This is a genomic window from Paraburkholderia sp. 31.1 (genome assembly GCF_014397645.1).
GTDB classification, from domain to species: Bacteria; Pseudomonadota; Gammaproteobacteria; order Burkholderiales; family Burkholderiaceae; genus Paraburkholderia; species Paraburkholderia tuberum.
Map to the genome: position 1 here is coordinate 112968 of NZ_VZQN01000009.1, position 57671 is coordinate 170638.

At 64.6% G+C, this 57671-nt stretch carries 48 protein-coding genes and 3 pseudogenes (2 of these 51 cut by a window edge); 30 read left to right on the forward strand and 21 right to left on the reverse strand.

Translation table 11 applies throughout. The annotated features are described in order from the left end of the window. Positions 1-508 carry the 3' portion of a glycosyltransferase family 2 protein gene (locus F6X37_RS08805; protein WP_187611011.1) on the forward strand. Its footprint begins 254 nt before the window's first position, so the window shows 508 of its 762 coding nt (coding positions 255-762); its start codon lies off the left edge, out of view; the stop codon is at positions 506-508. Between the two features lie 48 nt (positions 509-556). On the opposite strand, the gene dnaE is transcribed toward F6X37_RS08805, so the two are convergent. Then, complete coding sequence (gene dnaE / locus F6X37_RS08810; RefSeq protein ID WP_187611012.1) at positions 557-4123, reverse strand: DNA polymerase III subunit alpha; 3567 nt, start codon at positions 4121-4123, stop codon at positions 557-559. Positions 4124-4436: 313 nt separating this feature from the next. Here dnaE and F6X37_RS08815 point away from each other — a divergent pair, with 313 nt between their 5' ends. Continuing rightward, complete coding sequence (locus F6X37_RS08815) at positions 4437-5300, forward strand: sulfurtransferase (protein WP_187611013.1); 864 nt, start codon at positions 4437-4439, stop codon at positions 5298-5300. Positions 5301-5352: 52 nt separating this feature from the next. Further along, positions 5353-6243 (forward strand): tRNA glutamyl-Q(34) synthetase GluQRS, encoded by an 891-nt coding sequence (gene gluQRS / locus F6X37_RS08820; RefSeq protein WP_187611014.1) that lies wholly within the window; start codon positions 5353-5355, stop codon positions 6241-6243. A 107-nt stretch (positions 6244-6350) separates the two neighbouring features. Here the strand turns inward: gluQRS and F6X37_RS08825 are convergent, their stop codons facing one another. The 6 genes from F6X37_RS08825 to purT form a co-directional block, all read right to left on the reverse strand. Then, on the reverse strand, positions 6351-7817 hold the full coding sequence (locus F6X37_RS08825) for a DEAD/DEAH box helicase (RefSeq protein WP_184059426.1): 1467 nt from the start codon (positions 7815-7817) through the stop codon (positions 6351-6353). 374 nt (positions 7818-8191) lie between these two features. Further along, the gene (locus F6X37_RS08830; RefSeq protein ID WP_187611015.1) at positions 8192-9628 is read right to left on the reverse strand and encodes an aldehyde dehydrogenase family protein; all 1437 of its coding nucleotides are present in this window, start codon (positions 9626-9628) and stop codon (positions 8192-8194) included. A gap of 32 nt (positions 9629-9660) precedes the next feature. Then, positions 9661-11313, reverse strand: coding sequence for an acetolactate synthase large subunit (locus F6X37_RS08835; protein WP_187611016.1), 1653 nt, complete (start codon positions 11311-11313; stop codon positions 9661-9663). 257 nt (positions 11314-11570) lie between these two features. Beyond that, positions 11571-11954, reverse strand: a complete 384-nt coding sequence (locus F6X37_RS08840) for an MliC family protein (RefSeq protein ID WP_187611017.1) — start codon at positions 11952-11954, stop codon at positions 11571-11573. 125 nt (positions 11955-12079) lie between these two features. Continuing rightward, the gene (locus F6X37_RS08845; RefSeq protein WP_187611018.1) at positions 12080-12292 is read right to left on the reverse strand and encodes a DUF6726 family protein; all 213 of its coding nucleotides are present in this window, start codon (positions 12290-12292) and stop codon (positions 12080-12082) included. A gap of 103 nt (positions 12293-12395) precedes the next feature. After that, positions 12396-13610 (reverse strand): formate-dependent phosphoribosylglycinamide formyltransferase, encoded by a 1215-nt coding sequence (gene purT / locus F6X37_RS08850; protein ID WP_187611019.1) that lies wholly within the window; start codon positions 13608-13610, stop codon positions 12396-12398. Between the two features lie 532 nt (positions 13611-14142). Here purT and F6X37_RS08855 point away from each other — a divergent pair. Both F6X37_RS08855 and F6X37_RS08860 read left to right on the forward strand, forming a co-directional pair. Next, entirely contained in the window at positions 14143-14679 is a 537-nt protein-coding gene (locus F6X37_RS08855; protein WP_184059436.1) for an META domain-containing protein, read from the forward strand. Positions 14680-14792: 113 nt separating this feature from the next. Next, complete coding sequence (locus F6X37_RS08860) at positions 14793-18857, forward strand: FtsK/SpoIIIE family DNA translocase (protein ID WP_187611020.1); 4065 nt, start codon at positions 14793-14795, stop codon at positions 18855-18857. Between the two features lie 104 nt (positions 18858-18961). Here F6X37_RS08860 and F6X37_RS08865 read toward each other — a convergent pair whose 3' ends face one another. Further along, positions 18962-20128: a lactonase family protein gene (locus F6X37_RS08865; protein WP_187611021.1), complete on the reverse strand. Its 1167-nt coding sequence runs from the start codon at positions 20126-20128 to the stop codon at positions 18962-18964. Between the two features lie 492 nt (positions 20129-20620). Here F6X37_RS08865 and F6X37_RS08870 point away from each other — a divergent pair, with 492 nt between their 5' ends. Further along, positions 20621-20773 carry a DUF3096 domain-containing protein gene (locus tag F6X37_RS08870; protein ID WP_013088853.1) on the forward strand — a complete coding sequence of 51 codons (153 nt, stop codon included), beginning with the start codon at positions 20621-20623 and terminating at the stop codon, positions 20771-20773. 317 nt (positions 20774-21090) lie between these two features. On the opposite strand, the gene F6X37_RS08875 is transcribed toward F6X37_RS08870, so the two are convergent. Beyond that, on the reverse strand, positions 21091-21336 hold the full coding sequence (locus F6X37_RS08875; protein WP_184009621.1) for a hypothetical protein: 246 nt from the start codon (positions 21334-21336) through the stop codon (positions 21091-21093). Between the two features lie 244 nt (positions 21337-21580). On the opposite strand from F6X37_RS08875, the gene F6X37_RS08880 reads away from it, so the two are divergent. After that, the gene (locus F6X37_RS08880; RefSeq protein ID WP_187611022.1) at positions 21581-23458 is read left to right on the forward strand and encodes a glycoside hydrolase family 15 protein; all 1878 of its coding nucleotides are present in this window, start codon (positions 21581-21583) and stop codon (positions 23456-23458) included. A 179-nt stretch (positions 23459-23637) separates the two neighbouring features. Continuing rightward, positions 23638-24915, forward strand: coding sequence for a polyhydroxyalkanoate depolymerase (locus F6X37_RS08885; protein ID WP_090803645.1), 1278 nt, complete (start codon positions 23638-23640; stop codon positions 24913-24915). A gap of 123 nt (positions 24916-25038) precedes the next feature. Here the strand turns inward: F6X37_RS08885 and F6X37_RS08890 are convergent, their stop codons facing one another. Continuing rightward, positions 25039-25671 carry a TetR family transcriptional regulator gene (locus F6X37_RS08890; protein WP_013088849.1) on the reverse strand — a complete coding sequence of 211 codons (633 nt, stop codon included), beginning with the start codon at positions 25669-25671 and terminating at the stop codon, positions 25039-25041. Positions 25672-25911: 240 nt separating this feature from the next. Between F6X37_RS08890 and rsxB the strand changes: the two genes are divergently transcribed. The 3 genes from rsxB (at position 25912) to F6X37_RS08905 (ending at position 28084) form a co-directional block, all read left to right on the forward strand. After that, positions 25912-26817, forward strand: coding sequence for an electron transport complex subunit RsxB (rsxB, locus tag F6X37_RS08895; protein WP_187611023.1), 906 nt, complete (start codon positions 25912-25914; stop codon positions 26815-26817). Between the two features lie 43 nt (positions 26818-26860). Beyond that, positions 26861-27505 carry an endonuclease III gene (gene nth, locus F6X37_RS08900; RefSeq protein ID WP_187611024.1) on the forward strand — a complete coding sequence of 215 codons (645 nt, stop codon included), beginning with the start codon at positions 26861-26863 and terminating at the stop codon, positions 27503-27505. A 144-nt stretch (positions 27506-27649) separates the two neighbouring features. Further along, entirely contained in the window at positions 27650-28084 is a 435-nt protein-coding gene (locus F6X37_RS08905) for a DUF1841 family protein (RefSeq protein WP_018419890.1), read from the forward strand. Between the two features lie 126 nt (positions 28085-28210). On the opposite strand, the gene F6X37_RS08910 is transcribed toward F6X37_RS08905, so the two are convergent. Both F6X37_RS08910 and F6X37_RS08915 read right to left on the reverse strand, forming a co-directional pair. After that, the gene (locus tag F6X37_RS08910; RefSeq protein WP_187611025.1) at positions 28211-28591 is read right to left on the reverse strand and encodes a c-type cytochrome; all 381 of its coding nucleotides are present in this window, start codon (positions 28589-28591) and stop codon (positions 28211-28213) included. A gap of 46 nt (positions 28592-28637) precedes the next feature. Next, complete coding sequence (locus F6X37_RS08915) at positions 28638-29006, reverse strand: c-type cytochrome (RefSeq protein WP_184045800.1); 369 nt, start codon at positions 29004-29006, stop codon at positions 28638-28640. Between the two features lie 315 nt (positions 29007-29321). Between F6X37_RS08915 and F6X37_RS08920 the strand changes: the two genes are divergently transcribed. The 5 genes from F6X37_RS08920 to F6X37_RS08940 all read left to right on the forward strand — a co-directional run bounded on the left by F6X37_RS08920 (position 29322) and on the right by F6X37_RS08940 (position 34492). Beyond that, positions 29322-30164: an AAA family ATPase gene (locus F6X37_RS08920; protein WP_090803635.1), complete on the forward strand. Its 843-nt coding sequence runs from the start codon at positions 29322-29324 to the stop codon at positions 30162-30164. 28 nt (positions 30165-30192) lie between these two features. Next, the gene (locus F6X37_RS08925) at positions 30193-31368 is read left to right on the forward strand and encodes a vWA domain-containing protein (protein ID WP_018419886.1); all 1176 of its coding nucleotides are present in this window, start codon (positions 30193-30195) and stop codon (positions 31366-31368) included. A gap of 61 nt (positions 31369-31429) precedes the next feature. Continuing rightward, on the forward strand, positions 31430-32650 hold the full coding sequence (locus F6X37_RS08930) for a benzoate/H(+) symporter BenE family transporter (RefSeq protein ID WP_187611026.1): 1221 nt from the start codon (positions 31430-31432) through the stop codon (positions 32648-32650). Between the two features lie 214 nt (positions 32651-32864). Beyond that, the gene (tal, locus tag F6X37_RS08935) at positions 32865-33818 is read left to right on the forward strand and encodes a transaldolase (RefSeq protein WP_187611027.1); all 954 of its coding nucleotides are present in this window, start codon (positions 32865-32867) and stop codon (positions 33816-33818) included. A 254-nt stretch (positions 33819-34072) separates the two neighbouring features. Next, positions 34073-34492 (forward strand): VOC family protein, encoded by a 420-nt coding sequence (locus F6X37_RS08940; protein ID WP_187611028.1) that lies wholly within the window; start codon positions 34073-34075, stop codon positions 34490-34492. A gap of 27 nt (positions 34493-34519) precedes the next feature. Here F6X37_RS08940 and F6X37_RS08945 read toward each other — a convergent pair whose 3' ends face one another. The 4 genes from F6X37_RS08945 to F6X37_RS08960 all read right to left on the reverse strand — a co-directional run bounded on the left by F6X37_RS08945 (position 34520) and on the right by F6X37_RS08960 (position 38795). Beyond that, positions 34520-35644, reverse strand: coding sequence for an FUSC family protein (locus F6X37_RS08945; RefSeq protein WP_176078895.1), 1125 nt, complete (start codon positions 35642-35644; stop codon positions 34520-34522). Between the two features lie 128 nt (positions 35645-35772). Beyond that, the gene (gene mctP / locus F6X37_RS08950; RefSeq protein ID WP_187611029.1) at positions 35773-37323 is read right to left on the reverse strand and encodes a monocarboxylate uptake permease MctP; all 1551 of its coding nucleotides are present in this window, start codon (positions 37321-37323) and stop codon (positions 35773-35775) included. Further along, positions 37320-37562, reverse strand: coding sequence for a DUF3311 domain-containing protein (locus tag F6X37_RS08955; protein ID WP_184059463.1), 243 nt, complete (start codon positions 37560-37562; stop codon positions 37320-37322). Before F6X37_RS08955 ends, mctP begins: the two co-directional genes overlap by 4 nt. A 297-nt stretch (positions 37563-37859) precedes the next feature. Further along, a complete protein-coding gene (locus tag F6X37_RS08960) occupies positions 37860-38795 on the reverse strand; it encodes a spermidine synthase (RefSeq protein ID WP_090803626.1) in 936 nt (311 codons plus the stop codon). A 359-nt stretch (positions 38796-39154) separates the two neighbouring features. Between F6X37_RS08960 and F6X37_RS37915 the strand changes: the two are divergent. Then, positions 39155-39361 (forward strand): annotated as a pseudogene (locus tag F6X37_RS37915) (hypothetical protein); the annotation flags it as partial. 3 nt (positions 39362-39364) lie between these two features. Continuing rightward, positions 39365-39655 (forward strand): annotated as a pseudogene (locus tag F6X37_RS08970) (flagellar motor protein MotB); the annotation flags it as partial. 95 nt (positions 39656-39750) lie between these two features. On the opposite strand, the gene F6X37_RS08975 reads toward F6X37_RS08970, so the two are convergent. After that, positions 39751-41991, reverse strand: a complete 2241-nt coding sequence (locus F6X37_RS08975; RefSeq protein ID WP_187611030.1) for an NADP-dependent isocitrate dehydrogenase — start codon at positions 41989-41991, stop codon at positions 39751-39753. A gap of 255 nt (positions 41992-42246) precedes the next feature. On the opposite strand from F6X37_RS08975, the pseudogene F6X37_RS08980 reads away from it, so the two are divergent. From F6X37_RS08980 to F6X37_RS09010, 7 genes and pseudogenes are all read left to right on the forward strand, one after another. Then, positions 42247-42678: pseudogene (locus tag F6X37_RS08980) on the forward strand (SIR2 family NAD-dependent protein deacylase); the annotation flags it as partial. 104 nt (positions 42679-42782) lie between these two features. Continuing rightward, positions 42783-43616, forward strand: coding sequence for an RNase A-like domain-containing protein (locus F6X37_RS08985; RefSeq protein WP_187611032.1), 834 nt, complete (start codon positions 42783-42785; stop codon positions 43614-43616). Positions 43617-43625: 9 nt separating this feature from the next. Continuing rightward, a complete protein-coding gene (locus F6X37_RS08990; protein ID WP_187611033.1) occupies positions 43626-43919 on the forward strand; it encodes a contact-dependent growth inhibition system immunity protein in 294 nt (97 codons plus the stop codon). 85 nt (positions 43920-44004) lie between these two features. After that, a complete protein-coding gene (locus tag F6X37_RS08995) occupies positions 44005-44313 on the forward strand; it encodes a contact-dependent growth inhibition system immunity protein (RefSeq protein ID WP_316251949.1) in 309 nt (102 codons plus the stop codon). 142 nt (positions 44314-44455) lie between these two features. Next, positions 44456-45283 (forward strand): AraC family transcriptional regulator, encoded by an 828-nt coding sequence (locus F6X37_RS09000; RefSeq protein ID WP_187611034.1) that lies wholly within the window; start codon positions 44456-44458, stop codon positions 45281-45283. Between the two features lie 81 nt (positions 45284-45364). Continuing rightward, positions 45365-45766, forward strand: coding sequence for a cupin domain-containing protein (locus F6X37_RS09005; RefSeq protein ID WP_090803614.1), 402 nt, complete (start codon positions 45365-45367; stop codon positions 45764-45766). Next, the gene (locus F6X37_RS09010) at positions 45757-46251 is read left to right on the forward strand and encodes a GNAT family N-acetyltransferase (protein WP_260321103.1); all 495 of its coding nucleotides are present in this window, start codon (positions 45757-45759) and stop codon (positions 46249-46251) included. Before F6X37_RS09005 ends, F6X37_RS09010 begins: the two co-directional genes overlap by 10 nt. Positions 46252-46276: 25 nt before the next feature. On the opposite strand, the gene F6X37_RS09015 is transcribed toward F6X37_RS09010, so the two are convergent. From F6X37_RS09015 to F6X37_RS09030, 4 genes are all read right to left on the reverse strand, one after another. Then, the gene (locus F6X37_RS09015; protein ID WP_187611035.1) at positions 46277-46768 is read right to left on the reverse strand and encodes a DNA-deoxyinosine glycosylase; all 492 of its coding nucleotides are present in this window, start codon (positions 46766-46768) and stop codon (positions 46277-46279) included. After that, entirely contained in the window at positions 46768-47484 is a 717-nt protein-coding gene (locus F6X37_RS09020; protein ID WP_187611036.1) for a chorismate--pyruvate lyase family protein, read from the reverse strand. The genes F6X37_RS09015 and F6X37_RS09020 overlap by 1 nt, the downstream gene beginning before the upstream one ends. A 190-nt stretch (positions 47485-47674) precedes the next feature. Continuing rightward, a complete protein-coding gene (gene htpG, locus F6X37_RS09025; protein ID WP_187611037.1) occupies positions 47675-49573 on the reverse strand; it encodes a molecular chaperone HtpG in 1899 nt (632 codons plus the stop codon). 135 nt (positions 49574-49708) lie between these two features. Next, a complete protein-coding gene (locus tag F6X37_RS09030; protein ID WP_184059480.1) occupies positions 49709-51166 on the reverse strand; it encodes a PLP-dependent aminotransferase family protein in 1458 nt (485 codons plus the stop codon). A gap of 231 nt (positions 51167-51397) precedes the next feature. Between F6X37_RS09030 and F6X37_RS09035 the strand changes: the two genes are divergently transcribed. The 5 genes from F6X37_RS09035 to F6X37_RS09055 all read left to right on the forward strand — a co-directional run. Then, positions 51398-52090 carry a VOC family protein gene (locus F6X37_RS09035; RefSeq protein ID WP_187611061.1) on the forward strand — a complete coding sequence of 231 codons (693 nt, stop codon included), beginning with the start codon at positions 51398-51400 and terminating at the stop codon, positions 52088-52090. 115 nt (positions 52091-52205) lie between these two features. Continuing rightward, complete coding sequence (locus F6X37_RS09040; protein WP_187611038.1) at positions 52206-53402, forward strand: PLP-dependent aminotransferase family protein; 1197 nt, start codon at positions 52206-52208, stop codon at positions 53400-53402. Between the two features lie 103 nt (positions 53403-53505). After that, positions 53506-53970 carry a RidA family protein gene (locus F6X37_RS09045; RefSeq protein WP_090803605.1) on the forward strand — a complete coding sequence of 155 codons (465 nt, stop codon included), beginning with the start codon at positions 53506-53508 and terminating at the stop codon, positions 53968-53970. A gap of 195 nt (positions 53971-54165) precedes the next feature. Beyond that, on the forward strand, positions 54166-55065 hold the full coding sequence (locus F6X37_RS09050; protein WP_184021471.1) for a PhzF family phenazine biosynthesis protein: 900 nt from the start codon (positions 54166-54168) through the stop codon (positions 55063-55065). Positions 55066-55537: 472 nt separating this feature from the next. Continuing rightward, positions 55538-57671, forward strand: partial view of an EAL domain-containing protein gene (locus F6X37_RS09055; protein ID WP_187611039.1) — the 5' portion only. The gene runs 227 nt beyond the window's last position; 2134 of the gene's 2361 nt are visible here — the first part of the coding sequence; it begins with the start codon at positions 55538-55540; its stop codon lies off the right edge, out of view.

Consider the following 57671-nt stretch of genomic DNA (forward strand, 5'->3'; position numbering starts at 1 on the left):
CGAAATCGTCACGCCGGAACTTGCCGCATCGATTCGCGCGACGCTCGCCGCGCCCGCCGCCGACGTCTATGCGGTGGACCGTCTGTCGAGTTTCTGCGGCCACTGGGTCCATCACAGCGGCTGGTATCCGGACTGGATTCCGCGCCTCTTCAAAAGCGGCACCGCGCGCTTCTCCGACGACCTCGTGCACGAGCGCCTCGTGTTCGACACGCCCGCGCAACGCCTGACCGGCAAGCTGATGCACTACTCGTACGAGGACTACGAGGGTGTGCTGCGCAAGCTCGACGCGTATTCGACGGCCGGCGCGCGGCAGCGTTACGAGGCCGGGCAGAAAGGCAGCATTCGACTCGCGCTCGGGCGCGGCCTGTGGGCGTTCGTGCGGACTTATCTGCTGCGGCGCGGTTTTCTGGATGGCCGCACCGGGCTGATGATCGCGCTGTTCAATGCGGAGACGGTGTACTACCGGTTTCTGAAGCTGGCGCGCCTGGAAAAAACGGGCGGGCGGTAAGGCTAGCCGGTACACGCGGCACTGGCCCATCCATACCGCGGACCGCGCTCAATACACGATTTCGATCGAGCTTCCCGCAAACTCGCCGCGCAGCGCGGCGAGCAGTTCATCGGTCGGCTTCACGCGCCACGCGTCGCCCAGACGCATTTCGCCTTGCGCATGCTCGCTGCGATAAACGACCTGCACCGCGAGCCCGTTCGGAATCTGCACCGCTTGACGCTGACGGCCGCCGTCGCCACCGAAGCCGCCACGCCCACCGCCATTGCCGCGCGGCGCGGCCGCCGGTGCGGCTGTGGCGGACGGCTCGGCCTTGCCGGCGGTGTGCGCTTCGAGCACCCGGCGCAATGCCTGCGCGTCCGCGTTGCCGTTCATCTGCACCTTCAGCGAGTCCGCGTAACGGCAGCGCGCGCGGCCGAGATCCATCACCGTTTCGACCGTGAAGCGGATGCCGCCCGTGAACGCGTCGTTGCGCGCCTGGCCCTGCACGACCAGCAGCTCGTCTTCCTTGAACAACTGCTTGTGCTCTTCGAAGACCTCGTTGAACACCGTCACTTCGCACTGGCCGGTGCCGTCGTCGAGCAGCGCGATCAGCATCTTGCCGCGCTGGGTCATCTGCGTGCGCAGCGACACGATCACGCCCGCGACCAGCTTGTCGCGCCCTTCCTTCAGCTCGCCGATCTTCTGGCGCACGAAGCGACGCACTTCGTCCTTGTATGCATCGAACAGATGGCCCGACAGGTAGAAACCGAGCGCGGCCTTCTCTTCCTGCAGCTTGCGCTTTTCCGGCCACTCCGGTTCGTCGACGAGTTCGTGGCCTTGCGACGGCGCGTCGCCCATGTCGAACAGGCCGGCCTGCAGCGCATTGGCCGCCGCCTGCTCGGCCGCTTCCATCGCGAGCGACACCGACGCGATCAGCTGCGCGCGGTTCAGATGCAGCGTGTCGAACGCGCCGGCGCGAATCAGCGCCTCGATCGTGCGACGATTGACGATGCGCCGATCGACGCGGTTGCAGAAATCGAAGATGTCGATGAAGCGGCCTTCCTCGCGTGCGCGCAGGATTTCTTCGATCGCGTTCTGGCCGCTGCCCTTGATCGCGCCGAGACCGTAGCGGATCGTGCGCGAGCGCTTGCCGTCGGCTTCGGCGACCGGCTCGAAGCGATACGCGGACAGGTTCACGTCCGGCGGCAGCACGGCCATCTTGTTCGCGAGGCAGTCTTCGAACAGGATCTTGACCTTGTCCGTGTCGTCCATCGCGAGCGACAGGTTGGCCGCCATGAATTCGGCCGGATGGTGCGCCTTCAGCCACGCGGTGTAGTACGCAAGCAGCGCGTAGGCGGCCGCGTGCGACTTGTTGAAGCCGTAGCCCGCGAACTTCTCCATCAGGTCGAAGATTTCGTCGGACTTCTCGCGCGTGAGGCCGTTGGTGGCCGCGCCTTCCGCGAAAATTTCGCGGTGCTTGGCCATTTCCTCGGGCTTTTTCTTACCCATCGCGCGACGCAGCAGGTCGGCACCGCCCAGCGAGTAGCCGCCGATGATCTGCGCCATCTGCATCACCTGCTCCTGGTAGACCATGATGCCGTAGGTCTCTTTCAGAACAGGTTCGACGCGCGGGTCCGGATATTCCACCACCTCGCGGCCGTGCTTACGCGCACAGAAGCTCGGGATCAGGTCCATCGGACCCGGGCGGTACAACGCGACGAGCGCGATGATGTCTTCGAAGCGGTCGGGCTGCGCGTCCTTCAGCATGCCCTGCATGCCGCGGCTTTCCAGCTGGAACACGGCGACCGTATTCGCTTTCTTCAGGATCGAGAACGACGCCGGGTCGTCGAGCGGCACCTGGGCGAGCGACCAGTCCTGCTTCGACGGATCGAGGCGGCGGATGTAGCGCTCGGCCCAATCCAGAATGGTCAGCGTGGTCAGGCCCAGAAAGTCGAACTTCACGAGGCCGACTGCTTCGACGTCGTCCTTGTCGTACTGGCTGACGACGCCGCTTTCGTCGCCCTGCGTGTACAAGGGGCAGAAATCGGTCAGCTTGCCCGGCGCGATCAGCACGCCGCCCGCGTGCATGCCGACGTTACGCGTCAAGCCTTCGACGCGCTGCGCGAGTTCGAGCAGCTGGTGCACTTCGTCTTCGTTGTCGAAGCGCTCCTGCAACAGCGGCTCTTCCTTCATCGCGTCGGCGATCGTCACGTGCTTGCCCGGCTTGAACGGGATCAACTTCGCGATGCCGTCCGTGAACATGTAGCCGAGATCGAGCACGCGGCCGATGTCGCGCACCGCCGCCTTCGCCGCCATCGTGCCGAACGTCGCGATCTGCGACACCGCGTTCGCACCGTATTTCTCCTTCACGTACTGGATCACGCGATCGCGGCCGTGCTGGCAGAAGTCGATATCGAAGTCGGGCATCGACACCCGCTCCGGATTCAGGAAACGCTCGAACAGCAGGTTGTAGCGCAGCGGATCGAGATCGGTCACGCCGAGCGCATAGGCGACCAGCGAACCCGCGCCCGAACCCCGGCCCGGCCCGACCGGCACGCCGTTGTTCTTGGCCCAGTTGATGAAGTCCGCGACGATCAGGAAGTAGCCCGGAAAGCCCATCTTGATGATCGTGCCGCACTCGAATTCGAGGCGCTGGTAGTACGTCGGGCGCTGCGCGTCGCGCTCGGCCTCGTCCGGATACAACTGTTCGAGCCGCTTTTCGAGGCCCTCTTTCGACAGCTGCACCAGGTAGTCGTCGAGCGACATGCCGTCGGGCGTCGGAAAGAGCGGCAGCTTCGGCTTGCCGAGTTCGAGCGTCAGATTGCAGCGCTTGGCGATCTGCACCGTGTTCGCCAGCGCCGAAGGAATGTCCGCGAACAGCGTGGCCATTTCCTGTTGCGTGCGGAAATACTGCTCGGCCGTGAAGCGCTTCTGGCGACGCGGATTCGCGAGAATGTCGCCTTCGGAAATACACACGCGCGCTTCGTGCGCGGTGAAGTCGTCCGGCGTCATGAACTGCATCGGGTGCGTCGCGACGACCGGCAGTTTCAGCGATGCCGCGAGCGCGACCGCCTGCTGCACGTACTGCTCGCCGCCAGGCTGGCCATAGCGCTGCAGCTCGATATAGAAGCCGCCCGGGAACACCTTCGCCCAATGCTGCGCGTGGCGCTTCGCCGCCTCTTCGTTGCCGGCCGCCAGCGCGAGACCGATGTCGCCCTGCTGCGCGCCCGACAGCGCGAGCAGCCCTTCGCCCAGACCGGATTCGAGCCAGCCGGCTTCGATTTCCGCGCGGCCGCGATACTGGTTCGTCAGCGAGGCCTTGCTGAGCAATTCGCAGAGGTTCAGGTAACCGCGGCGGTCCTTGACCAGCAGCAGCAGGCGGGAAGGCTTGTCGCGGTCGTCAGGATTGGTGATCCAGACGTCGCAGCCGGCAATGGGTTTGATCCCTTTGCCACGCGCTTCCTGGTAGAAACGGACGAGGCCGAACGCGTTGCCGAGGTCGGTAAGCGCGAGCGCGCCCTGACCGTCTTTGGCCGCCGCCGCGACGATGTCGTCGAGACGCACGATGCCGTCGGCAATCGAGAATTCGGAGTGAACGCGGAGATGAACGAAGCGGGGATCTGACATGGGCGACATTGTAACTCCACCCTTCCGCGGATTTCAGTCAAAACGGCGCGTTGGCCATCCGGCCAGGACGAGGTCGGAGCGAGCGCTGTTTGCGCTAGCGCAACTCGTTAGCCATTCGGCCAGGTCGGGGAAAATGCCGGGTTGAGGGATAATAGGGGTTTCGCCTCTCTCGACGTGGCCATTTAACCGGCAAACGCGCGGCAAACGCACGGCAAACGCGCGCGAACCCGCGCGTCAAACCCCGGGTCTCATACGGGGCGCAACAGCGGCGGCACATCCCGCCGCCCCTCGCCACGCCGGCCATCTTTACCGCAGAACACACATGAGTATCGTCAATCTCGCCGCGTATCAATTCGCGACCATCGAAGACACCGCCGCCTGGCGCCCGTTCGTCACCGAACGCTGCAATGCGCTCGGCCTGCGCGGCACCATCCTGCTCGCGCCGGAAGGCATCAACCTGTTCATCGCCGGCACGCGCGAGAACACCGACGCATTCATCGACTACATTCGCCACGACGCGCTGTTCGAAGGCAAGTTCGCGAATCTGCAGTTCAAGGAAAGCCTGTCGGACAAGCAGCCCTTCACGCGCATGCTGGTCAAGCTCAAGCGCGAAATCATCACGATGAAAAAGCCGGCGATCCGCCCCGAGCTCGGCCGCGCACCGTTCGTCGACGCGCCGACGCTGAAGACCTGGCTCGACCGCGGTCACGACGACGAAGGCCGTCCGGTCGTGATGCTCGACACGCGCAACGCGTTCGAAGTCGACGTCGGCACGTTCGAGAACGCGCTCGACTATCGGATCACGAAGTTCAGCGAATTCCCCGAGGTAATCGAGAACAACCGTGCCGATCTCCAAGACAAGACGGTGGTGTCGTTCTGCACGGGCGGCATCCGCTGCGAGAAGGCCGCGATCCATATGAAGGAGGTCGGCATCGAGAACGTGTACCAGCTCGAAGGCGGCATCCTCAAATACTTCGAGGAAGTGGGCGGCGCGCATTATCACGGCGACTGCTTCGTGTTCGACTACCGCACCGCGCTGAATCCGCAACTCGAACCGACCGCGACCGCGCAATGCTTCGGCTGCCGCGCGGTGGTCACGCCCGAGCAACAGCAATCGCCGTTGTACGTCGCGGGCAAGACCTGTCCGGCGTGCCATCCGGACAGCAAGGCCGCGTGCGCCGCGTAATGACAGCCGGGGGGCTCCGTGACGCGGGCGCCTCACCTGTCGTCCCCAAACCATGACCTATCGCGGACGCTTCGCGCCGTCGCCGACCGGCCCGCTGCATTTCGGCTCGCTGGTCAGCGCGCTCGCGAGCTGGCTCGACGCGCGCGCGCAGCGCGGCGCGTGGCTCGTGCGCGTCGAAGATATCGACGGACCGCGCACGGTGCCGGGTGCCGCCGAGGACATCCTCGCGACCCTCGAACGCTTCGGCATGCGCGCGGACGAAACGCCGGTCTGGCAAAGCCAGCGCATGGCGCGCTATCAGCACGCGCTGGAGCAGTTGAAATCGACCGGTCTCGTCTATCCGTGCGGCTGCACGCGCAAGGAAATCGCCGATTCGCTGTTGCACGCGCACGCGCGCAACACTACACTCGCCTACCCCGGCACCTGCCGCACGGGTCTGCATGGCAAGCCGGCGCGCGCGTGGCGCCTGCGCGTGCCCGACGGCGAGCCCGCCGTGATCACGTTCGACGACCGCTGGCAGGGTCCGCAGACGCAAAATCTCGCGACCGAGGTCGGCGATTTCGTGCTGCGCCGAGCGGACGATCAGTGGGCATATCAGCTGGCGGTGGTGGTGGACGATGCGGACGCGGGCATCACGCACATCGTGCGCGGCGCGGATCTGATGGATTCGACGGCGCGGCAGATTTATCTGCAGCGTTGTCTGGGTGTGGCAACGCCCGAGTATCTGCATGTGCCGGTCGTCACGAACGAGCACGGCGAGAAACTGAGCAAGCAGAACGGCGCGACCGCGCTCGATGGCGACAAGCCGCTCGAAGCACTAGGCGCGGCGGCACGGCATCTGGGACTGAAGTTGGGAAGCGAGCCGCCCACGACGCTGGAGCAGTTCTACTGCGCCGCGACCGCGGCCTGGGCAAAACGGATGAACATTCGCGCATCCCGATGATGCGCACGCGTGAAGCCTGCTGCGTTTTCCGAGACATCGAACCGCGCGGCCCCACCGTTTTTACGCTCGAGGCGTTGCACCCCGAGCTCTGAACCCGACAGCCCGTCTTACGACGACGAAGGCGTCTTCCTCGGCATTCCGAAGCCACCGAGCAACGCGGCCAGTGGCCGCTTCGGCGCCGTCTTTTGCGGCGCGGAGTTCGACGCGGCCGTCTCCTCGATCTTGCGCACCGATGCCGGCGACGGCTCGTACGGCTTCAGGAAGAAATCGTCGACCGGTTGCGCGCGATGATGATGCGCACGGTCATACGAACCCGACGCCCCGCCCGTGCGACGGCGGCTGCGCTCGTCGCGCGATTCGCTGCGCTCGCGGCGCGGCGGACGGTCCTCGTGATGATGGCGCACCGGCGCCTCGACGGTCAGGCGCTGCAAGTCGAGCGGACGCTTGATCAGCTTCTCGATGTCGGCCAGTTGCTTGCGCTCGTTCGGGCTGCACAGCGACAGCGCGTCGCCCGATGCACCCGCGCGGCCCGTGCGGCCGATCCGGTGCACGTAGTCTTCGGCGTTGAACGGCAGGTCGAAGTTGATCACGGTCGGCAGTTCGACGATGTCGAGACCGCGCGCGGCGACATCCGTCGCGACGAGCGCCTCGACTTCGCCGCGCTTGAACGCATCGAGCGCCTGCATGCGCTCGCTCTGCGTGCGGTCGCCGTGAATCGCGGTCGCGACCACGCCGTCGCGTTCGAGACTGCGCGCGAGCCGGCTCGCGCCGATCTTGCTGTTGCAGAACACGAGCACCTGCTTCAGGCCACGCTCGCGAATCAGCTGCACGACCGCGCCGGTCTTGTCGCCCTCGGCGACTTCGTAGACGATCTGCGTGACATTGGTCGCGGTCGAGTTGCTGCGCGCGACTTCGATGGTCTGCGGGTTGCGCAGATACGTCGCGGCGAGCTTCTTGATTTCGCCCGAGAACGTCGCGGAAAAGAGCAGCGTCTGGCGCTCTTTCGGCAGCAGGTTCAGGATGCGCTGCAGGTCGGGCAGGAAGCCCATGTCGAGCATGCGGTCGGCTTCGTCGAGCACGAGCATCTGCACCTGGCCCAGGTTCGCGGTTTTCTGCTGCACGTGATCGAGCAGACGACCCGGCGTCGCGATCAGGATTTCGACGCCGCGGCGCAGCTGCTCGGACTGCGGATTCATGTCGACGCCACCGAACACGACCGCGCTGCGCAGCGCCGTGTGCTTCGCGTAGGCCTGCACGTTCGCGGCGACCTGGTCGGCCAGTTCGCGGGTCGGCGTGAGGATCAGCGCGCGGACCGGATGGCGCGCCGGCGACGCGCTCGTACTGGCCTGCGGCAGCAGGCGCTGGATGATCGGCAGCGAGAAGCTCGCGGTCTTGCCGGTGCCGGTCTGCGCGGCGCCCATCACGTCACGGCCCGCCAGCACGACCGGGATCGCCTGCGCCTGGATCGGCGTGGGCGACGTGTAGCCCGATTCCTTGATGGCCTTCAGGATGTCGGGCGCGAGGCCGAATTGATCAAAAGTCTCGGTACTGGGCGTGACGGCTGTGTCGGACATGGTGGCTTTCGCTAAAAAGGCGCGTGGCGCGATGCGCGCGGCAGCGGTCGGGACCGCTGAGGGCATCAGGATGAAGGCGGAGCCACGTCGTTCCGCGCGAGACCCGTCTGAGTTCGGATAATGCGGCCGGCTCCGGCTGGCGGAAGCATCCGCCGAAAGCCGAGTATTGTAGCACTTCAGCAAAAACGCTCGTGACGGCTGGCCGGCCGGCGGCTCGCGGCCGTTGCCTCGGTCGCAGCGTAGTGCGCACAGACGACAGTGGCGTGACAGCCGGGCCCTTCGGCGGGCGGCGCGCGGCGTTCGTCAGCCGTCCCGGCGCCCGCACTGGCCCCATTGCGAACGGTCGCCCGCCCCCGCTCACGTCGGATCGCCCCTCACCACGTCTCGCGCATCACCATCAGCCGCATCTCGGTCATGTCCTCGATCGCGTAGCGCACGCCCTCGCGCCCGAGCCCCGAATCCTTGACGCCGCCATACGGCATGTTGTCGACGCGGAACGACGGCACGTCGTTGATCACGACGCCGCCCACTTCGAGCGCATCCCACGCGCGATGCGCATGCGCGAGCGAATCGGTGAACACGCCGGCCTGCAGGCCGAAGTCGCTGTCGTTGACCTGCGCGAGCGCCGCCTCGAAATCATCGAAGCGCTCGAGTATCGCAACCGGCCCGAACGCCTCCTTGCGATACAGATCGGTGTCGCGCTTCACGCCTTCCAGCAGCGTCGCCTCGAACATCGCGCCGTCGACCTTGCCGCCCGCGACGATCTGCGCGCCCGCCTGCACCGCCCCCTCCATCCAGCCAGCGAGCCGCTTCGCTTCCGATTCGGAGATCATCGGCCCGACGAAGGTCTTTTCGTTCTTCGGATCGCCCATCACGAGCGACTTCGTCTTCGCGATCAGCTTCTCGCGCAGCGCGTCGTAGACGCTCGTGTGCGCGAGAATCCGCTGCACGCCGATGCAGCTCTGCCCCGACTGATAGAACGCGCCGAACGCGAGCCGGTCGACCACGTAGTCGAGCTTGCCGCCCTGGTCAGCGTCGACGATCGCCGCCGCGTTGCCGCCCAGCTCCAGAATCACCTTCTTCTTGCCGGCTTTGCGCTTCAACTCCCAGCCGACCGCGGGCGACCCGGTGAACGACAGCAGCTTGAAGCGCTCGTCGGTCGTGAACAGGTCGGCGCCGTCGCGATGCGCGGGCAAAATCGAGAACGCGCCCTTCGGCAGATCGGTTTCCGCGAGAATTTCGCCCATGATCAGCGCACCGACCGGTGTGCGGCTCGCCGGTTTCAGCACGAACGGCACGCCGGCCGCGATCGCCGGCGCGACCTTGTGGGCGGTCAGGTTCAACGGAAAATTGAACGGCGAGATGAACGAGCACGGCCCGATCGGCACGCGCTTCACATAGCCGTGATACCCGTTCGCGCGCGGCGAAATCTGCAGATTGATGATCTCGCCGTCGATCCGCACGCTCTCCTCCGCGGCGACCTTGAACGTATCGATCAGGCGCGTGACTTCGCCCTTCGAATCGTTGATCGGCTTGCCCGCCTCGATGCACAGCGCGAGCGCGAGTTCATCGTAGCGCTCGCGAAAGCGCTTGACGCAATGTTCGAGCACCGCCTGGCGCTTGAACGGCGGGTAGGCGCGCATGGCGGGCATCGCATCGACTGCGTGGCCGATCGCCTTGTCGATCGCGGCCGCGTCGGCCATTGCGACGCGCGTGGCGACTTCGCCGCTGAATTTGTCGGTGACTTCGAGGTCGGTGTTGGCGGCCACCGGCTCGTTGGCCAGGTAGTACGGATAGGTTTTCTGCAACATGTCGCGTTCTCCTTGATTCGATGCACGGATGCTCAAAGCCGCGCGGACAGCCGCTTGATCTCGCGATTGAGCACGCGCTCGTTGTCCGAATAGTCGATCGGCACGTCGATCACGTGCACGCCCGGCGTCGCGAAGCACTCGCGCAACAGCGGCGCGAACTGCTCGGCCGCCTCGATCCTATGCCCCTGCGCGCCATAACTTTGCGCATAGGCGACGAAATCCGGGTTCGCAAGCGTCATGCCGTAGTCCGGGAAGTTCATGTTCTCCTGCTTCCAGCGGATCATGCCGAACGCGTCGTCGCGCAGAATCAGGATCACCAGATCGAGCTTCAGCCGCACCGCCGTTTCGAGCTCCTGCGAGTTCATCATGAAGCCGCCGTCGCCGCACACGGCGATCACCTTGCGCTCCGGATGCACGATCTTGCTCGCGATCGCCGACGGCAGCCCCGCGCCCATCGACGCCAGCGCGTTGTCGAGCAGCAGCGAATTCGGCTCGTGCGCGCGGTAGTAGCGCGCGAACCAGATCTTGTACATGCCGTTATCCAGACACACGATGCCGTCGACCGGCGTGGTCTCGTACACGTCGTTGACGATCCGCACCGGGTACATCGGGAAGCGATCGTCGTGCTGGCCCTTCACCAGATGCGCCTCGAAGTGCTCCTTGATCTCCTTGAAGCGCGTGAAGTCCCAATGCTCCTGACGCGTCTTCAGGCTCTCCTTGAGCTGCCACACCGCGTTGGCGATATCGCCGACCACTTCGATCTGCGGGAAATACACCGGATCGACTTCGGCGCCGAGGAAGTTCACGTGGATCACGGTCTTCTCGCCCGCCTCGCCGCTGCGCATGAAAAACGGCGGCTTTTCGATCACGTCGTGACCGACGTTGACGATGCAGTCCGCGAGCTCGATCGCGCGGTGCACGAAGTCGCCGTCGGACAGCGTCGCGTTGCCGAGCCACATCGGATGCGATTCGTCGATCACGCCCTTGCCCATCTGCGTGGTGAAAAACGGAATGCCGATCTGGTCGACGAACTCGCGCAGCATCTTCGTGGTGGTTTTGCGGTTGCCGCCCGCGCCGATCATCAGCAGCGGATGCTTCGCGGCGGTGATCGCCTCGACCGCGCGCGCGACCGCTCTCTCCTCGGCGACCGGACGGCGGCTGTAGCTCTTCGGAATCGGCTTGCCGTCGCCCTCTTCGTGCGCGACGTCCTCGGGCAATTCGAGGTGGGTGGCGCCGGGCCGCTCCTCCTCGGCGCGGCGCACCGCCTCGCGCACCGTCGCAGGAATGTTGCCGATCGACACGATCTGCCGTGTGTACTTGGTGAGCGGCTCCATCATCCGCACCACGTCGACGATCTGGAAGTGCCCCTGCTTGCTCGACTTGATCGGCTTCTGGCCCGTGACCATCAGCATCGGCATGCCGCCCAGCTGCGCGTAGGCGGCCGCGGTCACGAAGTTGGTCGCGCCGGGGCCGAGCGTCGCCAGACATACTCCCGTGCGGCCGGTGAGCCGCCCGTAGGTGGCGGCCATGAAGCCGGCCGCCTGCTCGTGGCGCGTGAGGATCAGACGGATTTTCGAGCGGCGCAGCGACTCCAGCAGATCGAGATTTTCTTCACCGGGGATGCCAAACACATACTCGACACCTTCGGCTTCCAGCGATTTGACGAACAGGTCCGATGCTTTCATTGAGGGGCTCGCTTGATGACTCGGGGAACGGACAATCGAAGACGACAACGACGGCTGCGCGCGAAACACCGCTCCGCGCGCGCGGCATGGCAAACGGCATGGCGAACGCCATGCCGGACAGCTTACTACTCGAACGGAAACGATGCGCGCGAGCGCACGAGGCGGCGCGGGGGACAGGAAGCCAGGCGCGAGAAGAAGCAGGCGGCGGTCGGGGATGAAGCCGCCGCATGCGGTGCACGTGTCCGCCGATCAGCAAATCAGCGAATCACGGTCACGCAGTCGGAGAGAATCGGCGGCGCGTTCTCGCCGCTCGTCAGGTCGTACAGGTTGGCGCGCGGACCCTTGGTCCACCACGTATAGCTGCCAGCCTGGTACTTCGCACCGGACGCCGAGATCGTGTTGACGAACAGCATCGACGCGCCTTTCACCGGCAGCATGGCGAAGCTCTGGCCGTTCTGCGCGTTCCAGTAGGTGACTTGCAGGATCTTGCCGGTCGCGCAGGTGTATTTGCGCGTCTGGTGGTTCTTGCCCTCGATGTGCTTGAATTGCAATGGCGCGGCCGATGCGCCGCCGGAAGATGCCGCCAGCCAGGCCACCGTCGATGCTGCTGTCGTGAGGATTGCAACACGCCATGTCTTCATCGAATACCTCGATTGTTGCGGGGGTCAGGCAGGGAGGGCAACACCGGCCGCGACGCCGGTCACAGCCGAGTCACGGCCGAGTCACAGGCAGCTCATGGGCGATTCACGGACAGCTCGACGACGCTTCAAGGATCGATCACGCCGGCACACGCATCGGTCGGCGCAGCGGCGACGTGGCCGACCACCGGCACGATCTTCAGTCCCGCCGAAGCGATCCGGCACGGCGCGGCCGCGAGCCCGCAGCCACTGATGCCGGCGCTCAGCGCGAACGCCACGCCGAGTGCGCCGACCCGGCGAAGCGCGCCGCGCCATGGATTGCTGCGAGATTCAAGCGCCATACGATCCTCTAGATCTCTTTGCTTCGATAAACCAGAAACGAATGCGGTGGGCTCTTTCGTGTGCGTCCCGCACACTTTTACGCCGCGCCTCGCCGCCTGCCCGTTAGTTCGCCGACACCGGCCGCACCGCGGCCGCCGCCTGCCTGGCACGCGAGCGCGCTTCCCCGATGTTCTCGCCGGTCGCGAGCGCGACGCCCATGCGACGTTTGACGAAGCTTTCCGGCTTTCCGAACAGGCGCAGATCCGCATTGGGCACCGCAAGTGCGGCCGCGACGCCTTCGAACGCGATGCCGGCCTCGTCGCGACCGCCGTAGATCACCGCCGACGCGCCCGCCGCACGCAGCGACGTATCGACCGGCAGGCCGAGGATCGCGCGCGCATGCAGCTCGAACTCCGAGAAGCGCTGCGAGCACAGCGTGACGAGCCCCGTGTCGTGCGGACGCGGGCTGACTTCCGAAAACCATACGTCGTCGCCGCGCACGAAAAGTTCCACGCCAAACAGGCCGCGGCCGCCGAGCGCCGCCGTCACCTTGTGCGCGATCTCGCGCGAACGCTCGAGCGCGAGCGGGCTCATCGGCTGCGGCTGCCACGATTCGACATAGTCGCCCGCGACCTGCACGTGGCCGATCGGATCGCAGAAGTACGTGCCGACCGCGCCGCTCGCCGGGTCGATCGCGCGCACGGTGAGCTGCGTGATTTCGTATTCGAAGTCGATGAAACCCTCGACGATCACGCGCCCGAAATTCACGCGGCCGCCCGCCATCGCGTACTGCCAGGCGGGTTCGACGTCGGCGTCGCTGCGCAGCACCGACTGCCCCTTGCCCGACGACGACATCACCGGTTTCACGACGCACGGATAGCCGACCTTCGCGATGCCCGCGCGCAGCTCGTCGAGCGAATCGGCGAATGCGTACGGCGAGGTCGGTAGACCAAGCTCTTCCGCAGCGAGGCGGCGGATGCCTTCGCGGTTCATCGTCAGTTGGGTGGCACGCGCGGTCGGGATCACCTCGGCGAGCGCCTCGGTTTCGATCGCGGCGAGCTCGTCGGTGGCGATCGCCTCGATTTCGGGGACGATCAGATGCGGGCGCTCCTGCTCGACCAGCGCGCGCAGCGCGGCGCGGTCGGTCATGTCGATCACATGCGCGCGATGCGCGACCTGATGGCCCGGCGCGTTCGGGTAACGGTCGACGGCGATCACTTCGACGCCCAGCCGTTGCAGCGCGATGATCACTTCCTTGCCGAGTTCGCCGGCGCCGAGCAGCATCACGCGCGTCGCGGATTCAGAAAGGGGCGTGCCGATCCGTTGGCCGATCTGCATGGGAACTCCAGATAAAAGTCGGGATGAGGGTGGGATTGGACAGACCGCGATGTTAACATGCGGGCCCCTTGCCGCGCGGCGCTCAGGGTGCGCTTTGGGTGCGCTCGCGAGGCCGTGGCGGTCGAGCGGAACCGTGCCGCCGCGTCGACGTTCGCAGCCGCGATCACGTCACCGCGAGCATCGCTCGCGCACGACAAGCTTAGGGTCTGTTTACATATGGAACGCACGTGCGAATGCCCGCTATCGGCCGCATGGCAAGGAGTAAGGAGCGCTGCGTGGCCGCGCCACGTGAGCGACGCACGACGCCGCCATGCGGCCGATAGCGGGCATTCCCCTGGAATGAAATTCAGAACTGGGGTTGCCGCGAGAAGGGCCGCTCGCTGCGTCATGCTCCTTGCGAATACGTCGAGTATTCGCGGCGTCGCAGTCCTTGCGAGCGGCCCTTCTCGCGGCAACGCACGTGCGTTCCATATGTAAACAGACCCTAGTACGTTACCCTTACGCCTTCGCCAGTTTGAACAGGAACGACGCCATGCTCATCCGCTCCCGCCCGCGACCTCTTGCGCGCATCATTCCGTGCCTGCGCACGGCCGTCGCCGCGCTGAGCATCGCCGCGCTGCTCGGTGCCTGCGCGATCCCGAAGCATCCGGACTCGTCGGCGCCGCCGCCTGATCCGTTCAATCCCGCCGCCGCGCAACTGCTCGACGACACCAGCTGGGTGCTGAGCTCGTGGAAGAACGCCGACGGCACGGCGCGCGCGGTGCCGTCGAAGGATCAGAAGCCGCTCACGCTGACGTTGTCGACCGAAGGCGGCCGGCGTCACGCGAGCGGCTTTTCCGGTTGCAACCGCTTCATGGGTTCGTACACGCTGAAGGACGGCAAGCTGAGCTTCGGTTCCCTCGCCGGCACACGCATGGCGTGCGTCTCGCCGGGCGGCGACATCGAGAAGCCGTTCCTCGACGCGCTCGAGCGCATCGATCGCACCGGCGTGCAGATGCGAGCGCCACAGCAGATGCAGCTGATCCTCGACAACGGCGACACCCTGATGTTCGATCGCAGCGACAAATGATGCGAGTTTGCGCCGCGTTCGGGATTCGCGCCGGCCTTCGAAGCCGCGCGCTGCGCCGTTTAAACTCGACGGATTGCGCTTCTCGCGCGCTCCGTCATTCGTAGATGTCTGGTATGCACACGGTAGTTTTCGGCTGGTTCGGCGGGTCGGCCGTCTGGTTCATTCCTCTTTTGTGGCGCCTCGTGAAGTCGATGCTGCCGGGCGGCGCGGGTCTGCGCGGCCCCGGCACGATCCGGCTGTGGCTCGGCTTCGTCTGCGTGCTGATCGCGAGTTGCACGCTCGAGGGCTCGCTGATCGGCATTGCCGGCATCAATGGTTTCGGTCATGCGCTCGCCGCGGGGCTTGGACATCTGCTCGGCCATGTCGGCACGCCGCTCGCGGCGCTCGCGCTGCTCGTGATCAGCCTGCCGTGGCTCGTCGACTTCCGCTGGGGCGACGTCGCCGTTTGGGCCGACGGCGCGTTCGGCCTCGGTCTGTCGCGGGGACTCGCGAAGCGCGACGAGGATGCGCGCCGCCACCGCAGCGTCGACGACGGCGCGCCGTCGCATGTGTCGCCTGCTACCAACACGATGGCGCCACGCAATAACAAGGGTCGCTACGCGCGGCCGACGGTGTGGCGTCCGCCCGCGAGCGGGCGCGGCGCGGGCTCCGCCGCTGCTGCCGGCACCGCGGCGGCGGGCATCGCGGGTAGCAAGGACGCTTCCGCCCGTGGCGCCGGCGCAAGCTGGCGAGCCGATGCGGCCGCTGACGCGGCGCGGGGGCCGGTCAAGCAGACCGAGCCGGTGCTACGCACGGGGTCGAGCGCGTCGCCGCGCCCGGCAACGTCGACGGCAACGCAGGCGCTGCATGCGGACAAGGCTGCGGACAGATCCGCCGCACCATTCGTGCCGACCGAGCCGGTCGCGCCGGCCGGCTGGCTACGCACGACGGAGCCGCGCGCGGCGACGGCGGCGGCATCGCTGGGTGCGGCGGGTGCATCGGCCGCATCGGGCATGTCGGCTCGTGATGGTGCTGCGCAGGTCGGGCGGCGCTCGGTCGGAGATCAGCGTGCGACCGCGTCGTTCGGCTCCAGTGCCGCGTTGGCGGCGACGGCCGCCAACGCGGCCGGCGTGTCGGCGCGAGCGGCACAGGCAATGGCGGGCCGCGCCGCCGCCTCGGGCGCCGGTGTCGGCATCACAGCGGGATCGATGAATGCCGCGGGCCGCGCAAGCCGCCCGTCGTCGCTGCCACGTCCGGCCGACGGCAGCGCACCGCTCAATCGCGGCGCGACGCCGCGTCAACCGTTCCCGGCCGCTTCGCGCGCCAATAGCGTCACCTCGCCGTCGACCGTGCGCCGGCCTACACCGAACTTCACTGGAACGACGACGAATGCGTCGACGGTCGCGCCGCCCGCGAGCGTCGAGGAAACGCTGCGCAGCATCGCGGAAAACGCCGCGCGCTGGACCGACATGGCCGGTGTGAGCCTGGCGCGCAGCCGTGGCGCCGATAGCACGAAGATTGGCGATGCAGAACGTGCGTCGACGACGTTCGATGTGCCACCGGCGCAGCGGGACGTGCTACCTGTCGAAAACGGCGAGACGGTTGCGGCGCCGCAGGCGCAGAGCGTGGAGAGTTCGGCGCGGATGGTGTCGCCGGCGCAGTCGCAGCAAGAAACCGCATCGGTCGAGTTGCCGGCTGAGCGTGCGGTGGCCGAGTCCGAGAGGTCGGTCGAGGGCGGCAACGAAGCGGTTGCGCAATGGCCGACCGAACCGCCCGTCATGCATGCGCCGCTTACGGCTGCGCCGCAGACGACGACTGCAATCGAGCCGGTGGCCGACGTGGTTGCTGCGGCTGTCGAATCCGCGGTTGTCGAGCCATCGGCATCCGCTGTGGCTGAGTCTGCCGCCACCGAACCCGCCGCAAGCGCGCCGCAACATGAGTCGCCGTCGGCGACGCCATTCGAGCGCTTCGCAGCCAGCCTACGGGACGATGCTTCGCAAGAAGACGCACCGGCGGTCCAAAACGATTCGACGCAGACGGCGACAAACGCCAGCGTCCCGGCATCGCAGAGGGAGGAATCCGCGCGAACCGTCGAACCGGCCACCGCCGACACCGCGACGCCTCCGCGAGCGCTGGCTCCGGCAGCCGAAATCGTCATCGACAAGATGCTCGTGCCTTGGGAGAGCAAGCTCGGCCCCGCCGCGGCTCAACGCGCGGCCGCGTCAGCGGACTCGCCGCAGACGGAGGCCGCCGCGCCGTCGAGCGCAAGCGTGCCGCCGTGGTCCGGCGCGACAGTCTCGGAACTCGCGAGCGAACGTGCGCAGTCAGGTGAGCCCGCGACGTCGCACGCCCCTGCCCTGCCCGCTGTGAACACCCCCGCAAACGACTCGCCGTCGTCGACTTCGACGAGTGCGGCGAACCTCGCTATGCCGGCAACTGCACCGGCCGTCGTCTCGAACGTAGTCCGTTTCCCGGGCTTCGCCGCGCCGGCGACCAGCATCGAGCCTTCGGTCGGCGCAAGCGCAACGCCTGTCGCGAACACGCCGGCCGCCGAACCGTCGCCTGCTCCGTCGCCCGCTCCGTCGTCTTCGCCCGCGCTAACACCGCAACCGCAGGTCCAATCCGCCGACCAACCCGCTGCCGAGCCCGCCGCCCGCCCGCCGCTGCCCGGCCACGCGCCGGTCAACGGCTTCGAGTTCCATGCGCCGGCCGCATCGATGGTCGAACTGCCGACGCTCGATCTGCTCGCCCCCGCCGATGCCGACGTCGAACCGATCCCGGATGAAAAGCTCCGCGAAACCGGCCTGCTGATCGAGCAGCGCCTGCAGGAATTCAAGGTGCCGGTGACGGTGGTCGGCGCATCGGCGGGTCCGGTCATCACACGCTTCGAAGTCGAACCGGCGCTCGGCGTGCGCGGCAGCCAGATCGTCGGTCTGATGAAGGACCTGTCGCGCGGTCTCGGTCTCACGTCGATCCGCGTGGTCGAAACGATTCCGGGCAAGACCTGCATGGGCCTCGAACTGCCGAACGCGAAGCGCCAAACGATCCGCCTCTCGGAAATTCTCGAGGCGAGCGTCTACCAGAACTCGCACTCGCGACTCACGCTTGCGATGGGCAAGGACATCACCGGCCATCCCGTCGTCGCCGATCTCGCGAAGGCGCCGCACATGCTGGTGGCCGGCACGACCGGCTCGGGCAAATCGGTCGCGATCAACGCGATGATCTGCTCGCTGCTGTTCAAGGCGACGCCAGAGGAAGTGCGCCTGATCATGATCGACCCGAAGATGCTCGAACTTTCGGTTTACGAAGGGATTCCGCATCTGCTCGCGCCGGTCGTCACCGACATGAAGCTCGCGGCCAATGCGCTGAACTGGTGCGTCGGCGAAATGGAAAAGCGCTACCGGCTGATGTCGGCCGTCGGCGTGCGCAATCTCGCCGGCTTCAACCAGAAGATCCGCGACACCGAGGCGAAGGGCAAGAAGCTCGGCAACCCGTTCTCGCTGACGCCCGATGCGCCCGAGCCGCTGGCGCCGCTGCCGCTGATCGTCGTCGTCATCGACGAGCTCGCCGACCTGATGATGGTCGCCGGCAAGAAGATCGAGGAGCTGATCGCGCGGCTCGCGCAGAAGGCGCGCGCGGCCGGCATCCACCTGATCCTCGCGACGCAGCGGCCATCCGTCGACGTCATCACCGGTCTCATCAAGGCGAACATTCCGACGCGCGTCGCGTTCCAGGTGTCGTCGAAGATCGACTCGCGCACGATTCTCGACCAGATGGGCGCCGAGTCGCTGCTCGGCCAGGGCGACATGCTGTTCCTGCCGCCGGGCACCGGCTACCCGCAGCGCGTGCACGGCGCGTTCGTCGCCGACGAGGAAGTGCATGCGATCGTCGAATATCTGAAGCAGTTCGGCGAGCCACAATACGAGGAAGGCATTCTCGACGGCCCGGCCGCCGATGGCGGCGCGGCCCAGGACCTGTTCGGCGAAGCGCCGGATGCGGAAGCCGATCCGCTGTACGACGAAGCGGTCGCGTTCGTCGTACGCACGCGCCGCGCGTCGATCTCGTCGGTGCAGCGGCAGTTGCGCATCGGCTATAACCGCGCGGCGCGGCTCGTCGAGCAGATGGAGACGGCCGGCCTCGTGTCGGCGATGAGCATCAACGGCAGCCGCGAAGTGCTGGCGCCGGGGCCGGCGGAATGAGCGCCCGGTGAATCGCTAACCGGGTCGGCGATGATCCGGAAGAAAAAACGGACAGCCTCAGGATGTGAGCTGTCCGTTTTTCATTTACCCGCGCGTGCCGCGCATCACGACGGTGATACCAGCTTGAAGTCGACCGGCGAGCCGAGGTCGAAATGCTGCTTCGGATTTGGATCGAGCAGCCCCGTCTGCGGATCGCGCTTGAACACATAGACCGTGTCGCTCAGCTGATTGCCGACGATCAGCCAGTTGCCGGTCGGATCGATGGTGAACTCGCGCGGCGATTTGCCGAGGCTCGACTGCCGGCCGATCTGCTTCAGGTGTCCAGTGGCGGGATCGACCGAGAAGATCACGATCTCGTTCGCGTCGCCGCGATTGGATGCATACACGAAGCGTCCGTCCGGCGACATATGGATCGCCGCCGCGCCCACCTTCCCCTTGAAGTCAGGCTCGCTCAATGGCAGCGTCTGCACGAGCTTCAGCCTGCCGTCGTGGTAGTCGAACGTGCTGACGGTCGCCGCGAGTTCGCTCGTCAGATACGCGTGCTTGCCGTCCGCGCCAAAGATCAGATGGCGCGGACCCGTGCCGGCCTTCTGCTGCGTGTAGCCCCAGTCCGTCGCGATGAATGGGCCCGCGCCGGCGCTGCTCTGCGGCGCGTAGCGGTACGAGTACAGCTTGTCGGCGCCGAGGTCCTGCGCGAACAGATAGCGGCCGTCAGGCGAGAACACGGTCGAATGCACGTGCGAGTTGTCCTGCCGCCCTTTCACCGGACCGCCGCCTTCGTGATGCACGGTCTGCACCGAGGTGCCGACCTGGCCGTTCGCCTGCAGCGGAAACACCGCGAAACTGCCGCCCGGATCGGGCGCGACCGAATAGTTCGCGCCCAGCAGATACTTGCCGTCCGCCGAGATGCTCAGATAGCACGGATCATTGCCGTCCGACGACACCTTGTTCAGAAACGTCAGTTGCCCGCGCGCGGCATCGAAGCCGAACGCGCTGATCCCGCCGCGCTGCGTGGCCGGGCCATTGTCACCGGGCAGTTCGTTGACCGAATAGACGAAGCGGCGGTCGCGGCTCACGACCAGAAACGACGGATTGACCGTCTGCGCGACCGACACCTGGGTCGCCGCGCCGGTCTTCGTATCGAAGCGAAAGACGTAGATGCCCTCGCTCCTGCCGCTGGTGTAAGTACCGACCAGCATCGTATAGACGCCGTCCGCGGGGACCGGGCCAGAATCTTGCGCATACGCGTGCGAAGCAACAATCGAAACCATGAGCGCGAAACCTCTTATTATCGAACGGGCGGCCCGCAACGGCGTTGGCCGCGTTGCGCGCCGGGCGGTGCTTTCCGCCGTGCAATCCACGGCAGATGGAGCGGCGCGGTCAGCGCCACGCGGACGGGAACCCTGAAAGGCAACACTGGCAAGAACAGAAGTAAAAACGGAAGTCGGAACTGGGCGCACGGCAATACGCCCGACGGCACGGCGACTGTGAAGCATGAGACCTCCTCGACATCGGTTGTCTGGTACGGGCTCGCGTATGAGCCGGGGTACGAGCGGTTGTAACGGTGTCTGGTCTGCCGCGCCGCGAATCGAGCGTCGTTCCACGTTGTTGTTGTCGAAGTCAGTATAAGAGCGTCAGGTCGGATCATGCAGTGAATCCATCGCTGCGGCACGGTCTGCGCCAGCGGCTTGGGTCCCGCGCGGCGGGACGTTTTTCAATCGTTTCCTCAATCGCGCATCACGCGTCTCAACCACGGAGTCTCCATGAACGTCACTCTCAGCCTGGGCCCGCTCGTTTCGCTGATCGCCGGCATCCTGATCCTGATCATGCCGCGCCTGTTGAACTACATCGTCGCGCTTTACCTGATCATCATCGGCATCATCGGGATCTTCGGCGTGGGCTCGTCGCATCTGTGAGCGACAGGTGCCACGACGCCGGGCGCGAGATTTGCGTCCGGTATCGAGGTGGTTTCGCACGAAGGGAAGGTTCGCTGGGTGCCAGCGCCACTCGCCCGTGTGAGAGCGCGGCAAATGTCACGCCGTGACATATGCGGGAAGCGGGTATCGCGCGCAAGATTGACGCGCGCGATACCCGCGCCACGCGAACGATCGACCTGACGCGACGCGGCGTGAAGATACGGATAGGAAATGGGAAGGCGCGGTACGAAGGGATGCGGCGAATGGCCGGCGCGGATACGCCAGGAACCTGCGCTACGAACGCTCGGCCCTACCGCTCAACCGTTCGCCAGCTGTTCGAGCCGCAGGCGCCCCTGCAACGACAGCGCGCCGACCGCATAATGATCGGCATCCTGCTGATAGCGCCGGAAGCAGGCCCGCTCGACCAGGAAGGAGGCGGCAGCCAGCAGGCCGTTGCGGCTCAGGCCGAGCCGGCCATGATCGAGTGGCAACATGGAGTCGCCGGCAAGCTGGCTGGCGGCCGAGAGAATTGTGATGCAATCGGATTTCGAAGGGTTCAGCATGGCTTTCGTCCTCGGAAACGGCGTCTGCAACCGCCATGAGCAAGGCCGATTCGCAGTCCGGCAGGTCGCCGAACATCGGCATGAAATTTAATTGTATGCATGGATTTGACAATTTTCCAACCCGCGTTTTGCCGCACTGTGCGGTGAACCAAACACTGCCGATCGTGGTCCGGTAATAACGCCCACTCGAAGCGCGGCTGCTGTGGCCGTCCGTAATAACGACTCGTTTTCCGACACGCTTTCCATGCCTGCACACATCGAAGACTACGCACTCATCGGCGACGGCCATACCGCCGCGCTCATCTCCCGCGAGGGTTCCGTCGACTGGCTCTGCTGGCCGCGCTTCGACTCGGGCGCCTGCTTCGCCGCGCTGCTCGGCTCGCCCGACAACGGCCGTTGGCTGATCGCCCCCGCCACCGAGGGCGAGCACGGCGCGCCGACCATCACGCGGCGCTATCGCGGCGAAACGCTGATCCTCGAAACCGACTTCGAAACGCCCGAGGGCGCCGTCACGCTGATCGATTTCATGCCGCCCGGCAACGGCTGGTCGGAGCTGATCCGCATCGTCGTCGGCAAGCGCGGCACCGTGCGCATGAAGATGGAACTCGTGCTGCGCTTCGACTACGGCTTCTCGATTCCATGGGTCGACAAGCTCAAGCACGACAGCGGCATCAAGGCGATCGTCGGCCCCGACAACGCGGTGCTGCGCACGCCGGTCGAACTGCACGGCGAAGACATGAAGACCGTCGCGGAATTCACGGTAACCGAGGGCGAGCGCGTGCCGTTCTCGCTCGCGTACGCGGCGTCGCATCTGCGCATTCCGCCCGCGCGCGATCCGCACACGTCGCTCGCGCGCACCGAGAACCACTGGCTCGAATGGGCGGCGCGCGGCACCGTCGAAGGACGCTGGGCCGGGCCGATCCGCCGCTCGCTGATCACGCTGCGCGCGCTCGCCTACGAGCCGACCGGCGGCATCGTCGCGGCGCCGACCACGTCGCTGCCCGAGCGGCTCGGCGGCACGCGCAACTGGGACTACCGCTACTGCTGGCTGCGCGACGCGACCATCACGCTGCTCGCGATGATGCGCGGCGGCTACTACGACGAAGCGCGCGCCTGGCGCAGTTGGCTCGGCCGCGTGATGGCGGGCGCGCCGGACCAGTTGCAGATCATGTACGGCATCGGCGGCGAGCGGCGCCTGCCCGAATCCGAAATCGACTGGCTGCCCGGCTACGAGGGCGCGAAACCGGTGCGCATCGGCAACAATGCGGTCGGGCAGCGTCAGCTCGACGTCTACGGCGAGGTGATGAACGCGCTGCATCTGGCGCGCGTCGGCGGCCTGCAGGCGGACCTCACCGCGTGGAGCGTGCAGCGCGCGCTGCTCGAGCACCTGAGCACGATCTGGCGCGAACCCGACGAAGGCATCTGGGAGACGCGCGGCGGCCCCGAGCATTTCACGTTCTCGAAGGTGATGGCGTGGGTCGCGTTCGACCGCGCGATCCGCTCGGCCGAAATGTTCAAGCTCGACGGCCCCCTCGACGAATGGCGCGCGACGCGTGACACGATCCACGCCGAGGTCTGCGAGAAGGCGTGGAATCCGCAGCTCAACGCGTTCTCGCAGTACTACGGCAGCGATCAGCTCGACGCGAGCGTGCTGCTGATGCCGCTGGTCGCCTTCCTGCCGCCGCAGGATCCGCGCATCAAGGGCACGGTCGAGGCGATCGAGCGGGACCTGATGCACGGCGGCTTCGTGCTGCGCTACCGCACCACGGAATACGACGACGGCTTGCCACCGGGGGAAGGCACCTTTCTTGCGTGTTCGTTCTGGATGGTGGATAACCTTGCGCTGCAGGGACGCGTGCAGGAAGCAACCGAGATGTACGAGCGGCTGCTCGCGCTATGCAACGACGTCGGCCTGCTGTCCGAGGAGTACGACCCGGTCGATAAACGTCTCGTCGGCAATTTTCCGCAGGCGTTCTCCCACGTTGCGCTCGTGCACACCGGACTGAACCTGATGAAGCACGAGCAGGAGATGGCGCAGGCGACCGGCCATCCGGCGCGCGCGATCGAGCTTGAGGTTCAGGCAAGCCCTGATAGCGGCGGAGCAGCATCGCCATTAGCATGACGCAGTGACAATTTGCGTACACTGAATGCGAATATTGTTGCATTGCACAAATTTGCCTTATTCGATATTATCGATCTGACTGTCGGCCGACAATAATGTGCCTACAACCACAATGGCCCGCCGCAACGCCTCACGCGTGTTTGCGAAGCCCCATGCGAACCGCTTAAAACGGAGCAAACATGCTCTATCAATTTCATGAATTCCAGCGGGCGATGTTGAGCCCCCTCACCGCCTGGGCTCAGGCCGCATCGAAATCATTTGCGAATCCGGCCAGTCCGCTAGCCTATGTTCCGGGCGCCACGCGCCTTTCCGCCGGCTACGAACTGCTTTACCGGCTCGGCAAGGACTACGAAAAGCCCGAGTTCAATATTCACCAGATTGTCAAAGACGGCCATAACATTCCGATCGTCGAGCAGACGTTCATCGAAAAGCCGTTCTGCCGTCTGATGCGCTTCAAGCGCTTCGCGGACGATAGCGAAGCTGTCAGCCAATTGAAAGACGAACCGGTCGTGCTCGTCTGCGCACCGTTGTCAGGACACCACGCCACACTGCTACGCGATACCGTGCGCACGTTGCTGCAAGACCACAAGGTCTACATCACCGACTGGCTCGACGCGCGCATGGTGCCGCTAGAAGCCGGCTGGTTCGGTCTGAACGACTACATCGCGTATATCCAGGAATTCATTCGCCATATCGGCGCGAAGAATCTGCACGTGATCTCGGTGTGCCAGCCGACCGTGCCGGTGCTCGCCGCCATTTCGCTGATGGCGAGCCGCGGCGAGGACACGCCGCGCACGATGACGATGATGGGCGGCCCGATCGACGCACGAAAGAGCCCGACCTCGGTCAATTCGCTGGCCACGCAGCACTCGTACGAGTGGTTCGAGAACAACGTGATCTTCACGGTGCCGCCGAACTATCCCGGCGCGGGCCGCAAGGTCTATCCCGGCTTCCTGCAGCACACCGGTTTCGTCGCGATGAATCCGGAGCGTCACGCGGCGTCGCACTGGGATTTCTACCAGAGCCTGCTGCGCGGCGACGAGGACGACGCCGAAGCGCACCGCCGGTTTTACGACGAGTACAACGCGGTGCTCGACATGGATGCCGATTATTACCTCGACACGATCCGCGTCGTGTTCCAGGAGTTCCGTCTTGCCGAGGGCACGTGGGTCGTCAACGGCGAACCGGTGCGGCCGCAGGACATCACGACGACCGCGCTGTTTACGATCGAAGGTGAACTCGACGACATTTCGGGCGACGGCCAGACTTACGCGGCGCACGACTTGTGCAGCGGCATTCCGGCGAAGAACAAGCGTCACTTCACTGCGGAGAAATGCGGCCACTACGGCATTTTCTCGGGCCGCCGCTGGCGCACGATCATTTACCCGCAATTGCGCGACTTCATTCTCGAGCACAACAAGGCAGCAAAAACGGCGAAAGAAAAAGTCGAAGCCTGAGCATCAAACTTGCACTAGCATATAAAAAGCCAACGGTCCCGTTCGAGGCCGTTGGCTTTTTTATCGCGCTTTGTTCGTGATACTGATTTTTTGCCACGGCCATGATCACCGCGGCACTGCCCGTTACTTTCTCAACAGATACGCGAGCAGCAGTTCGGTATTCATCTGAATCACCTCGCTGCGTTCGGCGGCGCTGCTGAAATCGCGGCCGAGCGTCGCCTCGAGCGTGAAACGGTTCGACACGATGTAGTAGCCCATGCCCGAGAGCGTCACGTAAAAGCGCAGCGGGTCGATGTTCGTGCGAAACAGCCCCGCGCGCTGCCCACGTTCGAGAATGCCGCCGAGCGTGGCGACGATCGGCGAGATCATTTCGCGTATGCGCGTGGACTTCTGCATATAGCGTGCTTCATGCAGATTCTCGTTGTTGATGAGCCTCAACAACTCGGGATGATCGCGGTAGTAGTCCCACACGAAATGCGCGAGACGCGTAACCGCCTCGACCGGCGCGATTCCGTTGAGTTCGAGCGTGCGTTCCGCTTCGTTGAGCGCGCTGAACGCGTGCTCGAGTACCGCGGTGAATAGCTGCTCCTTGCTACCGAAGTAGTAATAGAGCATTCGTTCATTGGTTTCCGCGCGGCGAGCGATCTGATCGACCCGCGCGCCGAACAGCCCTCCATTTGCAAACTCTTCCGCCGCCGCGAGCAAGATGCGGCGCCTCGTGCCTTCAGGATCTCTTTTGATTTTCGGCTGATTCATGGTGGCATCGTCTTCGTGAGCCGCGTTCTCCGGATCGCGCCGCCGGCCTCTCCTCGAGCCTTTTTGTGGCGGCGTTTAGCGGGCGCGTCATGGTTGGGAAACACACCCTTTTCTGCGGTCTTTCGAATGAAGCGCTTCGATTATGGCACATGGATTGCGAATGGCAATCCGGGAAATCGGCGATAATGTGCTATTTAGTTCAGGTCGTGCGATCGCACGGCAAACCCCCGCGCCGCAACCGTGACAGACGTCAAAACACTCGCGGATCGCATCGAAGATCTGCTGCCCCAAACGCAATGCACGAAGTGCGGTTATCCCGCATGCCGTCCGTATGCCGAAGCCGTCGCCAATGGCGAGGCGAACTATAACCAGTGCCCGCCCGGCGGCGCCGAGGGCATCGCGCGCCTCGCCGCGCTGCTCGGCAAACCGGTGATTCCGCTCAATTCGGCCAATGGCGTCGAACGTCCGCGTCCGTTGGCGGTTATCGACGAGCAGGTGTGCATCGGCTGCACGCTGTGCATGCAGGCGTGTCCGGTCGACGCGATAGTTGGCGCACCGAAACAGATGCACACCGTGGTCGCCGAGCTATGCACCGGCTGCGACCTGTGCGTGCCCCCCTGCCCGGTCGACTGCATCACGATGCTCCCCGTGACCGGCGAGGCCACCGGCTGGGATGCATGGAGCCAGAGCCACGCGGACGCGGCGCGGGCGCGTCATAACCGCCACGAGACCCGTCTCGCGCGCGAGCGCGACGCCGCCGAAGCGCGCGCTGCGGCGCGGCGAGCCGCAAGCGCGCCGCCGGCTGCGCCGGACGCGGTTGCGGCAAGCGGCGCGACAGTGCCGTCCGAGGCTCCCGCCGCCCCGATTGCGGACGACGCGGAAGCGAAGAAACGCGCGATCATCCAGGCCGCGCTCGAACGCGCGCGCAAGAAGAAGGAAGACTTGGCCGCGAAAGGCGAGGGACCGCTGAACACCGAGAACGTCAGCGCCGACGTGCAGGCACAGATCGACGCCGCCGAAGCGCGCCGCCGCCGTCTCGGTCTTGCCAGCGGTAGCGACACGCCCGGCTCGGAGCAGCAGTCCGACGAGTCAAATGAGTCAAACGAGTCCAATCCGCCGTCCAACTCGCCGCCAACCACGCGCTGACCATGCCGACGCAACCCGGCCCACTCACACGGACCCGCTCCGCATGAACGCGAACAAACGCCGCGCGATCTACGAAACGCTTCAGAGCCTCAATCCGCATCCGACCACCGAGCTCGAGTACACGACGCCGTTCGAACTGCTGATCGCGGTGCTGTTGTCGGCGCAGGCGACCGACGTGTCGGTCAACAAGGCGATGCGCAGGATGTTTCCGGTCGCGAACACGCCGCAGAAGGTGTTCGACCTCGGCGAGGAAGGCGTCGCGAGCTATATCAAGACGATCGGTCTGTATCGCACGAAGGCGAAGAACGTGATCGCGACCTGCCGCATTCTGCTCGACCGGTATGGCGGCGAGGTGCCGGAGGATCGCGAGGCACTCGAAGGGCTGCCCGGTGTCGGCCGCAAAACGGCCAACGTGATCCTGAACACCGCATTCGGCCATCCGACCATCGCGGTCGACACGCACATTTTCCGCGTCGCCAACCGCACCGGCCTCGCGCCCGGCAAGGACGTGCGCGCGGTCGAAGCGGCACTCGAAAAATTCACGCCCGCCGAATTCAGGCAGGATGCGCACCACTGGCTGATCCTGCATGGACGCTACGTGTGCAAGGCGCGCCGCCCCGAATGCTGGCATTGCGCGATCGAGCCGCTGTGCGAGTTCCGGCCGAAGACCCCGCCACCCGATCTATAAGGCCGGCCCAGCTCGAAACCCGAGGCCGTGCAGCGCGCCTGCAGCCCACGCGGCCGCCGCGTAAAATAGTGCCTTACGCGCAGCGCGCACTGCGGACCCGCACCGTCGCGCTCCGCGCCTCCACTCCCACGCACCGGTTCCACGATGTTCAATCCCAGCCGCGACGAAGTTCGCCTCTTTTTCACCGACACCTGGCGCAAACAGCGCCAGGGCGAGATTTTGACGCCGCTCGAGGCGATCGCCGCCGACTGGATCGTCGAGCATCCCGAATATCACGCCGATCTCGCCGATGGTCCCGCCGCCCAGGCGCAGGACTATTCGCCGGAGCGCGGCCAGACCAATCCGTTCCTGCACCTGTCGATGCACCTGGCGATCTCCGAGCAGTTGTCGATCGATCAGCCGCCCGGCATTCGAGCCGCGCACGAGCGGCTCGCCGCGCGCCTCGGTTCTACGCACGAGGCCCAGCACGCGATCATGGACTGCCTCGGCGAAACCATCTGGGAAGCGCAGCGCACCGGCACGCCGCCGGACACGGACGCGTATCTGCAGCGCATCGAACGGCGCGCGACGCGCGACTGAGGCGACTGGAAACGCCGGCGCGGCACGACGCCAGCACGCCGAGGTACGACGCCCTCAAAGCAAAACACCCCGCCAAGGCGGGGTGTTTTGCTTTTGAAGCGTCGGCGCGAAACCGGCGCCCGACGCTTACTTTTTCTGCACGAGATCGCCTGGCAGCGATTCGATGTAAGCGGCGATGTCCTTCATGTCACCTAGCGACAGGCTCTGCACCTGTGCCTGCATGATCGCGTTGTTGCGGCCGAGGTGTGGATTGCCAGTACCCATCTGGTACTGACGCAGCGCCCAGAAGACATAGTCGGCGTACTGACCGGCCAGCTTGGGATACTCCGGGCTCACCGGCTTGTTCAGGTTGGGACCGTGGCAGGCCGCGCAGTTGTGGCTGTCGGCGAGCACCTTACCGTTGCCGGCGTCGGCCGCGTGTGCTGCGTTCGCTGCGGCCAGACCGATGACCGCCGCCGCGCCGACCGCCTTGAATACCGTGTGGAGTGCCTGTTGGGGCTTGATCATGAAATCTCCTATCCCGCGAATTGGATGTGCTGGTGACCGACGCCGATCACTTGTCGGGATTGTTTTTCGAAGCGGCAGTTTGCGCTGCGTAGTACGCGGCGACATCGGCAATGTCCTGATCCGACAGCGTCACCGCGATCGCGTGCATCGTGGCGAAATGGCGGTCGCCCTTCTTGTAGGCGCGCAGCGCGTTTTCGAGGTACGCCTGATTCTGGCCACCGAGCTTCGGCACGCGGAAAACCTCTGGATAAGCCGTGCGGTATTCGGGGATGCCGTGGCAGCCGATACACATCGCGACCTTGTCCTGGCCCGCCTTGGCATTGCCTACGACATCCGCTGCCTGCGCATTGGCCGCATACCCCGCGAGCACCGACAGCGCTGCGATCACGACGTGTTTGCCGACGAATTTATTCATAGATGTAACCTGGCTTGAGGGGAAACGGGTGCCCACAAAGGCAGCGGTCCGCGCCGTTCTTCTTGTAGGGTAGCCACGCAGGCCAAAAAAATCGGGCTCATTGTACCGCGCCGCCGCGCCGAACGTCCACCAGACACGGGGCCGCGCAACGCCCGCCGGGACGGGCGCCACGCCATGACCGCGGCGGCTTCGCAACGACGCCACAGCGGCACCGCCGCCGCGTCACTGCGCGGCTGACACCATACGTGAGCCGGTTTCAGGCCAACAGGCCTTCTGACTTATACTGGGTTTTTTCCCGCACAAGAGCATCTCGTCATGCGTTTCGAAGGCTCATCGCAGTACGTCGCCACCGACGACCTCAAGCTCGCGGTCAACGCCGCGATGACGCTCAAGCGTCCGCTGCTGATCAAGGGCGAACCCGGCACCGGCAAGACCATGCTCGCCGAGGAAGTCGCCGCCGCGCTCGGCATGCCGCTCTTGCAATGGCACATCAAGTCGACCACCAAGGCACAGCAGGGGCTGTACGAATACGACGCGGTGTCGCGTCTGCGCGATTCGCAGCTCGGCGACGAGCGCGTGAAGGACATCCGCAACTACATCGTCAAGGGCGTGCTGTGGCAGGCGTTCGAATCGGACGAGCAGAGCGTGCTGCTGATCGACGAGATCGACAAGGCCGACATCGAATTCCCGAACGACCTGCTGCGCGAACTCGACCGCATGGAATTCTACGTGTACGAGACGCGCGAGCTGGTGCGCGCCAGACATCGCCCGCTCGTGATCATCACGTCGAACAACGAGAAGGAGTTGCCCGACGCGTTCCTGCGCCGCTGCTTCTTCCACTACATCAGGTTTCCGGATGCGACGACGATGCAGCAGATCGTCGACGTGCACTACCCCGGCATCAAGAAGGATCTGCTCGCCGCGGCGCTGCAGAGCTTCTTCGAGCTGCGCAACGTCGCGGGGCTGAAGAAGAAGCCGTCCACCTCCGAACTGCTCGACTGGCTCAAGCTGCTGCTCGCCGAAGACATTCCGCCCGAAGCACTGCGCTCGGCCGATCAGAAGCAGATCGTGCCGCCCCTGCACGGCGCGCTGCTCAAGAACGAACAGGACGTGAGCCTGTTCGAGCGGCTGCTGTTCATGAACCGCAACAACCGTTGAGCGGGCGCCGCGCCGCAGGACATCCAGCATGCTGATCGACTTTTTCTACTCGCTGCGCGCCGCCCGCCTGCCGGTCTCGGTGAAGGAATACCTGACGCTGCTCGAAGCGCTGAAGGCCAACGTGATCGCGCCGTCGCTCGACGAGTTCTACTACCTCTCGCGCATCACGCTCGTGAAGGACGAGCAGTACTTCGACAAGTTCGACCAGGCGTTCGGCGCCTTTTTCAACGGTGTCGCGGCGACCTCGGAGCTCGCGTTCGAGATTCCGCCCGACTGGCTGAAGAAGAAGCTGCAACGCGACCTGTCGCCCGAGGAAAAGGCGCAGATCGAGGCGATGGGCGGCATCGACAAGCTGATGGAGCGCCTGAAGGAACTGTTCGACGAGCAGAAAGAGCGCCACGAGGGCGGCAACAAGTGGATCGGGACGGGCGGCACGTCGCCGTTCGGTCACGGCGGCTATAACCCCGAAGGCGTGCGCATCGGCGGCGACGCGGCCGGCAATCGCACGGCCGTCAAGGTATGGGAAGCGCGCGCGTATCGCGACTACGACGACCAGGTCGAAATCGGCACGCGCAACATCAAGGTCGCGCTGCGACGGTTGCGCCGGTTCGCCCGCGAAGGCGCCGCGGAAGAACTCGACCTGCCCGACACGATCCGCAGCACCGCCGCGAACGCCGGCTGGCTCGATCTGAAGATGGTGCCCGAGCGGCACAACAACGTGAAGGTGCTGATGCTGCTCGACGTCGGCGGCTCGATGGACGATCACGTGAAGCGCACCGAGGAGCTGTTCTCTGCCGCGAAGGCCGAGTTCAAGCACCTCGAGTTCTACTACTTCCACAACTGCGTGTACGACTTCCTGTGGAAGCACAACCGCCGCCGCCACGCCGAGCGCACACCGACGTGGGACGTGCTGCACAAGTTCACGCCCGACTACAAGCTGATCTTCGTCGGCGACGCGACGATGAGCCCGTACGAAGTGTTGCAGCCCGGCGGCTCGGTCGAGTACAACAACGCCGAGGCCGGCGCGGTGTGGTTGCGCCGGCTCGCCGATCACTTCCCGCACTTCGCGTGGCTGAACCCGGAGCCGGAAGCGCTGTGGCCGTACCGGCAGTCGGTCAGCGCGATCCGCGAAGTGCTGGGCCACCGCATGTATCCGCTGACGCTCGCGGGCCTCGAGACGGCCATGCGGGTGCTGAGCAAGTAACGCCCGCCGTTCCAGAATCCACGTCCCGACGCTTCAACTTCCACAACAAGAAAGCCTTCGCATGAGTTCGTCCCCGTCGCCCCTGCTGTCCCCCGCCGCCACACCGCAGAGGCGCTTCAATCCGCTCGCCGATACGTCGCTGTCGACGATCGTCGCGGGCTTCGTCGCGGCGATGACCGGCTACACGAGCTCGCTCGTGCTGATGTTTCAGGCGGGCCAGGCCGCGCATCTGAGCGACGCGCAGATTTCGTCGTGGATCTGGGCGCTGTCGATCGGCATGGGCCTGTGCACGATCGGCCTGTCGCTGCGCTTTCGCGCGCCGATCGTGATCGCGTGGTCGACGCCGGGCGCGGCGCTGCTGGTGTCGTCGCTGCCGCATGTCGAGTATGCGCAGGCGATCGGCGCATTCATCTTCTGCGCGGCGCTGCTGACGCTGGTCGGCGTCACCGGCTGGTTCGACGCGCTGATGAAGCGGATTCCGTCCGGCCTTGCGGCAGCGCTGCTAGCGGGCATCCTGTTCGAGATCGGCATCGAGATTTTCCGTGCCGCGCAGTACCAGACCGCGCTCGTGCTGACGATGTTCTTTACCTACCTGATCGTCAAACGGTTCGTGCCGCGTTATGCGATTCCGACCACGCTCGTGGCAGGCACCGCAGCCGCCGGCGGCCTCGGGCTGCTCGACTTCAGCCACTTTCACGTCGCGCTCGCGCACCCGGTGCTGACGATGCCGTCGTTTTCGGTGGCGGCTTGCGTGAGCATCGGCATTCCGCTGTTCGTGGTCGCGATGGCCTCGCAGAACGTGCCGGGCATCGCGGTGCTGCGCGCCGACGGCTATACGACCCCGTCCGCGCCGCTGATCGCGACGACCGGCGTCGCGTCGCTGCTACTCGCGCCTTTCGGTTCTCACGGCATCAATCTTGCCGCGATCACGGCGGCGATCTGCACCGGCCCCGAAGCGCACGAAAACTCCGCCAGGCGCTACACAGCGGCCGTATGGGGCGGCATTTTCTATCTGCTCGCGGGCGTGTTCGGCGCGACGATCGCCGCGCTGTTCGCGGCGTTCCCGAAGGAGTTGGTCGTGTCGGTCGCGGCCCTCGCGCTGTTCGGCTCGATCATGAGCGGGCTCGCCAACGCAATGCAGGATACGAGGCAGCGCGAGGCAGCGCTCGTCACGTTCATGGTGACCGCCTCGGGACTCACGCTGCTGTCGATCGGCTCGGCGTTCTGGGGGCTCGTCGCGGGCGTGGTGACGCAAGTCGTGCTGAACGCGCGCCGCGTGTGAACGGATCGCCACGCCCGGCTGTCCATACGCGGTGTTCATACCGTCCTCGGCGATCCGCCATAGAATAGATGTATCCGGCAGCGTTTCCCAAGCCATCGCGGGACGCGCTGCGGCTTGACCCGCGGCCGCCAGCGCCGGCTGATTCCTCCTGCCGGCACGGCGGCGTCCTCACTTCTCCTGAACCATGGCGCACACGCGCCCTGAAGGCCCGAACATGACAACCGCACTCGACCAACTCAAGCAATACACCACCGTGGTGGCCGACACCGGCGACTTCCAGCAGCTCGCGCAGTACAAGCCGCGTGATGCGACCACCAATCCGTCGCTGATTCTGAAGGCCGTGCAGAAAGACGACTACCGGCCGCTGCTCGAAAAGACCGTGAAGGCGCATGCGTCGAAGCCGGCCGGCGCGATCATCGACCAGTTGCTGATCGCCTTCGGCACCGAAATCCTGAAGATCATCCCGGGGCGGGTGTCGACCGAAGTCGACGCGCGCCTGTCGTTCGACGTCGAAGGCTCGATCGCGAAAGGCCGCGAGCTGATCGCGCTGTACAAGGAACACGGCATCGAGCGCGACCGCGTGCTGATCAAGCTCGCGTCGACGTGGGAAGGCGTGCGCGCGGCCGAGGTGCTGCAGAAGGAAGGCATCCACTGCAACATGACGCTGCTGTTCTCGCTCGTGCAGGCCGCCGCCGCCGCGGAAGCTGGCGCGCAGCTGATCTCGCCGTTCGTCGGCCGCATCTACGACTGGTACAAGAAGAACGCCGGCAGCGCGTGGGACGAAGCGAAAGACGGCGGCGCCAACGATCCGGGCGTCAAGTCGGTGCGCCACATCTACGCGTACTACAAGAAGTTCGGCTACAAGACCGAGGTGATGGGTGCGAGCTTCCGCACGACCTCGCAGATTCTGGAACTGGCCGGCTGCGATCTGCTGACGATCAGCCCCGACCTGCTGCAGAAACTGCACGAGAGCACCGACAAGGTCGAACGCAAGCTGTCGCCGGAGACATCGCACGACGCGGACATCGAGCGCGTGCCGGTCGACGAGAAGTCGTTCCGCTTCCTCCTCAACGACGAAGCGATGGCGACCGAGAAGCTCTCCGAAGGCATCCGCACGTTCGCCGCGGACGCGGTGAAGCTGGAAAAGCTGATCGACACGATGCGCTGAGGCGCCGGAGGCGGCGGGCGTGGCTGGCTGAGTGGCGCTCACGCTCGCCGCGCGGCTCCGCGCGAGTCCCATCCATGACAGGCGGCGCTGGACCTCACGGTTCAGCGCCGCTTCTCGTTTACGCTGCGTCGCCACCGGCGACATAGCGTCACGATCGACGCGCCGCCACCGACTACAATCGACTCCACGCCCCTCCCCGCCGCCGCTGGCGAGGAACGACGGCGCCCGCCCAACGCCTGACCATGGAGACGATCATGCACGTTCAGCCCTATGTGTTCTTCAACGGCCGTTGCCAGGAAGCGCTCGATTACTACACCGACAAGCTCGGCGCCCAGGTGACATTCAAGATGCTGTTCAAGGAAGCGCCACCGGACGCGCACAATCCGCCACGCCCCGAACTCGCCGACAAGATCATGCACGCGAGCGTGCAGTTGGGCTCGAGCACGTGGATGGCTTCCGACGGCAACTGCGATCCGGCGGCCGGCCCGTTCAATGGCTTCAGTCTGTCGCTGACCGTCGATGACGGCGCGTCGGCGGAAAAATGCTTCAACGCGCTCGCCGATGGCGGCCAGGTCGTGATGCCGTTCCAGCAAACGTTCTGGAGCAAGGGCTTCGGAATGGTGGTGGACCGCTTCGGCATGATGTGGATGGTCACACTGCCGCCGCAGGTTTGAGGCTTAGGGGCAGGCCAGCGCTAGCGCCTACCTACCACGCGTCGCCCGCTCGTGCCGCTCGATGTTCCAGTTCGGCTCGGTCTCCAGCAATAGCGCGCGCAACCGGTCTACCTGCTCCGCGAGCCGCTGACCGAGCCAGTACGGCCCTTGCCAGTCGGGCGGCAACGCGGTGGCCACGTCGCCGTGCCCCTTCCCGAGCGGCGCCGCGGCCGGAATGCCAAAGCGCGACGGACGGCCGAAACGCAGCCCGCGCGCGGTGGACAACAGGATCGCCCGCACGGCGCGCACCTCGGCGCCGCAATGCGCTGCGTAGGCGGTGCGCGCGGCGGCATCGGCGTTCATCAGCGGCCCCGTGGCAAGCAGTTCCAGCGAGCTGAGCACCGAGCGATGCAGCCGCTGGATCTCCTCGAGCCTCGACTGCGGCACGTCGATTTCCTTCGCGACCGACGGCATCAGCGAGCGCAGTTGCACGAGCCGCTTGTTGATCCGCAGGAAGCGCTTGATCTGCTCCTCCTCGGTGATCGTTTCGCCGTCGAGCAGCCGCGCGTAGATGCCCGCGCATTCGCGCAGATTGGCGGCGAGGCCGTAGCGCCACGAATACGTCGCGTGCAGCGGAAACGCGAACGAAAACGCCAGCGCGATGACGATTCCGATCAGCACGTTCAGCGTGCGCCACAGGCCGACGTCGATCAGATTGTCGCCGTGGCCCGCGACGATGCACATCGTGATGGCGGTCAGGAGCCCGATATAGCCGGACGAGCCAATCGCGAACCACGCGCAGATCGACGCGATGATCGCCTCCAGCACATAGGTGAGCGGCAGCGAACCGATGAAGTGCTGTTGCACGATCAGCAGGAGCCCGATCGATGCGCCGAGCAGCGTACCGGCCGCGCGTTCGGCCGCTTTCTTGCGGATATTGCCGTGATGCTGCAAGCCGCCGATCACGACCAGCAGCGTTACCGACGACCAGATGCCGTGCGGAATATCGATGCCGGTCGTCGCGAGAATCGACACCAGCATCGCGAGGCCGACGCGCAGGCTATGCAGCACCTTGGCGTGCCGGTAGCGGTAGTACGGCGACGTGACCGCGCGCACCATCCGGCTGAGCGCCGCGCGGCGGGAAATCAAAGTGGGAGTATCGGCAGCAGCCATGGCGGCGCGCGGCGAACGCGTGAAAGGACGGTTCCGCTATCCTGCCCTGGAGTGCCCCGCAAACACAAACGCCCGCCAACTTCCGTCGGCGGGCGTTGCGTGTTTCAGAACGTGATTTGCAGCTGGAATCAGCCTTCGACGATGTCCAGGTAGTCCTCCGGACGCGTACGGTCCTCGGCGCGCTGCATGCCCACCGCGCGCACGACCAGGCTCACGACGACCGACACCACGAGGTTCACGACCAGCGACCACACGGCCGCATAGCCCGGAATCGCCATGCCGAACAGATGGATCGTGAAGATCGAGCTCGCGAGGTTCAACGAAATCGCCATCCACGTGCCGGTCGCGATACCTGCCGCCCAGCCGAGCAACAGACCCCGGTAGTCGAGCACGCGCGTGTAGAGACCCAGCACGATCGCCGGCAGCGTCTGGATGATCCAGATCCCGCCGAGCAGTTGCAACTGGATCGCGTACGTGAGCGGCAGACCGAGAATGAACGCCACCGCGCCGACCTTGACGATCAGCGACACCAGCTTCGCGACGTTGGTCTCCTGCTCGTGCGTCATGTTGCGGTTGACGAACTCCTTGTGCACGTTGCGCGTGTACAGATTCGCCGCCGCGATCGACATGATCGCCGCCGGCACCAGCGCGCCGATACCGATCGCCGCGAACGCGACGCCGACGAACCACGACGGGAAGAAGTGCAGGAACAGCGCCGGCACTGCGAAGTTCGGGCCGAAGGCCTTGAAGTACGGCGCGAACTCCGGCATGTCCTTCACGCCGGCCGCGAGCGCCATGAAGCCGAGCAGCGCGAGCAGGCCGAGCACCAGCGAATACGCCGGCAGCAACGCCATGTTGCGGCGGATCGTGTTGCCCGACTTCGACGACAGCACCGCGGTGATCGAGTGCGGATACAGGAACAGCGCGAGCGCCGAACCCACCGCGAGCGTCGCGTACGCGCTATAGCCGTTCAGGCTCGACACGTCCGGCGACTTCAGCAGCAGCTTGGCCGGCGGGACCGCGCCGAAGATATGGCCGAAGCCGCCCAGCTGCGGCGGAATCACGATGATCGCGGCGAAGATCGTCACGTAGATCAGGATGTCCTTGACGACCGCGATCATGGCCGGCGCGCGCAGGCCCGACGTGTACGTGTAGGCCGCGAGGATCGCGAATGCGATGATCAGCGGCAGATCGCCGACGAAGCCGGTCGTGTCGAAACCGAGCGCGCCGATCACCACTTCGATACCGACCAGTTGCAGCGCGATGTACGGCATCGTCGCGACGATGCCGGTCACCGCGACCGCGAGCGCGAGCATGCGGCTGCCGTAGCGGGCCGACACGAAGTCCGCCGAGGTCACGTAGCCGTGCCGCTTCGCGACGCTCCACAGCTTCGGGAATACGACGAACGCGAACGGATAGATCAGGATCGTGTACGGCAGCGCGAAGAAGCCCGTTGCGCCCGCACCGAACACGAGCGCCGGCACCGCGATGAACGTGTAGGCGGTGTACAGGTCGCCGCCGAGCAGGAACCACGTGACGATCGTGCCGAAGCGCCGGCCGCCGAGACCCCACTCTTCGAGATGCGCGAGATCGCCGCGCCGCCAGTGGGCCGCGACGAAGCCGAGAATCGTGACGCCGATGAAAAACAGAACGAAGACGAAAGTTGCAATGGGGTTCATCGTTGCGCGCCCCCGTTCGTGCGACCCGTATAGCGGGACCTGGTCTTCGAATAGACGAACGCGGTGATGACCGCGCTGATCAGCACCCACAGCAGCTGATACCAGTAGAAGAACGGGAAATCGAACAGCTGCGGCTCGATCCGGTTGTAGGACGGCACCCAGATCATCGCGATCCACGGTAGCAGCAATAGCCAGAGCCAGTGCTTGCTGGCTTTCTTCACGTCGGCGTCGTGAGCCATGACGTCTCCTGTTTCCTATTTAGAATTTATCTGCCCGCGGTCGACGGGAGGTGGGACTCAGCGGGTGGTCGTCCCGCGGTCAGCCACGGGCTCCCCGAAAGCTTCGAAAGAGTATAGGAGTGGCGAACTCCCGGTCAAGCAGGGACGACCCGAGGCGCGTCGGGTCCAACAACGCGACGGAAGCGCCAACGATGCAGGCTGGATGACGTTGCGGCGTAGACGTGAAAAAAATACCGGAAGCAAAGCGGCCGTGCCGACCGCTACGCCGGTACGGCCGCTTCATCCTCCGTGCGCTGATCAGATCGCAAACGATGCGCCCGTCTGCCCGGTCGATTCGCGCAGGCCCTTGATCCATTTGCGCGCCGGCAAGCCGAGCTCGGCTTCGATCAGCTTCGCGCGCGCCTCTAGCGCGGTGAACGGCACGTCGAGCGCGGGGCCCGAGAAGGCGATCGCGATACGGTTGCCGTCGTGCACTTCGGGCAGCGCGACGACGCGACCGTCGAAGGCTTCGTTCAGACGCTTCATGTTGCGCACGAAGCTCGGATGATCGCCGAACAGATTCACCGTGACGATGCCCGCGTCGGTCAGACACGCACGTGCCGCACGGTAAAAGCCGACGCTGTCGAGTACTGGGCCGCGCGCGGTCGCGTCGTAGACGTCGATCTGCAGCGCGCCGATGGTGCCGTGGTTCGCGCTCTCGTTGACGAAGTCCCACGCGTCGCTTTCATGCACGCTCAGACGCGCGTCGTCGGGCGGCAGTTCGAACATCGTGCGCGCGGCCACGACGACCGCCGGATTCAGTTCGACGGCCTCGACCTTCGCGCTCTTCAGGAAGCGGTGCGCGAACTTGGTCAGCGACGCGGCGCCGAGCCCGAGCTGCACGATGCGCTTCGGCGTTTCGAGGAATAGCAGCCAGGCCATCATCTGCTGCGCGTATTCGAGTTCGATGTGATCGGGCTTGCGTAGACGCATCGCGCCTTGCACCCATTCCGTGCCGAAATGCAGGTAGCGCACGCCGCCCTCTTCGGAGAACGTCACCGGTGCGAAGCGCGGCTTGCGCGGCGCTTCGATTTGCGGCGCGTCGTGTGCGTCGTGCTCGACGGTGCCGCTCGCGTTGCGCGTGGATTTGGGCGCCTTTTTGTGGGCCATTTGCTGTTTACCGCCGATGGCTTGGGCGTCGCGGTTACGGAAAGCGCGCGCCTCGGCCGAAGCGCGCTTGATCAGATTCGTCATGTAGGGATGTCGCGCGACAGGCGCAATATTTTTGGTCGAACGAGAGCATAGCATTCGCTGCGGTTCGCTCATTCAAATCAACCGCTCACAAACTGCTTTCAACGAACTCACAACACGCCCACGACGAAGCCGAATTTAGTTCGGCATCCTCGAAGAACCAAAAATTTTTGCGGCCGCTGGGTCGCGGCCAACCTGCGCCATTACGCCACGCGCAAACGATTCACGTGGCGCTTTATCGCCGTTTTCCGTCACCAGCCGCAGCTTGCAGCGCATTTCCTCCTGGTGCGGCCCTCTCCCGCCGGTTAAAGAGTCCCCTGCCCAATGTCGTAAACGGGCGTACGAGGAATGGCTGTCGACCCGTGCGATGCAACGCATCGCGTCGCACGGCCGCGACTACAAATCAGCGCTGCAGGGGAATTACTTTGAATCGTCAACAGTCCTGGACGCGCACAGCAGCGCCCGGCGAGATCATCTATTCCGAGGGCTACTCGGGTGAGGCCGTGGTCTTTCTGATCACGGAGGGCAAGGTCGAACTTTCTACTCGCTGCGACGACAAGAAGGTCGTCGATTCGTTCGATGTACTCAATCAGATCGCGCAGGGACTGCAAAAGGATGCGACGGGGAATGTGCTCGTCGAGGGGCATACCGACAGTGTGCCGATTTCGACCGCGAAGTATGCGTCCAACTGGGAGCTGTCGTCGGCTCGCGCGGGCGCCGTGGTCAGGTATCTGGTCGAGCGCGGGATCGAGCCGCATCGGCTAACCGCGATCGGACGGGCGGACAATTTTCCGCTGGTCGCCGGCAATGACGCGGCGGCAAGAGCGGCCAACCGGCGGGTCGCGATCGTCGTGCAGTATTGAACGCGTTCGCCGGTAGCATTGGCCGCCCTTCCCTGCTACGAGCCGCCCACCGGCGGCTCGTCTTCACATCACATCACCTCACTTCACGCATCAGGTCATTCGACGCGTACCGCCCCAAGCGCCTCGTTCAGCGTGCGGCTCGGCCGCATCACCTCTTCGAGCTTGTTGAAGTCCGGCTTGTAATAGCCGCCGATGTCCGCCGGCGCGCCCTGCACCGACGCGAGCTCCGCCACGATCACCTGCTCGTTGGCGGTCAGCTGCGTCGCGAGCGGCGCGAACTGCGCGGCGAGCGCGGCGTCGTCCGTTTGCGCGGCCAGCTCCTGCGCCCAGTACATCGCCAGATAGAACTGGCTGCCGCGATTGTCGAGCTCGCCCGTCTTCGGGCTCGGGCTGCGATTGTTGTCGAGCAGCTTGCCGGTTGCGGTGTCGAGCGTCTTCGCGAGGATCTTCGCCCGGTTGTTGCCGGTCTTGATGCCCAGTTCTTCGAGCGACGCCGCGAGCGCGAGGAACTCGCCGAGCGAGTCCCAACGCAGATGGTTCTCTTCGACGAGCTGCTTCACATGCTTCGGCGCCGAACCACCCGCGCCGGTCTCGTACATGCCGCCGCCCGCCATCAACGGCACGATCGACAGCATCTTCGCGCTCGTGCCCAGCTCCATGATCGGGAACAGGTCGGTCAGATAATCCCGCAGGATGTTGCCGGTGACCGAGATCGTATCGAGCCCGCGCACGACGCGCTCGAGCGTGTAACGCATCGCGCGCACCTGCGACATGATCTGGATGTCGAGGCCCGTGGTGTCGTAATCCTTCAGGTAGGCCTCGACCTTCCTGATCAGCTCCGCTTCGTGCGGGCGATACGGGTCGAGCCAGAACACCGCGGGCATGCCGGAATTGCGCACGCGCGTGACCGCGAGCTTGACCCAATCGCGGATCGCCGCGTCCTTCACCTCGCACATGCGCCAGATGTCGCCCTGCTCGACGTTCTGCGTGAGCAGCACCTCGCCGCTGGCTAGATCGACGATGCGCGCCTCGCCGTCTTCCGGCACTTCGAAGGTCTTGTCGTGCGAGCCGTATTCTTCCGCCTTCTGCGCCATCAGGCCGACGTTGGGCACGGTGCCCATCGTGACCGGATCGAACGCGCCGTTGGTCTTGCAGAAGTTGATGATCTCCTGGTAGATGCGCGCGAACGTGCTCTCCGGGATCACCGCCTTGGTGTCTTTCGGACGACCGTCGGCGCCCCACATCTTGCCGCCGAGGCGAATCATCGCCGGCATCGACGCATCGACGATCACGTCGTTCGGCGCGTGCAGGTTCGAGATGCCCTTCGCCGAATCGACCATCGCCAGTTCCGGACGATGCTCGTGGCATGCGTGCAGGTCGCGGATCACCTCCTCGCGCTGCGATTCCGGCAGCGTCTCGAGCTTCTCGTACAGATTGACGAGGCCGTTGTTGACGTTCACGCCAAGTTCCTCGAACAGCTTGCCGTGCTTCGCGAACGCGTCCTTGTAGAACACCTTCACCGCGTGGCCGAAGACGATCGGGTGCGAGATCTTCATCATCGTCGCCTTCACGTGCAGCGACAGCATCATGCCGGTCTTGCGCGCATCTTCCATCTGGTCTTCATAGAACGCTAGCAGCGCCTTCCTGCTCATGAACATGCTGTCGATGATCTCGCCGTCCTGCAGCGCGACCTTCGGCTTCAGCACGATCGTCTTGCCGTTCTTCGTGACGAGTTCCATCTTTACGTCGCGCGCGCGATCGAGCGTCATCGATTTTTCGCCGTGATAGAAGTCGCCGTGCCGCATGTGCGCGACGTGCGTGCGCGACGCCATGCTCCATTCGGCCATGCTGTGCGGATGCTTGCGGGCGTAGTTCTTCACCGCGGCCGGCGCGCGACGGTCCGAGTTGCCCTCGCGCAGCACCGGATTCACCGCGCTGCCGAGACACTTCGAGTAGCGCTGACGGATCGCCTTCTGTTCGTCGGTCTTCGGATCTTCCGGATAGTCGGGCACCTTGTAGCCCTTCGCTTGCAGTTCCCTGATCGCGCTCGTCAGTTGCGGCACCGATGCGCTGATGTTGGGCAGCTTGATGATGTTGGTGTCGGGTAACGAGGTCAGGCGACCGAGTTCCGCGAGGTTGTCGGGCACCCGCTGCGCTTCGGTCAGAAACTCGGGAAACTCACCGAGGATGCGGCCCGCGACCGAGATGTCGCTGGTCTCGACCTCGATGCCGGCCGGCCTGGTGAAGGTCCGGATGATCGGCAGGAACGCGGCCGTCGCAAGCAGCGGCGCCTCGTCGGTGAGGGTGTAGATGATGGTCGGTTGCTGGGTCGTCATTGCTAGGCTCTGGGCGGGCGGTTGAGAGGCATCTCGCACGTGATACGGGCAGGATGCGCAAACGTCGATCAGGAAAACGACAACGCTAGGACACAAACGCTGTGCGTGGCGGATGGCGACGCGGGGCCCTGGAACGCCAAAGCGGAACGATTAAGCGAACACGGCGGACTGCGTCGCGCAGCGGGTCGCACGGTTGGATTCTGCCTCATTTTTGGGCTGCCAGGAGAATTCGGAATGTGAACAACGGGAGCACACATGGACACGGCAGAGCAAATGACGATAGCGGCTGACTGGATACGCGAAGCCGACGGCATTCTGATCACGGCGGGCGCAGGCATGGGCGTCGATTCCGGGCTACCCGACTTTCGCGGCGATCACGGATTCTGGGCGGCTTATCCGGCGTTAAAGACCGGCGGAATCAATTTCCATGACATTGCCAATGGAACGGCCTTCCTGCGTGATCCGGTCCGCGCATGGGGTTTCTACGGCCATCGGCTCAACCTGTACCGGCGCACCGTCCCGCACGCGGGTTTCGAGATCTTGCGCCGCTGGGCATCGGCGAAAAGAAGCGGCGAGTTCGTATTCACCAGCAATGTGGATGGCCAGTTCCAGAAGGCCGGTTCCGCCGACGATCGGCTGTTCGAATGTCACGGATCGATCCATTTCCTGCAATGCGGACAGTCCTGCAGTACGCCTGAATAAATCAGAACCCGAATTTCATCCGTCGCCCATTCCTCTCCCTGTTGTCGCCTGCTAGCGTGGCAGTCCCGACAGCTACGGAGAAGTTCGGAATGTCGTATCAACAGGATGCGGACGGCGTGCGCGTGGTGCTCAGTGCGCCGCAATTGGCAGCGGTACTGGCAAGGCAGTCAATCACCCAGACCGAAATGCTTTCCAACCGGCTATGGGGCGGATTGCAAATCGTCGGTGGCGTGCTGGAAGTGGTCGGCGCAAGTGCGTTGTGTGTGATCCCGGAACCGACCATGCTCACCAAGGCAGGGTGTGTCGTGTTCGGCGTACATGGTTCTGATACGGCGGCGGCTGGTTTGCGTCAGGTCTGGACGGGCCAGGATACGGCCACATTGACCCAGCAGGGCACGACGAAGCTGGCCGAGGCAATGAAGGCAAGTCCTGACATGGCCAACAATATCGGATTGTCACTTGACATGGTTGTGCCGTTCAGCTTTGCCGGGTCAATCAAGGCGGTGCGGGCTGCGCGTATCACGATGGGCGAGATCAACCTGAACATGCATGAAGCGAAGACGCTTCGCGGGGTTGGCGGGCATACACTTTTGAAGCATGTGGGAAAGGATGAGGCCTGGTTGCGACAAAGACTGAAAGATGAGCCACGGATAAAAGCGGCGACATCATTTAAAGACCAGAAGACTGCCGAGAAAGCCATTTCGGAAGTGATGATGGGCGAAACTTCCCGCATCAGATCTTGGTCCCAGTCTACGACGAGTGCTCCGTTGCGTTTAACAAGGCACATATCTGGGGACGTGGGTTACGGGGTTGTCAGGAAGACAGGACAATTTGCGAAAGGAAACAAGGTTTTGGTGGTACTTAAGCGGGAGATATACAATGGAATGCCCTATTACGTCCTGACGGCATTCATCGACTTATGAGACGCAGTTATGAATGAAAATCCGCTGTACCCCGAACTAAACCAGCTCTTTGGTGTGTACCTTAACGAGGATTTTTCGTACTGGGGTAACACCATCAAAGTGATCGTAGGTTGCTACAGAAGAGATAGTTCACAAGAGAGTTTAAAGAACATACTTGCTGAAATTGAAAACTTCGAGAGAGAGAACTTTAGCAATCTGGACGATGCATTCGAAGAGGCGTATGGCTCCCAGTTCGGCCCGGAGTTGTGGGGTTACACCACTGCTTCCTTCCTTGACGAATTGAAGCGGCTACTGAGTGAGTAGGCAATTGCTCGGGACAGACTATAAAGAAGGCCCGCCATTGTCGCGGGCATTTTCACGCACGCGCCCCTCAACACGCAGACAGGGAGTGAAGACTTATCGTATGGTTGACGGTGAGGAATATGGCAATCTGACGGGGTTGATTCGCTCTCGTTTCCACGAAGATTTTGACCTTTTCGGAAACTCAGTAGAAGAACTCGTTTCTTCCTATACCGCGAAAATGTCAACGACTGACATTGACGCGCTCATGTCTGACATAGATTCATTCAAAGCCGACTATCCAGAGACGTTGGACTCAGAGTTCAAGGAGCGGTTTGGCCGCCAGTTCGATCCTGTTTTGTGGGGCTACACGACAGCTTCCCTCCTTGATGAAGTAAAACGGTTACTGAGTGAGTAGGCAATTGCTCAGGACCGGACCCGCGACGAGAGACTGACGCCAGTCGCGCCATCGTGCATGCCAAGCGTGCGAACATTCGCACCGGTACAATCCTCCGATATCGATGTTCCCGCAGATCTGCCAAACCAAGCCGGAGCGTGTGATGGACGGCGATACCCGGAAAGCCCAATCCGACTGGATTTCCCGTTCGGAATCCACCCACGGAGTCGAACGCATCGAAGCGTTTTTCCACGGCAACGCGTACTCCATGCATCGGCACGACACCTACGCGATCGGCCTGACCCTCGCCGGCGTCCAATGCTTCCATTACAGGCGCGGTTTGCGCACCAGCCTGCCCGGACAGACCATGGTCCTGCATCCCGACGAAGTGCACGACGGTCAGGCCGGCACGAACGAGGGATTTCGTTATCAGATGATTTACGTGCAGCCCGCCGCGATCCAGGAAGTCCTCGGCGGCCGCCCCCTGCCGTTCGTCGAAGGCGGCGTCACGACCGATCCGCGCCTGTTCGAAGCCACGCAGACAGCGCTGCGCCAGATGCGTGGCGACGCGGAGCCGCTCGAACGTGACGACGCGCTCGCCGGTCTCGCGCTCGCGCTGAATAACGCCTCGGGCGCGCAGCAGACGCGCAAGTCCGCGGATTTCGCGGCAGCGCAGCGAGCACGCGAATATCTGCACGCATCGTGCACGCACACCGTCACGCTCGATGACCTTGCCGTCGTCAGCGGGCAGGACCGCTGGAGCCTGTCGCGCGATTTCCGAACTTTTTACGGCACCAGCCCCTATCACTACCTGGTCATGCGCCGGCTCGAAGCCGCGCGCGCGATGATGCTGCGCGGCGTTTCCCTCGTGGACGCGGCGGCGGCAGCCGGCTTCGCCGACCAGAGCCACATGACCCGACATTTTCGCCACGCATACGGGATCCCGCCCGCACGTTGGCTCGCGATGACGAGCGATCGGCGCGCCGGCTAACGCAAGCTTGCACGATCGTTCAAGACACTCGCCGGCGGCGGGACTATGCTCTGTTCCAGGTATCATCCGAATGGAGCCACCATGCACAGCGATTCCCAGCCGACACCCGAGCAACGCGGCCAATACAAGACCATCAACCTGCTCGACAAGATCAGTCAGATCGACGACCACTGGCAGCCGCGCGTCGTGGCTGAAATGAATGACTATCAGTTCAAGGTCGTAAAGATAGCCGGCGATTTCGTCTGGCATCGGCATGCCGATACCGACGAGACGTTCATCGTCCTCGCAGGCCGGTTGCGCATCGACTTCCGCGACCGCTCGATCGAACTGTTTCCCGGAGAAATGGCGGTGGTACCAAAGGGAGTCGAGCACAAGCCGTATGCCGAGTCCGAGGTGAAGCTGCTGCTCATCGAACCGCGCGGCGTCGTCAATACCGGCGATACGACCACCGAAAGAACGGCCGAAAACGACGTATGGATCTGAGAGCCGCCATGCAAACGCCGCGGCCGATCGTTCGCGAAGCCGTTTTCCCCGCCGACACGCACAACCTCGTCGCCGTGATCCGCGAGTATGTCCGCTGGCTGGATATGGATCTGTCGTACCGCGGATTCGATGCAGAAATGGACGCGTTCGAACACGTTTATACGCTGCCATCCGGCATGTTCTTCGTCGCCGACGCCGGCGGCGAGCTCGCCGGTTGCGCGGGGCTGCTGCGCCATACGGCAGAGACTGCGGAAATCAAACGGCTCTATGTTCGTGAAGCATTCAGAGGGTTGTCGCTTGGCGAAACGCTGGTCACATCGGTGATCGGGAAAGCGAAGACATTGGGATTCTCGACGCTGGTTCTCGACACGGTCCCGCAAACCCGTTTTGCACAGCGCATCTACGAGCGGTTAGGGTTCGTCGAAACCGCGCCCTACTACGAGAATCCAGTCGAAGGCACACGGTTTCTTGCGCTCGATCTATGACCGCGAATGGCATCCTGTCGGTCGATCAGACCCAGGTTAGCCGTCGCCATATGTCCAGCTTTTGAGCGTATGAAACCGAGGCATGGGCGGGACTGCTCGATGGCAAACGGACAAGCCGATATTGCACTCCCCGCTCGCCCAACGCTTTCAGCCCGATTTTGGCCGCCGTCCCCCCGTTGAAGGCGATGGTAGCCAGTTTCGGCAGCGTATCGATCAGAGCAATCAGATCGTTGCTGGCATGGTCGCGAATCCGGCTATCCAGGCTTCCTGCTCGACGAGCCTCGGCAACGACATCCCATAGTCCGATATGGTGTTCGAGCAACGTCTCGAGACGCGTCGAATAGTCCATATCAACCAGATCCCGTTCTATCGCTTCACCGACCAGTAACCAGAATTTGTTCTGCGGGTGTGCGTAGTATTGGCCGTGAGCCAACGACACCTCGCCCGGCAAGCTACCGAGGATCAAGACCCGCGTATCAGCGTCGACGACAGGCGCAAAGCAACGCTTGAACGACATCAGCGGCTCCGCTCGTCGGCGCTACGCGGCACGCTGTGCGCACGCGACGCGGTGTGATCGAGCGGACGACCGTGCTCGCGCACCCGCGCGTGCGCGATATGCGCCGCGCCGGTGCCCGACGCGGCAGCGTGCGCGCGAGCGGCCGCGTCCAACGCACGCAAATGCTCCCACAGTGCCGGCAACATGCATTCGGTCACCATCAAAGGCGCGCCATGCCGCTCGAACACCGAGCGACGCGCCACCAGCGCATGCGGCGCATGCCGAGCGCCGCCGTCGATTTCAAGCGCGGCCAACCGATACAACGGATGCCGCTGCCCCACCCTGCGGCTCACCAGCGACGAACGCGCGACGCTGCTATCGCTATACAGCAACTCCGCGAGCGGCCGGGTGCGCAGCCGGCGCGTCGCCTGCCAGACGCCGACGCTCGCGGCACGCGGCGTCACGCTATGCGCGGCGACGAACGGCACGCCATCGACCGACAGCACCACTTCGCGCACCCACACCGGTGCGCGCGGCGCGAGTCCGAGCGCGGCGGCTTCGTCGGGCCACGGCAGCGCGACGGCTTCGCGAGTCACGCGCACCGCGACCGCGCCGAGCGCGCGCAGGTGCGCGGTCAGTGAACCGCCGCGGGTCAGCCAGTCTTTCTGGGCGGCGCTGAAAGTGGCCAAAGGCGCGACGCGCCAGTGGGCGTCGGCAGGATCGAAACGGATAGGCATGGTGTCGGATTATAGCGGCGTGCTCCGACGGTAATTTTTCGCGGCAACGACCGCGGCGATCGTGCGCGCGGCTTCAGCCAGGGGAGCCGACGCAAACCAGAAGGCAAAAAAAAAATGCGCTGCCGAAGCAGCGCATTTCTCAACTACCGGGCGTCAATCCAGCAACGACATCAACGCTTTCGGCTCACGCTCAACCCGCGCGCGACAGCAGCAACGCATTGGTCCGCTTCACGAAGCTCGCCGGATCTTCCAGCGCGCCGCCTTCGGCGAGCAGTGCCTGATCGAACAGCAGATGGCACCAGTCATCGAAATTCGCGCTATCGGCATGCAAACCCTTCACGAGGGCATGCTCCGGATTCACTTCGAGAATTGGATGGAACTCAGGCGCCTGCTGGCCCGCGGCCTTCAGCATGCGCTGCAGGTAGCCGCTCATTTCGCCGTCGTCGGCAACGAGGCACGACGGCGAGTCGGTCAGGCGGAACGTCAGACGCACGTCCTTCGCCTTGTCCTTCAACGCTTCCTTCATCTTCTCGACGAGCGGCTTGAACGCTTCGCCGATCTTCTCCTGCGCCTCTTTTTCCTCGTCGTTCAGCGCGCCGAGATCGAGGTCGCCGCGCGCGACGCTTTGCAGCGGCTTGCCGTCGAATTCGTTGAGGAACGACAGCATCCATTCATCGACGCGATCGGTCAGCAACAGCACTTCGACGCCCTTCTTGCGGAACACTTCGAGATGCGGGCTGTTCGACGCGGCCTGCCACGTGTCGGCGGTCACGTAGTAGATCTTCGTCTGCTCGGGCTTCATGCGAGCGACGTAGTCGGCCAGCGACACGGTCTGCTCGGCCGTGCCCGTATGCGTCGTCGCAAAGCGCACGAGCTTCGCGACGCGCTCGCGATTGGCGAAGTCCTCGCCGATGCCTTCCTTCAGCACCTGGCCGAATTCCTTCCAGAAGCCCGCGTATTTTTCCTTATCGGCGTCGTTGTCCGCGTTGGCCAGTTCTTCCAGCATCGACAGCGCGCGCTTGGTCACGCCTTCGCGGATCGCCTTCACGTCGCGGCTTTCCTGCAGGATTTCGCGCGACACGTTGAGCGGCAGATCGGCCGAATCGACCACACCCTTCACGAAGCGCAGGTACGTGGGCAGCAGTTGCTCGGCGTCGTCCATGATGAACACGCGCTTCACGTACAGCTTCAGTCCGCCGCGCTGCTCGCGGTTCCACAGATCGAACGGCGCGTGCGCCGGCACGTACAGCAGTTGCGTGTACTCGCTGCGGCCTTCGACGCGGTTATGCGTCCACGTCAGCGGATCTTGATGATCGTGCGAGATGTGCTGGTAGAACTGCTTGTATTGCTCGTCGGTGATGTCGTTCTTCGAACGGGTCCACAGCGCGCTCGCCTGGTTGACGGTCTCGTCCTCGTCCTTCGTGACCATCTCGCTCTTTTCCGCGTCCCACTCTTCCTTCTTCATCAGGATCGGCAGCGCGACGTGGTCCGAGTACTTCTGGATGATCGACTTCAGCCGATACGACGACAGCAGTTCGTCCTCATCGGCACGCAGATGCAGCGTGATGGTCGTGCCGCGCGCGGCGCGCTCGATCGTCTCGACCGCGAAATCGCCTTCGCCCGCGCTTTCCCAGCGCACGCCTTCCGAGGCCGGCAAACCGGCGCGGCGCGTCTCGACGGTGATCTTGTCCGCGACGATGAAGCCCGAGTAGAAGCCCACGCCAAACTGGCCGATCAGCGCCGCGTCCTTCTGCTGGTCGCCCGACAGCTTGCCGAAGAATTCCCTAGTGCCCGAACGCGCGATCGTGCCGAGGTGCGCGATCGTCTCGTCGCGGCTCATGCCGATGCCGTTGTCGTCGATCGTGATGGTGCGCGCGGCCTTGTCGAACGACACCCGAATCCGCAGGTTCGGATCGTTCTCGTACAGCGCGCTGTTTTCGATCGCCTCGAAGCGCAGCTTGTCGGCCGCGTCGGACGCGTTCGAAATCAGCTCGCGCAGAAAGATTTCCTTGTTGCTGTACAGCGAATGGATCATCAGTTGCAGAAGTTGCTTCACTTCTGCCTGAAAGCTCATGGTTTCTTGTGCCATGGTCGGACTTCCTCTCTGTTGCGAATTGGGGGATGAGCGGCGGCCGAAGCGGATTCCAACCGCGGTTCGGGCTCGCCGTGCCGGAGCGCCGGACCGCCGGATCGTCCGCGCAAATGGGGACGCTCCGGCGCGGTTTCAAGAGGCCCGGCGCGCGACGCCGTCGAGATAACGGCTTAGGAACGCCGGTAATTCAGGATCGCCGCAATTGGCGATGTTGAAGCGCATCCACGTGCTCGGCGACTGCTGCGGCGAAAACAGCCCGCCCGGCGTCAGCAGATAGCCGGCTTCGTGCCCGGCCGCGGCGAGCGCGCCTGCGTCGACGCCGGTGTCGGCCCACAGGAACATCCCGGCCGTCGGCGTCAGAAACAGCTTCATGCCGGTCTTCTCGATCATCCGCACGGCCTTCTCGCGCACGCCGTCGAGCCGTGCGCGAATGCGCTCGACGTGCCGCCGGTAGTGGCCCTCGGTCAGGATTTTGTAGATCACGCGCTCGTTCAACTCCGGGCTCGTCATGCCGACCAGCATCTTCTGATTGGCGACCACCATCGCGACCTCTGCCGCGCATGCGATGAAACCGACGCGCAGATTCGGCGCAAGCGTCTTCGAGAAACTGCCGAGGTAGATCACGCGCTTTAGCTGATCGAGGCTCGCGAGCCGTGTACCCGCGTAGCTGGGCGGGCACAGGTCGCCGTAGATGTCGTCCTCCACGACGATGAAGTCGTACGCCTCGGCAAGCCGCAGGATGCGGAACGCCTGCGCGGCGCTCAGCGAGGTGCCGGTCGGGTTCTGCAACACCGAGTTGATCACCAGCATTTTGGGGCGCCATTCCTGGACCAGCGCTTCGAGCGCGTCGAGATCGGGGCCGTCCGGCGTGTACGGCATGCCGACGAGCCGCGCGCCCTGCGACGCGAAGCAGCCGAACATCTGGAACCACGCCGGATCGCCGACGATCACCGCATCACCCGGCTTCACGTAGATGCGCGAAATGAGGTCGATCGCCTGGGTGACGCCCGACACCATCACGATCTGCTCGGGCGACGCGCCGATCTCCAACTCCTCGAGCCGCGTCTGCAACTGCTGACGCAGCGGCAGGAAACCTTGCGCGGTGCCGATGCCGAGCATCTGCATGCCGCTTTGCCGGCCGAGCGTGCGCAGCGCGTTGGTGATCAGGTCGCCGTCGAGCCAGCGGGCCGGCAGATAGCCGAGGCCCGGGCTGCGCTCGGGCCGCGCGCCGGTGTGCAGCATGTTGCGCAGCAGCCAGACGACGTCGATATTGGCCGGCGCGGGCAGCGTCTCGGCGCGCGGGTGCAGCTCGGAGACCGTCGCCGCGCCGCCCTGGCGCTCGCGCACATAGAAGCCGGAGCCGCGCCGCGACTCCAGAAAACCCTGCGCGACGAGCCGCTCGTACGCTTCGACCACCGTGAAGCGCGACACGCCCTTGTCGAGCGCGAGCTTGCGGATCGACGGCATGCGCATGCCGGGGCGGAACACGCGCTCCTCGATGCGGCGCCGCGCCCATTGGACGAGCTGTTCGACTAGCGTCAACGACGCGGTGTCGTGCGGGGCGGGAATCTGGGTAAGCGGGACGGACATGACGGACTCCAACTGTACCGAACAGTATCGCGCCGATTGTACCGTTACTGTGCAGGTCACGGCCGTTACATTTGAATCCAGCGAGGCTGGTGACACCATGTAAATCCATACGTATGGGCCCCCGATCCGGCAAACGGTTATGCTTACGGCCCCAGCAGCGCAGCCTTCAAGCGTGGCGCGCAACTGGCCCTTGCACAGAACAGCGTTTTCCATCGATCCGCCATGACCACCCTGACAGCCCAATCGCTCAGTCTCGATCACCTCGTCGTCTCCGCGCGCACCTTGGACGAAGGCGTCCAGTACGTCGCCGATACGCTCGGCGTCACGCCGGCCGGCGGCGGCGCGCATCCGCTGATGCGGACCCACAATCGCCTGCTCGGCCTGTGGGGCGGGGTCTACCTTGAAGTGATCGCCATCGATCCGCACGCCGCGGCCGACGCAACCGATGGCACCGCGCCGCGCCCGCGCCTGTTCGCGCTCGACGACCCGGTGACGCAGGCGCGATTGGAAAACGGGCCGTATCTGTCGCATTGGGTCGCGCGCGTCGAGCGGCCGAAGCATCTGGCGACGTGGCAAGCGCAGTATCCGCAGCGCATCGCGCCGGTCGTGCCGATGACGCGCGGCGATTTCACATGGGGCCTGACGGTGCCCGACGACGGGTCGTTCCCCGCGTGGCAAGGCGCCGGCGACGGCGTGCTGCCCTCGCTGATCCAGTGGGACTCGACGCGGCATCCGTCGCAGTCGCTGGCGCCGACGAACCTCGCGCTGAAAGCGTTGAAAGCCGTGCATCCGCGGCCAGAGCTGATTGGCGAGCAACTGCGCTGGCTCGGCGCCGCGCACCTGCTCGACGTACAGCCGACCGACGGCGCGGCGGCGCTCGTCGCCGAATTCGAAACACCCGAGGGTTCTCGAACCCTCGGATAAACAGCGCGTGATTGGGCAACCCCCGTGGCAACCCCGGTGGCACCCCAGCGGCAATGGTTGGCCAGTCGCGCGATAATTGAAATTTTGACCGGTTCCAGAAATACCAGAGGAGATCATGGACCAAAGCGACCTGAAAGCCCCGACGTGGCAATTGTCCGAACGCGCGCGCAAGCTCACGAGCTCCGCGATCCGCGAGATCCTGAAGGTCACGGAACGGCCCGAAGTCATCTCCTTCGCCGGCGGCCTGCCCTCACCGGCCACCTTCCCGGCCGAGCGCATGCGCGAGGCGTCCGACCGCATCCTGCGCGACACGCCCGCCGCGGCGCTGCAGTACAGCGCGACCGAAGGTTATCTGCCGCTGCGCGAATGGGTCGCGCAGCGCTACTCGATCAACGGCGCGCAGATCCGTGCGTCGCAGGTGCTGATCACGACCGGCTCGCAACAGGCGCTCGACCTGCTCGGCAAGGTGCTGATCTGCGTCGATAGCCCGGTGCTGGTCGAAACGCCGACCTACCTCGGCGCGCTGCAATCGTTCTCGATGTACGAGCCGCACTACGTGCAGGTGCCAACCGACGAGCAGGGCCTGATCCCCGAGGGCCTGAAGCCGGAACTGACCAATGGCGCGCGTCTGCTGTACGCGCAGCCGAATTTCCAGAATCCGACGGGCCGCCGTCTGCCGGTCGAACGCCGCCGCGCGCTCGCCGAGTTCGCGAAGACCGCGCCGTTCCCGGTGATCGAGGACGATCCCTACGGCGCGCTCGACTACGCGGGCGAACCGCTGCCGACGATGTTGTCGATGGCGCCCGATCACATCGTCTATCTCGGTTCGTTCTCGAAGGTGCTCGCGCCGGGTCTGCGCGTCGGTTTCATCATCGCGCCCGAGGAACTGATCTTCAAACTCGTGCAGGCCAAGCAGGCCACCGACCTGCACACGCCGAGCTTCACGCAGCGCATCGTGCACGAAGTGGTCAAGGACGGCTTTCTCGACACGCACGTGCCGACGATCCGCGAGCTGTATCGCAACCAGTGCGACGCGATGCTCACCGCGCTCGAGCGCTATATGCCCGAAGGCGTCAGCTGGAACCGTCCGGAAGGCGGCATGTTCATCTGGGTCAATCTGCCGGCGGGCATCGACACCATGAAGCTGCTCGAGGAAGCGGTCGCGCAGAACGTCGCATTCGTGCCGGGCGCTCCGTTTTTCGCGAGCGAAGTCCAGCACAACACGCTGCGTCTGTCGTTCGTCACGGTGCCACCGGCTAAAATCGACGAAGGCGTGGCGCGTCTCGCCGCACTCGTGCGCGCGAAAATCTGAACGGCGTTAGCCGCACTGCCATCGGGGTGAAGCTTGCACGCGCGTTGCGCGCGGACTTCGCCCCGCCTGCATTCATGCAATCTCACCGAAACGAGGAAACGATATGGCTCAATCGAATGTGTACGACAAGCTCAAGGAACTCGGCATCGAATTGCCGGCGGCGGGTGCGCCGGCAGCGGCCTATGTGATGAGCGCGCAAAGCGGCAACACGGTGTACCTGTCGGGCCACATCGCCAAGAAGGACGGCAAGGTGTGGGTCGGCAAGCTCGGCGCGACGCTCTCCACCGAGGAAGGCAAGGCCGCCGCGCGCTCGATCGCGATCGATCTGCTCGCCACCTTGCATGCGCACGTCGGCGACCTGAACCGCGTCACGCGCGTCGTCAAGCTGATGAGCCTCGTCAACTCGACACTCGAGTTCACCGAGCAGCATCTGGTCACCAACGGTGCGTCCGAGCTGATCGCCGACGTGTTCGGCGAACGCGGCAAGCACGCGCGCTCGGCGTTCGGCGTCGCGCAGATTCCGCTCGGCGCGTGCGTGGAGATCGAGCTGATCGCCGAGGTCCAATAGCATCGACGCGATGTGACAATGCGTGCGGTGTCGCGCGAGATCGGCACCTGATTCACGCCGCATTGCGATTGAAACGCGCCGACCGGTGTCACGCACCGGCGGCGCGTTTTTGTTTTATGGCGACGGTGGATCGCCGCCGCGCAGGCGGATAGAATCCGCGAACTCCCTCAACGTCCATTGCGCCGGAGCCTGTCGATGTCCGCTCACACCGTTCGTTTCAAACAGGTCGACGTGTTTACGTCGACACCGTTCAAGGGCAATCCGCTTGCCGTCGTGTTCGATGCCGACGCGCTCGATACCGCGCAAATGCAGGCCATTGCGCGCTGGACCAATCTGTCCGAAACCACGTTTCTGCTAAAGCCGACCGACGCGGCCGCCGACTATCGCGTGCGCATCTTCACGCCGGGGGGCGAGTTGCCGTTCGCGGGTCATCCGACCTTGGGCACCGCGCATGCTTTGCGCGAAAGCGGCTACCAGCCGAAGCAGGCCGGCAAGCTGATCCAGCAATGCGGCGTGGGTCTCGTCGAACTCGAAGCGCTCGACGGCGGCGACAACATGCACGGCGCATGGGCGTTCGCCGCGCCGCCCGCGCGCGTGACACCGCTCGCCGAGCATCGTTACGAAGCGCTGTCTACGGCTTTACGTAGTCAGGCGATCGACTTCAGCGCGCCGCCATGCGCGGTCGACAACGGTGCCCCGTGGCTCGTCGTGCGGGTCGATTCGGCACGCGCCTGCCTCGCGCTCGAACCCGACGCGGCGGCGCTCGCCGAGCTCGTGCATTCGGTCGACACGCACGGCGTCGCCGTGTATGGACCGCACGACGCCGACGGCCCCGCGACGTTCGAGGTCCGTTGCCTGATGGCGGGCGGCGGCTTCGGTGTCGGCGAAGACCCGGTGACGGGCAGCGCCAATGCCGCGCTCGCGGGTCTGCTGAACCTGCAGCACCGTCGTCCCGCCGCGCGCTACACGGCGCGTCAGGGCACCGCGCTCGGGCGCGCGGGCCACGTGTCGGTCCACTACGACGATGCGCGCGGCAAGATCTGGATCGGCGGGCCTTCGGTGACGATCGTCGACGGCACGTGCCGGCTCGCGTAAGCGAGCTGCGGCTTCGCGCGCACGCCACGGCGACACGCCACATGCCGCCGCTTCACAGCACAAAAAGCCGCAGCGCGATGGCGTCGCCATACCTGGTTCTCCGAATTCATCGTGGCCGGATTGCAAAAGCCCTGCCAGAAACCGCCCAGTGGCAGGCACCGTTGCCGATGAAGTCTTCGACAAATCACGGACCGGTCGCGTCATAAGACCGGCGATGCAGGCCACGTGAACAGCCGCACCCGGGCGCCCGCCGCGCGAGCGTATACCCCATGCCCGGAAGCTTCCTTAATCCAGTGGCATTCAGTAATATCGAGACGTGTCCGATGACCTGCGGACGGTCCGGCGCGGCGCCACGCCCTCTCCTCCTGCGCAGCAGCTTTGGCACCTTGGTCACCATGCAGCCATCCATCTATTTCGCGCAGTCGATGCCCATGCGTTTGCAAGCGGCCCGCACCCAGCCAAGGCCCGCGCGATGACTCAGTCCCGCTTCTCCGAGCCGCGCGAAGCCAGGCCGCGACGCGATCCATTGGTCACGCGCCGGCGCGCATTGCTCGTCATTCCCGCCCTCGGGGTACTCGTACTGATCCTGCTGTGGACCGTGATCTTCGCGCGGCTGTCGGTAGAAAGGGACGCGACGTACCGCGAAGCGATGGCGTCTTCCGCAATACTTTCCGCGGCGCTCGAGCAGCACACCATCAAGGCGATTCACCAGGTCGATCAGATCACGCGCTTCGTCAAGTACGAGTTCGAAAAGACGCCCAATCATTTCGATCTCGCGAGCACGGTCGAAAAGGGCGTCGTGCAAAGCGAAACGCTCGTGCAGGTGTCGATAATCGACGAGCACGGCAGACTGATCGCCAATACGGCCGAACTCAACCCCGCTCACATCGACTTGTCGGACCGCGAGCACTTCAAGGTTCACGAGCACGAAAACGACGACCAGCTGTACATCAGCAAGCCCGTGCTCGGCCGCGTGTCGGGTCACTGGACGCTGCAGATGACGCGGCGTCTCAATCATCCGGACGGCTCGTTCGCGGGCGTCATCGTGGTCTCCGAAGACCCGAGCTACTTTACGTCGGACTTCTACAACAACGCGGCGATCGGCCGCGAAGGCGTGATCGCGGTGATCTCGGACAGCGGCACCGTGCTCGCGCGCCGCACCGGCAACGCCAGCAGGACGAGCAGCACGTTCACCGCGAGCGGCACGTATCCGACCTCGGAGCATGTGTCGGGCACCTACGTCGATTCGATCGACAACGTCACGCGCATCGTGTCGTACCGGCACATCGACGGCTATCCGCTCGGCGTGCTCGTCGGTCTTTCGCAGGGCGAAGAATTCGCCGATTACAACCACACGCGCAACGTCTATCTGTTGATGGCGGGCTTCATCTCGCTCGCGATGCTCAGCTTCTTCGCGGTCGCAACCGGCCTGATAGGCAAACTGCTAGGCCGCGAGCGCGAGATGACGCAACTCGTCGAATACGATCTGTTGACCGGCCTGCGCAATCGCTACGCGACGCTGCAGGCGCTGCGCCATGACGTCGCGCAGCCGTTCAACCTGGGTCGCCTCGCGATTCTTTTTATCGACCTCGACAACTTCAAGACCGTCAACGACACGCTCGGCCACAACGCCGGCGACATCGTGCTGCAGATGACAGCCTCGCGCCTCGCCACCGCGGTCGGCGACGACGGCGCGCTGAGCCGCATCGGCGGGGACGAGTTCGTCGTCGTGATCAAGGGCGACGATGTCGAAAAGCGCGCGGTCGCGCTCGCCGAAGCCGCCGGCGAAGCGTTCTCGAAGCCGTTCGAGGTGCGCGGCAGCGCGTTCGTGCTGCATGCGAGCATCGGCATCGCGCTGTACTCGGTCGCCAACGAAAGCGAGATCGACCTGCTGAAGAAAGCCGACCTCGCGATGTACAGCGCGAAGGACGCCGGCAAGAACTGCTACCAGTTCTATTCGCCGCATCTGTCGCATCGCGCCGACCATCTGATGAAGTGGGAGCAGCAGTTGCGCGTCGCGCTGGCCGAGGGGCAACTGTTCCTCGCCTATCAGCCGAAGATCGATCTGAAGCGCCGCTGCATCACCGGCTTCGAAGCGCTCGTGCGCTGGAACCATCCGCAGCACGGACTGATCCCGGCCAACGAGTTCATCCCCGTGGCCGAGTCGACCGGCCTGATCGTGCCGATCGGCGACTTCGTGATCGAGACCGCATGCCGTCAGCTCGCGCAATGGCAGCAGCAGGGCTACGACACGCTATCGCTCGCGGTGAACATTTCGGCGGTGCAGTTCTGGCGCGGCGACCTGCTCGAAACGGTCTCGCGCGCGATCGAGGAAAGCGGCATCTCCGCGCGTCGCCTCGAACTCGAAATCACCGAAACGACGATGATGGAATTTCCGGAAGTGGTCTCCGAAAAAATCTTCGCGCTGAAGCGTCTCGGCGTACGCATCGCGCTCGACGATTTCGGCACCGGCTACTCTTCGCTGTCCTATCTCAACCGCTTTGCCGTCGATACGCTGAAGGTGGACCGCTCGTTCGTCCAGGCGATTCCGGGCGACCGCAGCGTCTGCGTAATGGTCACCGCGATCGTCAACCTCGCGCGCTCGC

Excerpts from the sequence above, each read along its gene's own strand:
- dnaE (WP_187611012.1), bottom strand. The coding sequence starts at position 4,123 with ATGTCGCCCATGTCAGATCCCCGCTTCGTTCATCTCCGCGTTCACTCC.
- F6X37_RS08815 (WP_187611013.1), top strand. The coding sequence starts at position 4,437 with ATGAGTATCGTCAATCTCGCCGCGTATCAATTCGCGACCATCGAAGAC.
- gluQRS (WP_187611014.1), top strand. The coding sequence starts at position 5,353 with ATGACCTATCGCGGACGCTTCGCGCCGTCGCCGACCGGCCCGCTGCAT.
- F6X37_RS08825 (WP_184059426.1), bottom strand. The coding sequence starts at position 7,817 with ATGTCCGACACAGCCGTCACGCCCAGTACCGAGACTTTTGATCAATTC.
- F6X37_RS08830 (WP_187611015.1), bottom strand. The coding sequence starts at position 9,628 with ATGTTGCAGAAAACCTATCCGTACTACCTGGCCAACGAGCCGGTGGCC.
- F6X37_RS08835 (WP_187611016.1), bottom strand. The coding sequence starts at position 11,313 with ATGAAAGCATCGGACCTGTTCGTCAAATCGCTGGAAGCCGAAGGTGTC.
- F6X37_RS08840 (WP_187611017.1), bottom strand. The coding sequence starts at position 11,954 with ATGAAGACATGGCGTGTTGCAATCCTCACGACAGCAGCATCGACGGTG.
- F6X37_RS08845 (WP_187611018.1), bottom strand. The coding sequence starts at position 12,292 with ATGGCGCTTGAATCTCGCAGCAATCCATGGCGCGGCGCGCTTCGCCGG.
- purT (WP_187611019.1), bottom strand. The coding sequence starts at position 13,610 with ATGCAGATCGGCCAACGGATCGGCACGCCCCTTTCTGAATCCGCGACG.
- F6X37_RS08855 (WP_184059436.1), top strand. The coding sequence starts at position 14,143 with ATGCTCATCCGCTCCCGCCCGCGACCTCTTGCGCGCATCATTCCGTGC.
- F6X37_RS08860 (WP_187611020.1), top strand. The coding sequence starts at position 14,793 with ATGCACACGGTAGTTTTCGGCTGGTTCGGCGGGTCGGCCGTCTGGTTC.
- F6X37_RS08865 (WP_187611021.1), bottom strand. The coding sequence starts at position 20,128 with ATGGTTTCGATTGTTGCTTCGCACGCGTATGCGCAAGATTCTGGCCCG.
- F6X37_RS08870 (WP_013088853.1), top strand. The coding sequence starts at position 20,621 with ATGAACGTCACTCTCAGCCTGGGCCCGCTCGTTTCGCTGATCGCCGGC.
- F6X37_RS08875 (WP_184009621.1), bottom strand. The coding sequence starts at position 21,336 with ATGCTGAACCCTTCGAAATCCGATTGCATCACAATTCTCTCGGCCGCC.
- F6X37_RS08880 (WP_187611022.1), top strand. The coding sequence starts at position 21,581 with ATGCCTGCACACATCGAAGACTACGCACTCATCGGCGACGGCCATACC.
- F6X37_RS08885 (WP_090803645.1), top strand. The coding sequence starts at position 23,638 with ATGCTCTATCAATTTCATGAATTCCAGCGGGCGATGTTGAGCCCCCTC.
- F6X37_RS08890 (WP_013088849.1), bottom strand. The coding sequence starts at position 25,671 with ATGAATCAGCCGAAAATCAAAAGAGATCCTGAAGGCACGAGGCGCCGC.
- nth (WP_187611024.1), top strand. The coding sequence starts at position 26,861 with ATGAACGCGAACAAACGCCGCGCGATCTACGAAACGCTTCAGAGCCTC.
- F6X37_RS08905 (WP_018419890.1), top strand. The coding sequence starts at position 27,650 with ATGTTCAATCCCAGCCGCGACGAAGTTCGCCTCTTTTTCACCGACACC.
- F6X37_RS08910 (WP_187611025.1), bottom strand. The coding sequence starts at position 28,591 with ATGATCAAGCCCCAACAGGCACTCCACACGGTATTCAAGGCGGTCGGC.
- F6X37_RS08915 (WP_184045800.1), bottom strand. The coding sequence starts at position 29,006 with ATGAATAAATTCGTCGGCAAACACGTCGTGATCGCAGCGCTGTCGGTG.
- F6X37_RS08920 (WP_090803635.1), top strand. The coding sequence starts at position 29,322 with ATGCGTTTCGAAGGCTCATCGCAGTACGTCGCCACCGACGACCTCAAG.
- F6X37_RS08925 (WP_018419886.1), top strand. The coding sequence starts at position 30,193 with ATGCTGATCGACTTTTTCTACTCGCTGCGCGCCGCCCGCCTGCCGGTC.
- F6X37_RS08930 (WP_187611026.1), top strand. The coding sequence starts at position 31,430 with ATGAGTTCGTCCCCGTCGCCCCTGCTGTCCCCCGCCGCCACACCGCAG.
- tal (WP_187611027.1), top strand. The coding sequence starts at position 32,865 with ATGACAACCGCACTCGACCAACTCAAGCAATACACCACCGTGGTGGCC.
- F6X37_RS08940 (WP_187611028.1), top strand. The coding sequence starts at position 34,073 with ATGCACGTTCAGCCCTATGTGTTCTTCAACGGCCGTTGCCAGGAAGCG.
- F6X37_RS08945 (WP_176078895.1), bottom strand. The coding sequence starts at position 35,644 with ATGGCTGCTGCCGATACTCCCACTTTGATTTCCCGCCGCGCGGCGCTC.
- mctP (WP_187611029.1), bottom strand. The coding sequence starts at position 37,323 with ATGAACCCCATTGCAACTTTCGTCTTCGTTCTGTTTTTCATCGGCGTC.
- F6X37_RS08955 (WP_184059463.1), bottom strand. The coding sequence starts at position 37,562 with ATGGCTCACGACGCCGACGTGAAGAAAGCCAGCAAGCACTGGCTCTGG.
- F6X37_RS08960 (WP_090803626.1), bottom strand. The coding sequence starts at position 38,795 with ATGACGAATCTGATCAAGCGCGCTTCGGCCGAGGCGCGCGCTTTCCGT.
- F6X37_RS08975 (WP_187611030.1), bottom strand. The coding sequence starts at position 41,991 with ATGACGACCCAGCAACCGACCATCATCTACACCCTCACCGACGAGGCG.
- F6X37_RS08985 (WP_187611032.1), top strand. The coding sequence starts at position 42,783 with ATGTCGTATCAACAGGATGCGGACGGCGTGCGCGTGGTGCTCAGTGCG.
- F6X37_RS08990 (WP_187611033.1), top strand. The coding sequence starts at position 43,626 with ATGAATGAAAATCCGCTGTACCCCGAACTAAACCAGCTCTTTGGTGTG.
- F6X37_RS09000 (WP_187611034.1), top strand. The coding sequence starts at position 44,456 with ATGGACGGCGATACCCGGAAAGCCCAATCCGACTGGATTTCCCGTTCG.
- F6X37_RS09005 (WP_090803614.1), top strand. The coding sequence starts at position 45,365 with ATGCACAGCGATTCCCAGCCGACACCCGAGCAACGCGGCCAATACAAG.
- F6X37_RS09010 (WP_260321103.1), top strand. The coding sequence starts at position 45,757 with ATGGATCTGAGAGCCGCCATGCAAACGCCGCGGCCGATCGTTCGCGAA.
- F6X37_RS09015 (WP_187611035.1), bottom strand. The coding sequence starts at position 46,768 with ATGTCGTTCAAGCGTTGCTTTGCGCCTGTCGTCGACGCTGATACGCGG.
- F6X37_RS09020 (WP_187611036.1), bottom strand. The coding sequence starts at position 47,484 with ATGCCTATCCGTTTCGATCCTGCCGACGCCCACTGGCGCGTCGCGCCT.
- htpG (WP_187611037.1), bottom strand. The coding sequence starts at position 49,573 with ATGGCACAAGAAACCATGAGCTTTCAGGCAGAAGTGAAGCAACTTCTG.
- F6X37_RS09030 (WP_184059480.1), bottom strand. The coding sequence starts at position 51,166 with ATGTCCGTCCCGCTTACCCAGATTCCCGCCCCGCACGACACCGCGTCG.
- F6X37_RS09040 (WP_187611038.1), top strand. The coding sequence starts at position 52,206 with ATGGACCAAAGCGACCTGAAAGCCCCGACGTGGCAATTGTCCGAACGC.
- F6X37_RS09045 (WP_090803605.1), top strand. The coding sequence starts at position 53,506 with ATGGCTCAATCGAATGTGTACGACAAGCTCAAGGAACTCGGCATCGAA.
- F6X37_RS09050 (WP_184021471.1), top strand. The coding sequence starts at position 54,166 with ATGTCCGCTCACACCGTTCGTTTCAAACAGGTCGACGTGTTTACGTCG.